Genomic DNA, 56,487 nt, shown 5'->3' with positions numbered 1-56,487 from the left:
TGAAGATGCCGCAGACGGCGACCGCGTCGAAGGTGCCGGCCAGGGCGTCGAGCTCCCGGCGGATGAGGTCGCGGTCGAGCGGGGCGATCGGGTAGCCGTCGACGAGGTGGCCGCCGCCCGCGAGGATGCTCCCCGCGAGCACGACGTCGCGCAGTTCCCGCGGCCAGCCTGCGAGCGGCGGGAGCGAGGTGGCGGCGGGCGAGCCGAGTCGGATGACGACGACGCGACCGAGGTCGCGACGGTTGACGATCGCGTTGGTCGCGTGGGTGGTGCCGAGCATGACGCGGGTGACGAGGCTCCGGTCGTCGCCGAGCTGGTCGAGGACCTCGGCGAGCGCCGCCCGGATACCGCCCGTGACGTCGCGGGTGGTGGGCTGCTTCGTCCATGAGACGACCTCGCCCGTGCCCGAGAGCGCGACGGCGTCGGTGTTGGTCCCGCCGACGTCGATGCCGATCGCGAGTTCGCCCGAGGTGTCGGTGACGGTGCTGGTAGTGGTGCCGGCGCTCATCGGGTCGCTCCAATGGTCTCGTCGGCGCTCACACCGAAGGGCTCGTAGTCGAGGTCGTAGCCGAACGCGCGCGGGCCGGCGAGTTCGAGGCCGCGCTCGGTGCGCCACAGTGGATCGCACGCCCAGGCGAGGACGCTCACCCGCTGCCCGAAGCGCAGCATCTCGGTGGAGATCGCGTCGCCCGTCTCGGAGTCGACGATCGTGACGAGGTCGGGGACGCTGACGATGACCGCTCCGTCCTCCATGACGACGAGGTTCTCGTTCTGGATCTCCACGCGGGTGAGGCGACCGCGGTGCTCGCCGATCCCTTCGACCGTGACGGAACCACGGGTGAACCCGCCCTCGGTGCGGCGCTCGATGTCGACGACCTTGCCGCCCGTGATGAGGGACGCGCCGAGTTCGTCCGTCAGCGCACCGACGGGGTCGGTGGCGGTGAGGAGCCGGCGCCCGACCTGCACGGCGCGGCTGACGCTGCCCTCGATGACCGCGCCGCGGACGGTGTCGCGGTCCATGACGTAGTTGGCGCCGATCGAGATCGCACCGCTGGCCACGGTGAGGGCGCGGGCGTGGCGCTCGAGCCAGGCGAGGCTGACGGGCCGCAGGATCGAGACGTTGCCGATCACGTCGCTCAGGACCGCGTACCCGGGCGGGAGGTTCGCGACGTTCATCGCGGTCATCGGCGCTTCCGGGAAGGCGCGTCCCATGCCGTCGGCGTCGAGGAGGCTGAGGCCGAGGCTCGCGGCCCAGCCGACGGGGCCGACGCCGTTGCTGCCGCCGATCTCCGTCGCCATGATCGTGGTGATGCGCTTGCCGGTGAGGCGCTCGATCTCCTCGACGATGATCTCGGCCTGGCCGCTCGCGCCGAGCATCTCGAAGCCCACCGACGGGGCGCCGATGCCGGACATGGCGACGACCACGTCGTCCGCGTCGAGGTCGGTGACCTGTTTGACGGGGACCGGACCGAACTGCTCCAGGGCGATCTCGACGCCGAGCTGCGGGGTCTGCACCGCGCCGCCGCCACCGGTGCCGAAGATGGCGCATCCTGCGGCGAGCGCCGGCACGTCGGCCAGGGTGATGCTGGTGATCGGCGTGGCCGACGCTGCGGAGCGTGCAGCGGGGTGGTTCGTTGACATGTACCGAGCGTAGGCAGGGCGGGGAACCACGACAATGTTCCCGTGGCCCACACAATCGGGGCAGAATGTGCTCATGGCCCAAGTCACCGTCGCCGACGTCATCCTCCAAGCCGAGCATCTCGGTGCCCGCTGCGTCGCCGGTGCCCCCGCCGGCGTCCCGGTCACCGGGGTCGAGATCCTCGCGCTCGACGAGCTGAACGACGCGACCGAGCACTCCATCGCCATCGTGACGACCCCCGACGGCGCCGTCCCGAGGCCGTACCAGGTCGACATCGCCATCCGCCGGGCCATCGCCGCGGGCTGCGCCGGCCTGGTGTTCGTCGGTGCGTTCCCCGTCGCCGAGACCTCGCGGGCCCTCGCGGACCGCGGTGGTCTGCCGGTGATCATGAGCGGGGGCATCGCCTCCGACCTCGCCGTGCTCATGGACCGCACGATCCGCGGTGGTGCCGAGGAGGCGATGTCGCGCGCCGAGTTCGCGATCCAGCGGGTGATCAGCGCGTCCGCGGCCGAAGCGGAGCAGGCGTCGGGTGTCGGCGTGCGGGAGGCGATCCTCGAGGTCGCCAGCACGACGCTCGGGGTGCCGGTCACGCTCGTCGAGGATGCGAGCGCCAGCTGGCTCGAACCCGACGCGGTGTGCATCGGTGAGATCCCGATCGGGCGTGTCCACGCCGAGCGCGACGACCCGGCCGCGGCGATCGCCCTCCCGGTCATCGCCTCCGTCCTCTCGCGCGCTTTGCAACGGGAACTGCACGGACGGTTCGGGTCGGTGCGCTCGCGGGCGGAGCTCATCATCGAGCTGATCTTCGCCGAATCGTCCCGTATCGACGGCTTCGCGATGGACGCGGTCCGGGCCGGCCTGCCGCTCCAGCTGTCGCACGCGGTGGCGTGGCTGACCCCGAAGCACGCGAGCGATCCCGACCGCCGGGCACCCACGGTCCTCGCGCCCTCCGTCGAGCTCTTCGCGCTGCAACTCGTCGACCAGCGCGAGGAGCAGTGGCACCTCGCGATGCGACGCGACGAGATCGTGGTCATCTCCTCGGAGGAGCTCGGCGCACCCGACCACCAGCGGCGACTGCGCGACGTGATGGAGCGGATCGTCGCGCACGCCTCGACGATCGCGGGGCCGGAGTGGACGTTCACCGTCGGACTCGGGACGCCGCAGAGCGGGGCGGCGGGGCTCCGGCAGTCGGCGACCGAGGCGCGGGTCGCGGCGGAGGCCGCCATCGCGGGTGGTCGCTTCGGCACCATGGAGGCGACGGACGTCACCGGGCTCCGCCGGGTCCTCCTCGACTTCTACGCCTCACCGCTCAGCCGGACACTGCTCGACGACATCCTCTCGCCGCTCGACGCCCTCGGGCCGGAGCGGGCCACGATCTCGGTGCGGACGCTCCTCTCCTACCTGAGCCATCGGAACTCGCTGGCGCGTGCCGGGGCCGAGCTGAACCTGCATCCGAACGCGGTGAACTACCGGATCCGGCGCATCGAGCAGTCGCTCGAACTCGACCTCGCCGACCCGGACGTCCGCTTCGCCGCGGAACTCGCCTGCCGGGTGCGGCTCATCGGCATGCCGTAGGCCCCGGTCCCTGCCCTTCGACAGGCTCAGGAACCGCGTGTCGAAGGGCCCACGCATAGCCCTCCCGTCGGCGACACGTCCTCTTCGCTGCATTTCGACAAGCTCAATGACCGGGCACAGGTCTTCCCGGTCCCTGAGCCTGTCGAAGGGCCCATGCATAGCTCTCCCGTCGGCGACACGTCCTCCGTGCCGCATTTCGACAGGCTCAATGACCGGACGAGCTCCTCGCCACCCGGACGATGCCGGCGGCGAGCGTCGGCCAGAGCTCGGTGGGGATGAGGTGCCCCATGCCCGGGAGCACGTGGAGCTCGGCCGCCGGCATCACCTGGGCGATGTCCACGGCGGACGACCAGTGCAGGACGTCGTCCTCGCGGCCGTGGAGCACGAGGGTCGGCACGGTCACGTCGCGCAGTCGCTCGAGTCGCTCGGGCGCACGCAGGAGCGCCGCCCACTGCCGACTGAAGCCCTCCGGCGCGTAGCCGCGGTCGTAGGCCTCGCCCGTCGCCCACACCTCCCACGCGGTGTCCGGCTGGTAGCGCGCGCCGGGCACGCGTGCGGCGAGCTCCGCCATCGCGGCGACGGATTCCTCCCGGGTGTACCGCACGGGCGCGACGAGCAGCTCGGGCCGCTCGCCGTGCAGGATGTAGCGCGGGTCCTGGCCGGGGATCGTGGACAGCAGGCCGAGGCTCAGCACGCGCTCCGGATGGTCGAGCGCGACCATCTGCGCCATCATGCCGCCCATCGAGTGCCCGACGAGGTGCGCCTGCTCGACCCCGAGGTGGTCGAGCACCCGCAGGACGTCGTCACCCATGTCGGCGAGCGAGTACCCGCCGTCGAGGTCGGTCTCACCACCGAACCGCTGCGAGAAGCCGACGTCGCGGTTGTCGAACCGCACGACGCGGAAACCCTCGTCCACGAGCATCGCCCGGAACGGGTCACGCCAGGTGAGCAGCTGCGCACCGCCGCCCGCGATGAGCACGATCACCGGGTCGGCGGGGTCGCCCTCCACCTCGTAGTAGATCGAGACGTCGTCGGTGTCGGTGTACGGCATGCGGTGCTCACTCTCCTCGAACGTGCTCCCTGGCGGGCGTTCCGAGGCTAGCCCGCGGCCTGACCATGCACCATGTGCCCGGACACCACGGTTCCGGTGGAGACTGTGCCGGCGCCCCAGCCGTCGGGACCGAGGGCAACGCGGGTAGGCTCGCGACATGAGCGCCGAACCCCTCTCCGGAGACGACACCCTGCAGCTGCCCGAGTTCGACACCCCGCCCGCCGAGCCCATGCTGCTCGCTCAGCAGTGGCTCGCCGCAGCGATCGAGCGGGACGTCAGCGAACCCCGGTCGATGACCCTCGCGACCGCCACCTCGGTCGGTGTCGTCAGCGCGCGCACCGTCGATGTGAAGACCCTCGACGATCGCGGCCTGATCTTCGGCTCCTCGACCGAGAGCCGCAAGGGCGGGCAGCTCGCCGAGAACCCGAGCGCCGCCCTCCAGGTGTACTGGCGTGAGACGATGCAGCAGCTCCGCTTCGAGGGCCGCGTCGAGCAGTTGAGCGACGAGGAGTCCGACGCGCTGTTCGCCGACCGATCGCCCAAGTCACGAGCGGCGACGGCGGTCGCCCACCAGTCGACGCCGTTCCGCGACGGCCCGGAGGAGACCCTCGACGCCCTCATCGCGCAGGCGAACACGTTGCTCGAGCGCGAGGGCGATGATGTCCCGCGGCCGGCCACGTGGGTCGGGTTCCGGCTCGTCCCCGACATGGTCGAGTTCTGGCACGCCAGTCGCGACCGCATGCACCGGCGCCTCCGCTACCTGGCGGCCGACGGCGGCTGGATCGTGGACCGCCTGCAGCCGTAGCCACGCCGTTCGAACAGCTTGTGCACCGGACCTCTCGAAATGCGACCCGGCACGTCCATCCCTGCGTATGAATAGGATGTCCGCCATTACAGCGTATAGTGACGGAGATTATCGTCATTATGGGATGAGGTACACGATGGTCGCTGGTCCAGGACTGAGCCGCGAGATGGTCCGTCTCGGATCGAACGTCCGAGCCTGGCGCAAGATCATCGGCCTGACGGCGGACATCGTCGCTGAGCGCGCCGGTATTTCGCGGGACACGCTGCGTGCCATCGAGAACGGACGGTCGACCTCCTCCGAGAATCTGTTCGCGGCACTCCGAGCTGTCGGGATCCTGTCCCAGGTCGTCGACGCGTCCGATCCGCTGGCGAGCGATTTCGGCTCGCGGAACTTCGCTCGAACTGGCGTCGAGCGCGTCCGGATCCCTGCGCCGACGTCCTCAGACGATCCACGATGACCGTCGACATGGCGCCCGACCACCTGATCGAGGCGAACGTGAGCCTGGTGCTGCCAGACGGCGTCGAAGTCCCAGCCGGGCGGGTCACGACCGACGGGCTCCCGGGGTCGGCGGCGCCCGGCATCGTCTTCCGATACGCGGAATCGTTCCTCCTCGATCCACGCGGCTACGATCTGTCGCCGGACATGCCACGGAGCGCTGGTCCGCTCCGTGCGTGGTCGGGCCGTGAATCGCTCGGTGCACTCGGCGATGCCATGCCTGACAGCTGGGGACGTCGGATCATCCGCGCGGGAACGCAGGCGCGAAGCGGGCTGGACTACCTGCTGCACGTGAATGACGAGACACGCCAGGGTGCCTTGCGTTTCGCGGCGAAAGGCACGTTCCTCGGGCGACGCACCCATCCCGTGGCTCAGGTTCACGACCTGCCACGGATCTTTGCAGCAGCACGGGCATTCGAGACAGGCACCGAGTCCGACGAGGAGCTCGCGGTGCTGATCGAAGCAGGGACCAGCGCCGGAGGAGCGCGCCCGAAGGCGGTCGTCCGTCATCACGACGCACTCTGGATGGCGAAGTTCGCTCGCGACACCGAATACTCCGACCCGATGGCCTGGGAGGCGACGGCGCTCGCGCTCGCCCGTCAGTCAGGTGTCGAGACACCCGCCTTCGAGCTGGAGCGGATCGCCGAGGGCCGGTCGATCCTGCTCACGAAACGGTTCGACCGCGTCGGCGAGCAGCGCATCGGGTATCTCAGTGCTCACTCGCTCACCACGAAACCGGAGGACCAGCCTCTGTCGTACGTCCATCTGGCCGAAGCAGTCGCGTTCGCAAGCCCGACCCCGCGGGTGGATCTCGCCGAACTGTTCCGACGAGTCGCACTCAGCCTGCTCATCGGCAACGTGGACGACCATTTCCGGAACCACGGGTTCCTCCGGCAACACACCGGCTGGAAGCTGTCACCGGTCTTCGACCTGGAACCGAACCGGCGCCCAGACCGAGTGGAGGCCACGCCCATCACCGAAGGAGGCGAACGATACGGTCGTGACATCCGCGAACTCCGCGCCGTGCACGATGCGTTCCGTCTCTCGGCGACGGCCGCCGCTTCGATCATCCGCGAAACAGCGGAGCGCACGATGGATTGGCGGACGGTCGCGATCGGCTACGGCATCTCGCCTGAAGCCGCGGTCGTGGCCGAGCGTGCGTTCGACGGCGACAACCGGCACCACGCCCTGGAGATGCCTTCCCGGTGACCGAGCGGCCCGGCCACCGGGAAGTCCCCGGCCATTGAGCCGAGCCCGGTCATTGAGCCCGAACCCGGTCATTGAGCCCGAACCCGGTCATTGAGCCTGTCGAAATGCCCCTCGACAAGCTCAGGGACCAAGTAGACCCGGTCATTGAGCCTGTCGAAATGCACCCGGAGAACCTCACCCTTCGACAAGCTCAGGGACCGAGTAGACCGGTCATTGAGCCTGTCGAAATGCACCCGCAGAACCTCACCCTTCGACAAGCTCAGGGACCGGGCAGGCAGCTCAGGGACCGGGCAGGCAGCTCAGGGCCCCGGGGCCCGCGCTACCTCGGCGCGCGGACGACCACGACGCCGCCGACCGGCGGCTCGACGACCGCGGTGCCGTTGTCGGCGTCGACCGCGATGACGTAGGCACCGACGGCCACGCGCTGCACACCGGCGGTCGCCGGGTGCACGATGACGTCGAGCCCGGGCTCCACCCGGGAGACCTGCTGGTCGGCCGGGTCGGGGTCGGTCGTGAGCACGTGCGCCGGGTGCGTCCGCTCGGCCGCCGCCGCCGCCTCCCGACGGGTCAGCTCACTCGACGGTGTGGCCACGTGTGCGGCCGTCCCCGCGGTCACGCCGGCACCCAGGGCCGCCGTCTCCGCGCCGTCGATCGCGTTCCGCGATTCGCTGCCCGACGGGGCGGTCGCCACCGAACCCGTGTCACCGGCCTCGACGTGATGCGCCGGGTGGCTGCGCTCGAGCGCGGCACCCTCGACGTCGACGTTCGGCAGGATGCGGTCGAGCCACTTCGGGATCCACCAGGCGCTCTTCCCGAGCAGGTGCATGACCGCCGGGATGAGGAGCATGCGGACGACGAACGCGTCGACGAGCACGCCGAACGCGAGCCCGAACCCGATCGACCGGATCATCGCCGAGTGGGAGAAGATGAACCCGCCGAAGACGGAGATCATGATGATCGCCGCCGCCACGACGACCGTCCGGCCGGCGTGCAGCCCGCGTTGGACCGCCAGGCGCGCCGGGGCACCGTGGGCGAACGCCTCGCGCATGCCGGAGACGAGGAACAGCTGGTAGTCCATCGCGAGTCCGAAGAGGATGCCGATGAGGATCGTCGGCAGGAAGCTCAGGATGGGTCCCGGGTCGTGCACGCCGAACACCGGGCCGAGCCAGCCCCACTGGAAGATCGCCGTGATGCCGCCGAAGGTCGCCGCGAGCGACAGCATGAAGCCGAGCGTCGCCGTGAGCGGCACGAGGATCGAGCGGAACACGAGGATCATGATGATCAGCGACAGGCCGACCACGAGCGCCAGGTAGAGCGGGAGCGCGTCGGACAGCTGCTTCGAGACGTCGATGTTGCCGCTCGCACTGCCGGCCACGCCGAGCTCGACGTCGCCCGACAGTGGCGAGAGGTCGCGCAGGTCGCGGACGAGCTGCTCCGTGGAGACGGCGTTCGGGCCCTCCTTCGGGATCACCTGGAAGGCGAGGACGGAGTTGTCGTCCGAGGCGCCCACCGGCGCGACGGCCTTCACGTCGTCCTGGTCGGCGATCTCCTGGCCGATCCGCACCTGCTCCTCGAGGACCTCCTCGTCGGTGGCGGCGTCGGGCAGCGTGGCGACGACGAGCAGCGGACCGTTGACGCCGGCACCGAACTTGTCCTCGATGAGCGCGTAGGACTGGTACTGCGTCGAGTCGACGGCCTCCGAGCTGCCGTCCGGGAGGCCGAGGCGCATGTCGAGCGCGGGGATCGCGACGACGCCGAGCACGACGAGTCCGGCGACGAGCGTGCCGACGGCCCGCAGCGTGCCCATGGGCTTGGTCGGGACGGCGTCCGGACGCGGCGTGCCGATGGTGCCGCGTGCCTTCCGGCTGAGGATGCGGAGGCCGAGCAGCGACAGCAGGGCGGGCGTCAAGGTGACCGCGAGCAGGATCGCGACGGCGACGCAGATCGCGCCGACAGTGCCCATCAGGCCGAGGAACGGGATCCCCGTGACGTTGAGCGCCAGCAGCGCGACGAGGACGGTCGATCCGGCGAAGACGACCGCGTTCCCCGAGGTGCCGTTCGCGAGGCCGATGGACTCGTGCAGTTCGACGCCCGCGAGCAGCTGCTTGCGGTGCCGGTTCAGGATGAACAGCGAGTAGTCGATGCCGACCGCGAGCCCGAGCATGACGCCGAGCACCGGCGTGATCGAGAGCATGTCGACGACACCCGAGAGCGAGAGCGACGCGGTGACGCCGACACCGACGCCGACGATCGCGGAGACGAGCGGGAGCGATGCGGCGATGACCGTGCCGAGCATGACGAGCAGCGTGATCGCCGCGATGATGAGGCCGATCGCCTCACCCACCCCGAACAGCTGCGGCAGGCTCTGCGCGAGCTCGTTCGAGAACTCGACCTCGACGCCCGACGGGACGTCCTCCTTGACCTGGTCGATGACCGACTGCTTCGTCTCCGGCATGACCTCCTGCTGACGCTTGTCGAAGACGACGTTGGCGACCGCGGTGGTGTCGTCGGTCGAGACGGTGCGGATGCCCGAGGAGAGGTCGAGGAGCTGGGAGGAGAGTTCGAGCTTCGTGCTCTGCTCGTCGAGCTTCGCGAGGTTCTCGGTGATGGTGGCCTGCTGGGCGTCGAGCGCCGTCTGCTGCTGCGTGATCGCGGTCTGCTGGGCGTCGAACTGGGCCTGTGCGGCGGCTGGGAGCGTGCCGCCGGCGGCCTGCTGCGCCTGGGCGAGCGCGGCGCTCAGCTGGGTCTGCGCGTCGGTCAGCTGCTGCTGTCCGGCGTCGAGCTGCGTCTGGCCGTCAGTCAGCTGGGTGCGGCCGTCGTCGATCTGCGTCTTGCCGTCGGAGATCTGCTTCGCCTGGTCGGCGATGGTCTCCTGCGTCTCGAAGGGGTTGACCGTGGAGTCGACGCCCTTGAGGTCGGCCGTCTCGTCGAGCAGCTCACCGATCGCGGTCTTCTGGCTGTCGGTGAAGGCGTCTCCGTCCTTCGTGTGGAACACCATCGCCCCGGTGCCGCCGGAGGCGCTCGGGAACGACTCCTCGAGCTGGTCGGTGACCTTCGCGGTCGGCGTACCCGGGATGGTGACGGCGCTCGAGAGGGTGCCGCCGAAGGCGAGGAACGCGCCGACCGAGATGCCGAGGATCACGATCCAGGAGATGAGGACGGCCCACGCGCGACGCGCGGAGAAGCGTCCGAGGCGATACAGCAGTTCAGCCAAGGGAGTCTCGATTCTTCGGGAGGTGGTGCTGGTGACGTGTGCGGGGACGGAGCGGGAAGCGGATCAGTGCGTGGACGCGTAGCCGGTGCGGACGCTCGCGATGAGCCGTTCCAGCAGGTCGGTCCAGAGGGCACGGGCTTCATCGTCCGTGGTGGCGACGGTACTCGCGATCCAGTGATGGGCGAGCACTTCGACACCGTGCATGAGGGAGGACACCAGGAAGCCGGCCTCGAGTTCGTCGACGTCGGTGTTGCGCTCGGCCAGTTCGTGGGCGAGCTCTTGTGTGGTGCGGGAGAAGGTGGCCTGGAACAGCTGCTGCGGGCGCGAGTCGTCGGGTGCGAAGCCGCCGAGCGCGTTCCAGAGGAAGGCGATGACGCGGGGGATGTCGGTCGTGCGGAGCGCTGCGGCGACGTCCTCGAACATCGAGACGCGCGACCCCGGGCCTGCCGGTCGGGCGTTGACGGCGGACCGGAAGCTCTCGATCACGACAGCCAGCTCCTCGGTGCAGGAGGTGGTGACGAGGTCGTCGATCGAGGAGAAGTGGTTGAACACCGTGCGGCGCGAGACGTCGGCGCGCTCGGCGATGACGTCGACGTTGAAGCCGGCGATGCCCTGCTCCGCGATCATGACGCGGGCGGCGTCGAGGATCGCCCGATGGTGGCGCGCGCGGAGGGCTGCGCGTCGATCCTCGGCGGGGGCGGTGGTGGACACGTGGGTACACTACGTGCACCGATGCACTCAGTGCAACTTGTTGACGCAGTGTTCACCGATCTGTCAGGAAGGGGCGCTGACTCGCCCGAATGTGCACCAATATCCGAGATTCTCGTGCAGGATCGGGCGACTCAGCGACGCCGGGACGGGTGCCGGGATGGACGGACGGTCGGGTCGGGTGGACTGGGCGTCGGGTGGAGGGGTCGCGGCTCCGGCAAGCTGAGAGCATGACGACAGACGAGAAGCTCGACGCTCCACGAACGGGCTCGGTCCCCACGACGAACGCAGCCGCGTCCGACGCCTCGCGCACGCGGACCGCGTGGGCGGCCGTCGCCGTCATGATGGCGACGAGCTTCGTGCTCGTGCTCGCCGAGTTCCTGCCGCCGAGCCTGCTGCCGTCGATGGCCGCGTCGCTCGGGATCACCGAGGGCCAGGCCGGCCAGGCCGTCACCGCGACGGCGTTCATCGGCTTCCTCACGGCACCGACGATCGGGATCCTCGTCCCGCGACTCGACCGTCGCCTCCTGCTCGTCCTGCTCGCAGCGGCCGCCGCGGTGTCGAGCGCGCTCGTCGCGATCTCCGCCGACTTCGTGATGCTGCTCATCGCCCGACTCCTGCTCGGCGCGGCCCTCGGCGCCTTCTGGGCGATGTCGATCGCGATCGCCGCCCGCCTGTCCGCGCCGCACCACCTCGGTCGGGCGATCATGCTCGTGAACACCGGCACCACCGTCGCGACGGTCGCCGGTGTCCCGGTCGGCACCTACCTCGGTTCGGTCATGGACTGGCGCCTCATCTTCGCCGGCGTCGCGGTCATCACCGCGGCGGTGGCCGTCGCGCTGCGGCTCGTCCTCCCGCCCGTCGCGCCGGCTCCGTCGAGCGGCGGTCTGCGGTCACTCGTCGACACGCTCCGGGTCCCCGGCATCCGCGTCGGCCTGACGGGGCACATCCTGACCGTCCTCGGGCACTTCATCGCCTTCACCTACATCCGGCTCGCGATCGAGCGGGTGCCCGACCTCGACGCGGCCGGTGTGGCCGTCCTCCTCGCCGCGTTCGGTCTCGGCGGCGTGGTCGGCAACTTCGTGATCGGACTCCTCGTCGACCGCCACCTGGCGGCCCTGCGCTACGTCGTCCCGGCCTTCATCGGCGTCTCGATCGCGCTCGTGACCCTGTTCCCGGGGCAACCCTGGATCGTGACCATCGCGATCACCACCTGGGGCATGGGCTTCGGCGCCTGGCTGACGACCCTGAGCACGTGGATGGGTCGCCTCGTGCCGGACCGCATGGAGTCCGGTGGTGGACTCGTGGTCGCGGGGTTCCAGCTCGCGATCACCGTCGGTGCCGGTGCGGGTGGACTGCTCGTCGACGCGGTCGGCATCGTCCCAGCGCTCACGGTCGCGGCGATCTCCGCGATCGTCGGCGGCATCGTGTTCGGGTCGGCGCGCACCGCGCGGTGATGCCGAGGGCGGTCCGACCGAGCACCTACGCGGCCTGCGCCGCCTCGGCACGCCAGCGCGCCGGCGTGAGGCCCGTGTACCGCTGGAAGGCGCGCGCGAAGCCGTCTTCGGACACGTAGCCGAGCGCGCCGGCGAGCTCGGCCACGGAAGCGTCGCCCGTGAGGATGAGCCCCTTGGCTGTCTCCATGCGAACGGTCGTGAGGTAGGCGCGCGGAGTGTGCCCGACGACCTCGCGGAACCGCTCGGCGAACGCCGACCGCGACATCATGGCGATGCGGGCGAGCGTCTCGAAGGTCCACGGTCGCCCCGGTTCGGCGTGCAGGGCGTCGAGGACCGCGCCGATGTGCGGGTCACCGATGCGCTGCAGCCAGCGGTCCGGCGCGCAGCCGGCCTCGTTCCACGTGCGCAGCGCGGCCGACACGATCGTGGTCGCGATGCGGCTGCAGATGACGGTGTCGCCCGGCCGCGGACGGCCAGTCGCCTGCGGGCACCCCATGCCTGCGATGAGCGCCACCATCGAGGGCTCCTGCCCGGCGAAGTCGGCGACGTACAGGTGCTCGGGCAGCGTCTCCGCCACCTGTTGGCGCTGACCCGGCGGGGTGAAGGCGACATCGAGGAGCTCGGCGTCCTCGAGCGCGAGCACCGTCGTGGCGTGGGCGCGGGGGAAGAAGACGAGGTCGCCGGCGTCGAGGTCGCGGGTGCCGTCGGCGGCGGTGAGGCGGACGCGTCCGCTGGAGAGGTAGACGAAGCCGGACGCCGCGTGCGGTCGCCGCAGCGGTACGCCCGCGGCCAGGCGGTCGCGGTCGGTGCCGTGGATCGTCCACTCGAGCGTGGCGAGCGCACGGTCGAAAGTGTCGGTCGCGGGCCCTGCGGGAGCGGTCAGGGTGAGGGTCACACCGATGCGAACGCGAAGGCGTCGCCGGATGTTCCGCGACCTGCCCGCTGAGTCGCCCGGATCTGTCCGAATTCGGCGCGGATCCGAGCAGATTCGGGCCGCTCAGTTGCGGCTAGCGCCCGTCCACCACGGACATGAACCCCGCGAAGGCGAAGGCGGCGGGGATGAAGTAGAGCAGCGTGCGGGTGACGAGCCAACTGACCGCACCGACGGCCACCCAGATCGCATGGAAGCGCGCCCGGACGGTGAGGCGCCGGCCCTCCTCGCCGACGACCGTCTCCTTCCGGGTCCAGACCTGCTCAGCCTCCATGGCGTCCCGCGCCGCCTCGAGGACGCTCTCGGCGTCCTGTCCCGCCACCCGTTCGTCGCGGTACCGCTCGGCCCTCGTGATGAGACGCGGGACGAGGTCGGTGAGGATCGCATCGATAGCGACCCAGGGGGCGGCGTACGAGAAGTCGGCGGCCGGCTTACTGAAGAAGACGACCCGATCGTCGACCATCTCCACGTTGTAGTACGCCGCGGTGCTGACGAGCGACGACATCACGTCGGGGGTCAGCACGTATCGCGCGTCCGTCCCGTACCCGGACGGCGCGTAGACCCGGAACCAGCGGTCGAAGTCGCCCTCGAGGGAGATGCGCAGACCCCGGTCGAGGCCCGGCGGCAGGTCGCTGCGGACGGTGTCGTTCGTCGTCGCGTCGAGCAGGAGATGCGGGAGCGGGGCCGGCAGCTGCACGGTCAGGTAGTGCCAGTCCCGCGACCGCTTCACGTCGTCGACCAGGTTGCCGAACTCGACCCGGTCGCCGACGAACCGCGGGTGGGAGTGCACCTGTGGTCCCGGCACGGTGATGAAGGCGTTGTTGTACTTCCCCGTCGTGGTGATGAGCGAGGAGAACATCGCACGTCCTTTCGACTCCTCCTCGAAGCCGTTGGCCACCGCGGTCAGGTGGCGCCGCCATTCGGCGAGGCGCGCCTTCGGGGACGGCGGACGTCGCGACCAGCGGTACAGGAGCCACGCACCGACGAGCAGCCCGATGAGGACGAGCACGGCGACGATCAGACCGACGACGTCATCGGCCTCGACGCGACGGTCGTGATACTCGTCGACGCTGACGCCGACCGAGACGAGGGCGATCGCGAGGTACCAGAGGACGAGGCTGAAGTAGAGGTGGAAGAGCACCCTCCGCCCGGTGGGCACCCACTTGGACCGGCCAGAACGACGCTCGTCCGCCATCGCCGCGGCGACCTCGTGTTCGGGCGCCGTCAGCCACCGCAGTTCCACTGATCCAGATCCCCTCGACGCCCTCAGCCTCCCAGCGTAGGGCAGGGTGACTACCGGCTCGCAGCGTTGACGACGGCGCGGACCGACGCCTCGAGCACGGAGCGATGGCGCCCGGCTGCCCACACCGTCTGCGCGCCACGGCGGACCTCGAGGAGGGTCAGGGCCTCGGCGCCGCTTCCGGCACTGAGCGAGGTCTGATGCAGGGAGACGATCTCGACGTGGATGCCGTGGTCGGCGAGGAGACGGGTCGCCGCCTCGACCGGACCGACGTCGGCGAAGGTGGCCTCATGGCGATCCCCGTCGATCACGAGACCGATCGTCGTCCGCGAGGTCTCGCCGGTCGTCGCCACATCGACCTCGAGCAGCTCGACCCGGGACGGCGTCGCCGACAGGTAGCTGCGCTCGAACGCCGCGAGCAACGCCTCGGCGTCCAGTTCGCGACCGGTCTCGTCCGCCTGCTGCTGGACGCGACGCGAGAAGTCCACCTGGAGACGACGGGGCATCTCGATGCCGTAGTCGCGCTCGAGCAGGTAGGCGATGCCGCCCTTGCCCGACTGCGAGTTCACCCGGATGACCGCCTCGTAGCTCCGGCCGAGGTCCGCGGGGTCGACCGGCAGGTAGGGCACGCGCCACGGGAGGTCCTCCGGGCGGCTGCCGGTCGCCTCGGCCCGCGCTCGGTGTTCCGCGAAGCCCTTCTTGATCGCATCCTGATGCGTCCCCGAGAACGCGGTGTGGACGAGGTCGCCGACGTAGGGGTGGCGCGGGTGGATCTCGATGCGGTTGCTGTGCTCCACGACCCGACGGATGTGGTCGATGTCGGAGAAGTCGATCATCGGGTCGACGCCCTGCGCGTGCAGGTTGAGCGCGAGGGTCGCGAGGTCGACGTTGCCGGTCCGCTCGCCGTTGCCGAAGATGCACCCTTCGACGCGTTGGGCGCCGGCGAGGACCGCGAGCTCAGCGCACGCGATCCCCGTACCGCGGTCATTGTGGGGGTGGACCGACAGGATGACGGCGTCGCGGCGGTCGAGGTTGCGGTGCATGTACTCGATCTGGTCCGCATAGACGTTCGGGCTCGCCGCTTCGACGGTCGCGGGCAGGTTGAGGATCACCGGGCGGTCCGGCGAGGCATCCCACAGGGTCGTCATGGCGTCGCAGAGCTCGAGGGCGTAGTCCGGCTCCGTCAGGTTGAAGACCTCGGGCGAGAACTCGAACCGCACCCCGTCGAGGTCGCCGGCGAACTCGACGACGTCGGAGCCGCCGGCGAGGATGAGCGCGCGGAGTGAGTCGCGGTCGTGTCCGAGGACGACCTCCCGCCAGAGCGGCGCCGTCGCGGTGTACAGGTGGATGACGACCGGGTTCCGGATCCCACGGATCGACTCGACCGTGCGCTCGATCAGGTCGCGGCGGGCCGGTGTGAAGACGACGATCGTGACGTCCTCGGGGGCGATGTCGGTCTCGGCGATCAGGCGGACGAAGTCGTAGTCGGTCTGCGAGGCGGAGGGGTAGCCGACCTCGATCTCCTTGTACCCCATCGAGACCATGAGCTCGAAGAAGGCCCGCTTCCGCTCGGGGTCCATGGGCTCGGCGAGCGCTTGGTTCCCGTCGCGCAGGTCCACCGGCACCCAGAGCGGCGCCTCGGTCAGTCGTCTCGACGGCCAGGTGCGGTCGAGGAGGGGGACGTCCACCCGCGAGTACAGGTCCTGGTAGCGATGGGACGGCATCTGCGAGTGGCGCTGGCGATTCCAGCTCGGCGCGGAGGACGGGACGGGGCCGGCGGGCGTGGAGAGTCGGGAGTCTGCGGGGATCACGCGGCTACGCTAACACAACTTGTCAGACAAGCTGAGGACTATGATCGACACATGGACACCGTGCACCGCGAATCACTCTCCGACCAGGTCGCACGCTTGCTCCTGCAGCGCATCCAGGCCGGTGAGTGGGAGATCGGCCAGAAGCTGCCCGGCGAGACGACCCTGGCACCGCAGCTCGGTGTCGGCCGGTCGACGATGCGCGAGGCGATCCGCCAGCTGGCCGGCCAGGGCGTGCTGTCGAGCCGGCAGGGATCGGGGAACTTCCTCCGGTCGCGCACGCCGGTCCAGGATTGGGACGCGCTCGTCCTGCGGACCGCGATCGGCTCGGTCATCGAGGCGCGCATCGCCATCGAGTGTGAAGCGGCAGCCCTCGCCGCGCAACGCCACACGGCGTCCGACCTGACCGCCATCCGGGCAGCGTTGGCCCATCGGAACGCCGATCGCGCGACCATCGAGGGTCGTGTCGACGCCGACACGGCGCTCCACCGGAGCATCGTGGCCGCGAGCGGGAACGAGATCCTCACCGAACTGTTCGACACCTTCGCCGAGCGCAGCCGCGAGGCGATGATCCAGATGCTCCGCCTCAGTGGCGCGCCGGGGACGGACCACGACCAGCTCGTCCATGAGCACATCGTGCAGGCGGTCGTGGATCGCGATGCCACCGCGGCCTTCGACCGCAGCCGCACCCATCTCGTCGCCCTCCGCGACGGGTTGACCCGTTCGGACTGATCGCAGCGCGCGCGTGACTATACGCCTGTCGGCGCACGGATGACACGCCCCCACGGATATCGATCGGCAGGCGCAGGCTGGGCGTGAGTACCGCTCCGCCGGGGCGGGCACCGAGCACTGCACCAACGCGCCGATCAGGCGTCGAACTGGTCCTCGCGGGGACGGGCGGGAACACGCAGCATGTCGAAGGCTCCGAACCGGAACAAGCCACCCAAACGCATCCGGAAGGACCGCTACGAAGCGGAACTGGAACGACTCCAGATCGAACTGGTCGCGATGCAGCGCTGGGTGATCGAGACCGGCGCACGGGTCGTCGTGGTCTTCGAGGGCCGAGACGCCGCAGGCAAGGGCGGCGCGATCAAGCGCATCGTCCAATATCTGAACCCGCGTTCGGCACGGGTCGCCGCCCTGCCGACCCCTGGTGAGCAGGAGCGCGGCCAGTGGTACTTCCAGCGCTACGTCCAGCACCTGCCCACGGCGGGCGAGATCGTGCTGTTCGACCGCTCGTGGTACAACCGTGCCGGCGTCGAACGGGTGATGGACTACTGCACCCCTGAGCAGTACCGGCGATTCCTCCGCCAGACTCCCGTGTTCGAGCGGATGCTCGTCGAGGACGGCATCATCCTCATCAAGTACTGGTTCTCGGTCTCCGACGACGTCCAGGAGCAGCGGTTCCGCTCGCGTCTCGACGACCCGATGCGTCGCTGGAAGCTGTCCGACACGGACCTCCAGTCGATCACCCGCTGGGAGGACTACTCGCGCGCCAAGGACGAGATGTTCGAGGCCACCGACCACGCGGACGCACCCTGGTGGACGATCGAGAGCGACGACAAGCGGGCGTCCCGGTTGAACGCGATCTCGCACCTGCTCTCTCAGATCCCCTACGAGCAGCGCGCCCCCGAGCCGATCGACATCCCCGAGCGGCCGGGCGCCGACGGGTACGACCGACCCGCGCGCGAACGGTACCGGTACGTGCCGGATCACGCCCACACGCTCGGGCACTGAGCATCGCGGGCACTGCACGTCGCGGAGGAGGGTCGGCCCGAGTCAGTCGGCGCTCGGGCCACCCTGTCGTGCGCGGTGGGCGCGGACCCGACCCCGACTGGCACAGGCCGGCGACGGACACCAGTGCCGTCTGCCGGAGGTGTCGAGGAACACCCAGCGGCAGTCGACCTCGGCGCACTGACGCAACAGCTCCCGGTCCGGCCCCTGCAGCATGACCAGCGCCTGGACGGCGATCGCGGCGAGCGCCGCGTCGAGCGTGACGTCGGCCTGAGCGGGACCACTCCACAGCGCTCCGGCCGACCCTGACGCGTGTCCACGCACCTGCGTGAGATCGTCCGAGGCCGGTTCGCGCCCGGCGACCGCCGCCATCGCCAGCTCGCGGAGCGCTTCCCGCAACCGCACGAGGCGGTCGAGGTCGTCGGAGCTCAGCTCGCCAACCACCCCGAACCCGACCAGGCCGAGCCACCGCCGTCCCGCCTCGGGCGTCCCGATCCGCTCCACCGGCCGCGTTCCGAAGCTCTGTCCCTGCGTGGCGAGCAGGTTCAGCCAGGTGGCTCCGCCGTCGAAGCGGAAGTCGGTCTCGGTCGTCATGGTTCGAGTGTAACGTGTCAACCGTTACAACCGGGACGAGTGAGGGAACGATGATGCAGGGAGCGACGATGCACGAGGTGTTCGATGTGGCGGCCGGCCGCGAACGACTGGCGGAGCTGCAGGACGAGACGACGACCGCGGCCTGGCGCGCGACGGTCGATGCGGCGGCGCCGGGCTTCGACGAGTGGATCGTCGGCGCCGTGTTCGGTGGGACGTATCAGCGCGAGGGCCTGACGCCGCGCGACCGACAACTGCTCATCATCGGCGCGCTGACGGCGCTCGGCGGCGTCGACCCGCAACTCAGCGGCCACCTCACGACGTCGCTCCGGATCGGGATGACCCGGACGGAGCTCGCCGAGGCGCTCGTCCACCTCGTGCCGTATGTCGGGCTGCCCCGGGTGATGGCGGCACTGCGACTCCTCCCCGAGCCGGCGGCCGGACCACCGGCGACCGACCGCGACGTCGACGCCCGGTGACCCGGGTGCGGCTCGGGACCCGGGTGATCCGCACGGTGCTCGGCGACATCGACCCGGCCACCGCGGGCGTGGTCGACTCCCACGACCACCTCTTCCTGCGGACACCGGTCCTGGCCGGTGAGGACCTCGTCGAGGAGCCTGACGCCACGACCGCGGTCGAGCGGTTCGCAGCGGCGGGCGGCAGGACCGTCGTCCAGTGGACGCCTCGAGGTCTCGGACGCGGCCTCCCGGCACTCCGGCGGATCAGTGCGTCGACGGGGGTCCACGTCGTGGCGGCGACCGGACGACATCTGCGACGCGTCTACCCCGACGGCGCTGCGGAACCCGCGCGCTCGGCCGACGAGCTCGCAGCGGCGTTCATCGACGACGTCGACCGGCACGGGTGCGGACTGATCAAGATCGGTATCGGCCCCGACCGCCTCGCCGAGGACGAGCGGGACGCGGTGCGGGCCGCCGCGATGGCGCATCACGCCACCGGTGTACCGATCGCGGTACACCTCGAGCAGGGAGCCGCGGCCGACCTCGTCCTGGCCGCGCTGGACGCAGAGGAGGTGGACCCGAGGTCCATCGTCCTCGGGCATCTCGGCCGGAACCCTCACGTCGAGCAGATCCTCGATGCCGCGCGTTCCGGCGCGTGGGTGTGCCTCGACACGCCATCGCCGGCTCATCCGATGGACCCCGCTCGACTGGCGCGGATCCTCGAAGCCCTCATCGACGACGGACACCTGCCCGCCCTGCTCCTCGGCGCCGACACGACCACGTCCGCCTCCCGCGCGCGGCCGGAGGAGTACGGTCCGGCGGCGCTCCTGACGACCGTCGCACCGCAGCTCGCGCAGGCCGTCGGCGCGGAAGCGGTGTCGACGATCACCCGCGACAACCCCGCCCGCGCGTGGGCGTTCGAGCCCCGCGCACCACGCACCGTAGGGAGGTCGTGAGGATCCACGCGGAAGGCGTATGGAAACCGTGAGGACCGCCGTCGGAGGTCGTTGACGGGTGTTGGCTCTGAGCTGTCCCGAACGGGACACAGCACCACGCACCCGCACCACGCACCCACTGGAGTCCTCTTGCTCGACCTCGTCTACGTACTCGGCGTCATCGCCGTGTTCGCTCTGGTCGGCCTCGTCGCCCGGGGAGTGGAGAGACTGTGATCGTCTTCGAACTCCTCGCCGCCGTCCTGGCCGTCGCCGCCGTCGTGTACCTCGTGTACGCGCTCGTGAAACCCGAGAGGTTCTGATGCAGACCCTCTTCGCGATCCTCCAGGTCTCTACCCTCGTCCTGGTCCTCGTGCTGCTCTACCGTCCGCTCGGTGAGTACCTCGCCCGGGTGTACACCTCCAGTAAGGACTTCGCCGTCGAGCGCGGCTTCTACCGCGTGATCGGTGTCGACGCCCGCTCCGAGCAGACCTGGCAGGCCTACCTCCGCGGGGTGCTCGCCTTCTCGCTCGTCGGCGTCCTCCTCGTCTACGCCCTGCAGCGCGCCCAGGCCGTCCTGCCCTTCGCGCTCGGCCTCCCCGCCGTCCCCGAGGGCCTGTCGTTCAACACGGCCGTGTCCTTCGTCACGAACACCAACTGGCAGTCGTACTCCCCCGAGGTCACGATGGGCTACACCGTGCAGCTCACGGGCCTCGCGGTGCAGAACTTCGTGTCCGCGGCCGTCGGCATCGCGGTCGCGATCGCCCTCGTCCGCGGGTTCGCGAGTCGCCGCAGCGGCACCATCGGCAACTTCTGGGTCGACCTCACCCGCGGCACCCTCCGCGTGCTGCTGCCGCTCTCCGTCGTCATGGCGGTCGTGCTCATCGCGGGCGGGACCATCCAGAACCTCAACGGCTTCACCGACGTCACGACCATCACGGGCGCGACGCAGACCATCCCCGGCGGGCCGGTCGCCTCGCAGGAGGCCATCAAGCTCCTCGGCACGAACGGCGGCGGGTTCTTCAACGCGAACTCCGCGCACCCCTTCGAGAACCCGACCGCCTGGACGAGCCTCGTGCAGAACATCCTCATGCTCGCGATCCCGTTCTCCCTGCCGCGCACCTTCGGCCGCATGGTCGGCGACCACAAGCAGGGCTATACGATCCTCGCGGTCATGGGCGTCATCTTCCTCGCCTCGTTCTCGATCCTCACGGCGCTCGAAGCCCGCGGCCTCGGAGCGGCACCGATGGCGGCCGGCGGCGCGATGGAGGGCAAGGAGCAGCGCTTCGGCGTCTTCGCCTCGACGCTGTTCGGCTCGACCTCGACACTCACCTCGACGGGTGCCGTCAACTCGATGCACGACTCGTACACCGCACTCGGCGGCATGATGCCGATGATCAACATGATGCTCGGCGAGATCGCCCCCGGCGGCGTCGGCTCAGGCCTCTACGGCATGCTCGTGCTCGCCGTCATCGCCGTGTTCATCGGTGGGCTGCTCGTCGGCCGGACCCCGGAGTACCTCGGCAAGAAGATCGGCCCACGGGAGATCAAGCTCGCGAGCCTGTACATCCTCGTGACGCCGACCCTCGTGCTCGCCGGCACCGCACTGAGCTTCGCCATCCCCGGCGTCCGCTCGGACGTTGAGACGACGTCGATCTGGAACCCGGGCCTCCACGGCCTGTCCGAGGTCCTCTACGCCTTCACCTCCGCCGCGAACAACAACGGTTCCGCGTTCGCCGGCCTCACGGCGAACACCCCGTGGTTCAACACGGCCCTCGGTGTCGCGATGCTCCTCGGCCGCTTCATCCCGATCGTGCTCGTCCTCGCGCTCGCCGGTTCGCTGGCCGCACAGGACCGGGTGCCGTCGACCGCCGGAACGCTCCCGACCAACCGGCCGCAGTTCGTCGGCCTCCTCACCGGTGTCGCCGTGATCATCACCGCACTCACCTACTTCCCCGTACTCGCGCTGGGTCCCCTGGCGGAAGGGCTGTCATGAGCCACGTCCGCGACGCACACCGCGTGATCATCACCGCACTCACTTACTTCCCCGTACTCGCGCCAGGTCCCCTGGCGGAAGGGCTGTCATAAACCATGTCCACCACGCACACGCTTCCCGCCCCGGCGGAACCCGAGCAGGAGCAGGACCACCACCACGAGCCCGCGAAGGCCGCGTTCGGCCCCGCACAGCTGCTCGCCGCGACCCCGGGCGCCTTCCGCAAACTCGACCCGCGGCTCATGGTCAAGAACCCGGTCATGTTCATCGTCGAGGTCGGGGCTGCACTGACGACCGTCCTCGCGATCGCCGAACCGTTCCTCGGTGGCGCGCAGGAGTCCGGCGGGTCGGCCGTGCCGGCGTCGTTCACCTGGGGCATCGCGATCTGGCTATGGCTCACGGTCGTCTTCGCGAACCTCGCTGAGTCCGTGGCCGAGGGACGCGGCAAGGCGCAGGCCGACAGCCTCCGCAAGACGCGCACCTCGACCATGGCGAACCAGGTCACGGCCTACGACGCCTCGGCGGACCCGTCCGCGGAGCACGCCGCCATCGGCCAGGTCTCCTCCGCGGACCTCACCCTCGGCGACGTCGTCGTGGTGACCGCTGGCGAGCTCGTCCCGGGCGACGGCGACATCGTCTGGGGCATCGCCTCGGTCGACGAGTCGGCGATCACGGGCGAGTCGGCCCCGGTCGTCCGCGAGTCCGGCGGCGACCGCAGCGCCGTCACCGGCGGCACCCGCGTGCTGTCGGACCGCATCGTCGTCCGCATCACCTCGAAGCCCGGCGAGACCTTCGTCGACCGCATGATCGGCCTCGTCGAGGGTGCGGCGCGGCAGAAGACGCCGAACGAGATCGCGCTCAACATCCTGCTCGCGAGCCTGTCGATCGTGTTCGTGGTCGTCGCGCTCACGCTCAACCCCATCGCCTCCTATGCGGCTGCTCCGGTCAGCGTCCCGGTCCTCATCGCCCTGCTCGTCTGCCTCATCCCGACGACCATCGGCGCCCTGCTCTCGGCCATCGGCATCGCCGGCATGGACCGACTCGTGCAGCGGAACGTCCTCGCGATGTCCGGTCGCGCGGTCGAGGCCGCCGGCGACGTCACGACCCTGCTGCTCGACAAGACCGGCACCATCACCTACGGCAACCGCCAGGCGGTCGAGTTCATCGCCCTCCGCGGTGTCACGCCGGAGGAACTCGCGCAGGCCGCAGCCCGGTCCTCGCTCAGCGACCCGACGCCCGAGGGCAAGTCGATCGTCGACCTCGCGGCCGAGCGTGGCATCCACCTGGACGGGTCCGGGGCCGGCGAGATCGTCCCGTTCACCGCGCAGACCCGCATGAGCGGCCTCGACCAGCCGGACGGCGCACAGATCCGCAAGGGCGCCGGCTCGGCCGTGCTGGCCTGGGTGGAGTCGTTCGGCCCCCTCGCCGACGCGACCCGCGCCGAGCTCCAGGAGCACGTCGAGGCGGTGTCCGCCGGCGGCGGCACCCCGCTCGTCGTCGCGCAGACCGACACCACCGGCACCGCGCGGGTGCTCGGCGTCGTCCGACTGAAGGACGTCGTCAAGGCCGGCATCGCGGAGCGGTTCGCCGAGCTGCGCGCCATGGGCATCCGCACGGTCATGATCACGGGTGACAACCCGCTCACCGCGAAGGCGATCGCCGCCGAGGCCGGAGTCGACGACTTCCTGGCCGAGGCGACGCCCGAGCAGAAGCTCGAGCTCATCCGCAAGGAGCAGGAGGGCGGCAACCTCGTCGCGATGACCGGTGACGGCACGAACGACGCTCCGGCGCTCGCACAGGCCGACGTCGGTGTCGCGATGAACACGGGCACCTCCGCTGCGAAGGAGGCCGGCAACATGGTCGACCTCGACTCCGACCCGACGAAGCTCATCGACATCGTCCGGATCGGCAAGCAGCTGCTCATCACCCGAGGCGCCCTCACGACGTTCTCGATCGCGAACGACGTCGCCAAGTACTTCGCGATCATCCCGGCCATGTTCGCCGGGGTGTTCCCGGGGCTCGCACTGCTCAACATCATGCAGCTGCACTCCCCCGCGTCGGCGATCCTCTCGGCGATCATCTTCAACGCGATCATCATCGTGATCCTGATCCCGCTGGCCCTCCGCGGCGTGAAGTACCGACCGCTCAGCGCTTCGAAGGTCCTCAGCCGGAACCTGTTGGTCTACGGGCTCGGTGGCGTGATCGCGCCGTTCATCGGCATCAAGCTCATCGACCTCGTCGTCACCCTCATCCCCGGCTTCTAGCCCCACCCAGCACACGAAAGCAGACAGATCATCATGAGTGCATCCCGCAGCGGCATCGCCCAGTACTGGGTCGCCATCAGGGCCATGCTCGCCCTCACCGTCGTCCTGGGCGTCGGCTACCCCCTCATCGTCACCGGCATCGGGCAGGCGACGATGTCCTGGCAGGCGAACGGATCCGCCGTCACCGAGGGTGACAAGACGGTCGGCTCGGCGCTCATCGGGCAGTCGTTCACCGACGCCGACGGCAAGCCGCTGCCGCAGTGGTTCCAGTCGCGTCCGTCGGCGGCCGGCGACGGCTACGACGGTGGGGCGTCGAGCGGCAGCAACCTCGGGCCGGAGAACACCGACCTCGTCGCCTCGATCGAGGAGCGCCGCGCCGCCATCGCGTCCTTCGAGGACGTCGATCCGTCGAGCATCCCCGTCGACGCGCTGACGGCCTCCGCGTCCGGTCTCGATCCGCACATCAGCCCGGCCTACGCGCTGCTGCAGGTGCCCCGCGTAGCCGCCGAGCGCGGCCTCGACGAGGGCGAGGTCCGTGCCCTCGTCGAGCGCCTGACGCAGGGCCCCGACCTCGGCTACCTTGGGGAGTCCACGGTCAACGTCCTGCAGCTCAACCTCGCCGTGGCCGGACTGAACGGATAATCATGCAGCGCGGACGACACAGCGCGGCCCCCGGGGTCGGCAGGCAGAGCGCCATGCTCCAGGAGGACTGAACACCATGCAGCGCGGACGACTCCGGGTGCTCCTCGGCGCGGCCCCCGGGGTCGGCAAGACCTACGCCATGCTCGAGGAAGGGCACCGCCTCGCTTCGGAGGGTGTCGACGTGGTCGTCGCGGTCGTCGAGACCCACGGTCGGGCCGCGACGGCCGCCCTGACGGAGGGGCTCGAGACGTTGCCGCGTCGGGGTGTCGAGCACCGGGGCGTGACGCTCGACGAGATGGACCTCGAGGCCGTCCTCGCACGCCGCCCCGAACTCGCGCTCGTCGACGAACTGGCCCACACGAACGCCCCCGGCTCCACGAACGAGAAGCGCTGGCAGGACGTCGAAGCTCTGCTCGCCGCCGGTGTCTCGGTCCTCTCGACGGTGAACATCCAGCACATCGAGTCGCTGAACGACGTCGTCCGGCAGATCACCGGGGCGCCGCAGCGGGAGACGATCCCCGACGCCGTGCTGCGGGCGGCCGACCAGATCGAACTCATCGACCTCGCTCCACAGGCACTCCGCGACCGGCTCGCCGGCGGCCGGGTCTACCCGGCCGAACGGATCGACGCCGCACTGTCCAACTACTTCCGCCTCGGCAATCTCACGGCACTGCGCGAGCTGGCGCTGCTGTGGCTGGCCGACGAGGTCGACTCCGCCCTCCGCGACTATCGCGCCGAACACGGCATCGACAGCACCTGGGAGGCGCGTGAGCGGGTCGTCGTGGCCCTCACCGGCGGCCCAGAGGGCGAGACCCTGCTCCGACGCGGCGCCCGGATCGCAGCCCGCTCCTCCGGTGGCGAGCTCATCGCGGTGCACGTGACGACGCAGGACGGCCTCCGGACCGCGAACCCCGGTGCACTCGCGCAGCAGCGAGCGCTCGTCGACACCCTCGGCGGCACCTTCCACCAGGTGGTCGGCGACGACGTGCCGCGCGCGCTCGTGGACTTCGCGAAGGCGGCGAACGCAACGCAGCTCGTCATCGGCGTCAGCCGGCGCAGTCGACTGTCCGCCGCGGTCACCGGGCCCGGCATCGGCAACACGGTCATCCGCGAGTCGGGCAACATCGACGTCCACATCGTCAACCACGAAGCGGCGGGCGGTCGGTTCCGACTGCCGAAGCTCGGCGGTGCCCTGAGCGCACGGCGCCACATCGCAGGCTTCGCGCTCGCGCTCATCGGCGGGCCGCTCGTCACCTGGCTCCTCCACCTCGCCCGCACCGAGGAGTCGATCACGAGCGAGGTGCTGTCCTACCAGCTCCTCGTCGTGCTCGTCGCGCTCGTGGGAGGGTTCTGGCCGGCGGTGTTCGCAGCCGTCCTGTCCGGGGTCACGCTCGACTTCGTCTTCGTCCAACCGCTCTACACCGTGACCATCGACGACCCGGCGCACCTCGTCGCGCTCGTGCTCTACGTCGTCATCGCCGTGATCGTGAGCGGCGTCGTCGACCTCTCGGCTCGGCGGGCTCGCACGGCCAGGCGCGCGGCCGCGGAGTCCGAGCTGCTCGCGACGGTCGCGGGCAGCGTGCTCCGCGGCGAGGGTGCCCTGCAGGCGCTCGTCAGCCGGACCCGCGAGTCCTTCTCGCTCGCCGGGGTGCGCCTCGTCGCGGGGGAGCAGGTCCTCGCGGTCGACGGCGAACCGACCCGCGGAGGCGACTTCACGAGCATCCCGATCGGCACCCGCGCGGTGCTCGAACTGCACGGCGGGGTGCTCGCCGCGTCCGACCGCCGTCTGCTCGCCGTCATCGCAGCGCAGCTCGACGCCTCGCTCGAGCACACCGATCTGCGCGCCACCGCCCAGGAGGTCGGCCCGCTGGCCGCGACCGACCGGGTGCGGAGCGCGCTGCTCTCGGCGGTCAGTCACGACCTCCGGCGCCCCCTCGCCGCCGCGACCGCCGCCGTCACCGGACTGCGCGCGACCGACGTCGAGCTCACCACGGCGGACCGCCGCGACCTCCTCGAGACCGCGGACGACAGCCTGCGCACGCTCGCGGCCCTCGTCACGAACCTGCTCGACGTCAGTCGCCTCCAGGCCGGTGTCCTCGCCGTGACCGTCGCGCCGATCGACGTCGAGGACGCGATCCTGCCGGCCTTCGACGAGCTCGGCATCGGGCCGCACGACGCCGAGCTCGACCTCGCACCCGACCTCCCGCCCGTCCTCGCGGACGCCGGCCTCCTCCAGCGCGTCATCGTGAACCTCCTGACGAACGCGCAGCGCTTCAGCCCGGACGACACCCCCGTCCGGATCGCGACGAGCGGGTTCCGCGACGCCGTCGAGATCCGCATCGTGGATCACGGCCCGGGCATCGCGCCCGACCGACGCGAGGACGTGTTCGTCCCCTTCCAGCGGCTCGGCGACACCGACAACCTCACCGGTCTCGGCCTGGGACTCGCGCTGTCGAAGGGCTTCGTCGAGGGGATGGGTGGCACACTCGAACCGGAGGACACGCCGGGTGGGGGCCTCACCATGGTGGTGTCACTGCCTGCGGCACGTGATCAGGAGGGGAGCGCTCGATGAAGATCCTGATCGCCGACGACGACCCGCAGATCCTCCGGGCCCTGCGCATCACGCTCACCGCCCGCGGCTACGAGATCATCACGGCCGAGGACGGCACCGCTGCGCTCAACGCCGCGACGACGCACCGGCCCGACCTGTACCTGCTCGACCTCGGCATGCCGGGGCTCGACGGGCGGCAGGTGATCGAGGGCCTCCGCGGCTGGACCGACGCCCCCATACTCGTGGTGTCCGGTCGTGCCGGATCGACCGACAAGGTCGAGGCGCTCGACGCCGGAGCCGACGACTACGTGACGAAGCCCTTCGCGATCGACGAACTGCTCGCCAGGATCCGCGCCCTCACCCGGCGGGTCCCCGGCGCCGAGGCCGAACCCACCGTGCGGTTCGGCGACATCGTGGTCGACCTCGCTGCGAAGCAGGTCACCAAGCAGATCCCTGGTGCGTCCCCGGCCACCGTCCGCCTGACGCCGACGGAGTGGCAGGTGCTCGAGCTGCTCATCCGGAACGCCGGCAAGCTCGTGACCCGACAGATGCTGCTCACGGAGATCTGGGGTCCGACGCACGTGACCGACACCGGCTACCTGCGCCTCTACATCGCGCAGCTGCGGAAGAAGCTCGAACCTGAGCCGGCCACTCCCCGCCACCTGCTCACCGAGGCCGGCATGGGGTACCGCTTCCAGCTCTGAGCGAGGGCTCGCGTCGAGTCGGGCAGGGTAACAGGTTGCAGCGCCCGAGGCCATGCCCCCGGAATCGCAGCTTGCACGCGTACCGTCGCAGTCGCGTCCGGGCTTTCCGGACGAGACCCACGCAGGTACCGCAGAACCAGAGAGGATGGCGCCCATGACCCAGGTCATCGAAACCATCGACGTCGACGTTCCCGTCTCCGTCGCCTACAACCAGTGGACCCGCTTCGAGGACTTCCCCAAGTTCCTCGACGAGGTCGACTCGATCACGCAGGTCACCGACACCCTTACCGAGTGGACGGTCAGCGTCGCCGGACAGACCCGCACCTTCGAGGCGGAGATCACCGAGCAGCACCCCGACGAGCGCGTCGCCTGGACCAGCACTGGTGGCGAGGTCGACCACGCCGGCGTCGTGACGTTCCACCGCCTCGAGGAGGCCAAGACGCGCGTCACCGTGCAGCTCGACTGGGAGCCCAAGGGGCTCCTCGAGCACCTCGGCGCAGCCGTCGGTGTGGCCGGCCATGCGGTCAAGAAGGACCTCGGCAACTTCAAGCAGCTCGTCGAATCCGAGGGCCAGACCGGACAGGGATGGCGTGGCGATGTCAAGTGACGGCCCCCGCCCCGGTCCCCCGCACACGCACGACGACGACGTGAAGCACGATGTGCCGAAGCCCGAGGAGGTCGACCCCGAGACGGGGACCGACGCCGAGGGCGACCCCGTCGAGAACCCGTCGGGCTGATCCTCCGGCGTCGGCCCGTCCGAGGCGAGCACCGCCCCGAGACGGGGACCGACGCCGACGGCGATCCCGTCGAGAACCCGTCGGGCTAGCAACACGCCCGTCACACCGCATCACCGCCTCTAGGCTCGGAGCATGAGTGCTCGCGCCGGTCAGGCGAACCCCCGCCCCGCGCTGTCCGCCCCTCTTCGGCGGCGGCGCGGGGCGATCTTCGTCTTCATGCTCACCGTCGGCGTGGGCCTGTCGTCCTTCATCGTCCGGACGCCCGCCGTCCGCGACCTCGTCCACGCGAGCACCGCCGAGATGGGACTCATCCTCTTCGGCATCTCCGTCGGGTCGATGACGGGCATCCTGTCGTCCGCGGCGCTCGTCCGTCGGTTCGGTGCGCGTCGTCCGATCATCATCGGCGGGGCGGCGTTCGTCATCGGGCTCGCCCTGCTCGCCCTCATGGCGGGTGCCGGGCAGGGCGTCGGCGTCTTCCTCGGTCTGATCGGCATCGGTCTGGGCTTCGGCCTCGCCGAGATCGCGATCAACATCGAGGGCGCGATGATCGAGCAGCTGTCCGGGCGGTCCATCCTGCCCGTGCTCCACGGCTGCTACAGCCTCGGGTCCGTCATCGGCTCGGTCGCCGGCATCGCGCTCACGGCGATCGCCTTCCCGGTGACGATCCATCTGCTGATCGTCGCGACCGTCGCCCTGGTGGCGCTGCTGTGGGCGATCCCGAAGATCCCCGCCGAGACGGGACGACAGTCGGACATGGGTGCCGGCTCCCCCGGGATCCGTGCGCAGCTCGCGGTGTGGCGGCAGCAGCGCGTGATCTTCCTCGGGCTCATCGTGCTCGCCCTCGCGCTGGCCGAGGGCGCCGCCGGCGACTGGTTGCCGCTCATCATGGTCGACGGGCACGGCACCACCGCGGCCGTCGGATCGATCGTCTTCGCCGGGTTCGCACTCGCCATGACGATCGGTCGATTCGCGGGCGAACCGCTCCTCGCCCGCTTCGGCAAGGCGAACGTGCTGCGGGTGAGCGCGCTGGTGTCGGCGGTCGGGATCGCACTCGTCGTGTTCTCCGACAGTGTCCTCGTCGCGGGGCTCGCGGTTCTGCTGTGGGGGCTCGGTGCGGCGCTCGGCTTCCCGGTGACCCTCTCGGCGGCGGGTGAGAGCGACGATCCGACGACGACCGTCGGCGCCGTCGCCTCAGCCGGCTACGTCGCGTTCCTCGTCGGGCCGCCGTTGCTCGGATTCCTCGGGGAGCACTTCGGTCTGCGCGGCGCGATGATCGTCGTGCTCGCCGTCGTCGTCCTGGCGTCGTTCCTGACGTCCGCGGCGAAGCCGCAGGAGCGGCAGCGTACGGCCTCGCCAGCCGGTCCCTGAGCCGCAGTCACCGGTCCCTGAGTAACACCATCCCGGTCCCTGAGCCTGTCGAAGGGCGCACTTCGACAAGCTCAGTGACCGGGGACCGCTCAGTGACCGGGGCTGCTCAGCGCGGGTGGCGCTTGGAGCGCCGGATGTATCCGGGCAGCAGCACGCGGCCGGAGACGCCCGTGCGGCGGGCGAGGATCTCGCCGAGCGTGACGCCGGCGGCGAGCGCGAGGCCGGTGAGGCCCGCCTGCAGTAGCTGTTCGACCCCCTCGGAGCCCTGCTCGCCGTTCACGAGCGCGAGCATGCCGCGGTAGATCGCGAGCCCGGGCAGCAGCGGCACGATCCCACAGATGGTGAGGATGATCGCCGGGATGCGCAGCCGCGGGCCGAGCGCCTCCGCGGCGAAGCCGATGATGAGCGCGGCGAGCGCACTGGCTGCGGCGGGCGCGACGCCGCTGCCGGAGACGAACACGAAGACGGAGAACGCGATCGCGCCGGTGACCCCGGCGAAGAACGCTGCACGGAGGGCCGCCTGCGAGGCCATCGCCCAGGCGGCGGAGGCCACGGCCGCGCCGACGATCTGCACGGCGACGGGCCACGGGCTCACCGGGAGGTCGAAGAGGACGAGGGAGATGCCGAGGCGCCGGGCGAGGTCGAGGACGCCACCGATACCGACCACGATCCCGATGGTGAGGAGCATCACCTCGACGAGCCGTCCGCTCGCGGTGACGGGGAACCCGTTGATCGCGTCGTCGGCCGCCCCCACCAGGGATGCCCCGGCGAGGAGGACGACGATGCCCGACGCGACGATGAGGGCGGGTGGCAGGGCCGAGAGGTCGTCCGGGACGTAGGGGCTGAGGATCGAGATGAGGACGGCGACGGTCGTGGCGATGGCCGCCCCGGTGAGTTGGAGGAAGAAGACCGGCAGCTTCCAGACGTTCAGTGCGCGGAAGGCGCTGTCGATGAGCGCGGTGGTGGCGGCGGCGAGCAGCATCGAGACGACGCCACCCCCGAGGAGGACGGCGACGGCCGCCGCCATGGTCGACAGCAGCACGGTGACGAAGCCGCGGCGGTAGGTCCGTCGTGCGGTGAGGATGCGGTCGAGGTCGCGGTGGGCGGCGCCGAGGCGGGCGTGCAGTTCGTCGCGGAGGTCGGCTTCGTCGTCGCGGGCGACGTCGGTGACCGTCATGATCGGTTCGGATCGGTTGGTGATGCCCTCGGCGACCACGACGACCTTGGCGAGGCGATCGAAGTCGGCGGAGGGCGAGCGGACCACGCGGAGCACGGTGACGCCCGGCGACAGCTCGGACCCGTCGTGCGCGATGAGGATGGAGGTGAAGGTGAGGTCGACCTGGCATTCGAGGTCGAACGCGCGGCACACCCGGCGGATGGCGTCGGTGACCTCGGCCGCTGCTGCTCCGAGTGCCAGCATCGACTCGCCGATCCGGCCGGCCAGCTCGAGCACCTCGCGCACGGGCCGTTCCGCATTGAGGCGGACGACCGCCTGCTCGTCGACGCCCTCCGGCGCCGCTCCTCGGACTCCCCCGGCCAGCTGACTCAGCAGCGAACGCATACCCACCCGCTCATCGTACGAGCCACCGGTGACGGCGAGCTCGCCCTGGTGTTCGGCGGTCGTCTGTGCGAGGCGATGGGCGGGTCCGAGCGACCCAGATCCTCGTGATCATCTCGAATGTCAGTGGTCCATGTTGGACTGGAGTCATGACCGAGACCGCCACGTTCGAGGGCCCCGAGGTGCACGAGCGCTCGAGGTATCCGGAGCACCCGGAACACCCGAGCGATGCCTTCGCGGCTCGGATGGCGTCGTTCACCGACCGCTTCGTCGATCTCGCCCGGCGCCGCGCGGCGCTCGACGCCGAGGAGGCACGGCTCCTCGCCGAGGCGTTCGCGTATGCCGACGCCACCGCGTCAGCGCTCGTCTCCGCGAGCACCACCTCGACCGACGCCCGCGACCTCGCGAGGCGGTCGATGTGCGCGTCACTCGCGATCGCCACGAGGATGTCCGAGCCCACGCTCCAGGCACGGGTCGGCGACGCCGAGGCGCTCGTCCACCACGCACCCAGCGTGCTCGAGGCGCTCGCGGAGGGTTCCATCAGCGGCGGTCACGCCCGTGCGATCACCGACCAACTCCGCGACGTCCCGGCGGAGGGCCGTGCGGTGTTCCTGGAGCAGGTGCTGCCCGTGGCCCTCCGCTCGACGACCGCACGTCTCCGCCAACGCGCGAGGGTGGTGCGGGAGCGGCTGCACCCCGAATCGATCACCGCTCGACGCACGCGCTCGATCACCGACCGCCGTGTCGAGCTCGAGGCTGCGGCCGACGGCATGGCCTGGCTGCACCTGTTCACCACGGCCCCGCTGGCGCACGCGATCAGGAGCCGCCTCGACGCCGTCGCAGTCCCGGCGCGGATCGCCGGCGACACCCGCACGCTCGCGCAGCTGCGCGCCGACGCCCTCGCGTCGCTCGCCGTCGCCGGCACGGTGCGCGACGACGTCGGTCCCATCCCGGTGGACCCGGAGACGACCGGGACGTTCACGTGGCTCCCCGGTTCCGCGCCGCTCGACGACGCCACCAGGATCGCCGAAGAGGCGGTCGCCGCCGGGGCCGACCCCCTGCTCGCCGAGCCCGTCGGCATCGAGGCCCGCATCCGAGCCACCGTCCAGATGACCGTCCCGGCACTGTCCACCCTCGGCGTCACCGACGAACCCGGTGTGCTCGACGGCTACGGCCCGATCGACCCCGACACCGCCGCCCGACTCGCGGTCACCGCGCCCTCGATGACCCGCATCCTCACCCAACCGGAAACGGGAGCCGTCGTGTCCGTCGGACGCGAGCAGTACCGGGTACCGGCAGATCTCGCGCGTGCCGTCCGCCTGCGAGACACCACGTGTCGGGCTCCGGGCTGCGGACGAGCCGCCCGGAACTGCGACCTCGACCACTCGGTCGCCTGGCAGGACGGCGGCACGACAGCGGTCGACAACCTGGCCTGTCTCTGCCGACATCATCACCGGCTGAAACACCTGCCGGGTTGGAACCTCGAGCACCACCCCGGCGGCATCCTCACCTGGACCACACCCGACGGTCGACGACACGAGACCAGACCCGAGCTCGCCGAAACGGGGTGAGTGCGAGCGCGCCCGACGCTCCCCGCACCCACGGTTACCATGGATACCCGTGACCAACCGCCGACTCCCGCTCCACGCGCAGCTGCGCCGGCGCATGCCGCTCGTCCGACTCGGGACGTATCCCGCCGACTCGGGGACGTCGCTCCGCCGTTCGCTCGGTGTCTGGCAGCTCACGATGATCAGCGTCGGCGCGACACTCGGCACCGGCATCTTCGTCGTCCTCGGCACCGCCGTCCCGCTCGCCGGGCCCGCCGTCTGGATCGCGTTCGCGGTCGCCGGGCTCGCAGCACTCCTGTCGGCCCTGTCCTACGCCGAGATGGCCGGTTCGGTGCCGGTCTCCGGATCCAGCTACTCCTACGCCTACGCGACCATGGGTGAGGGCGTCGCCTGGGTGTGCGGGTGGTGCCTCGTGCTCGAGTACGGGGTCTCCGTCGCGGCGGTCGCCGTCGGTGCCGGGCAGTACGTGAACGAGGCGCTCGCGGTCTTCGGTCTGGGGCTGCCGCCGGCACTCGCGAACCCGATCGGCGTCGCCGACGGACTCATCAACCTGCCGGCCGCGGCCCTCGTCCTCCTCGCGATGCTGCTGCTCGTCCGCGGCGCGAAGGACAGCGCCTGGGCGAACACGATCATGGTGTTCGTGAAGCTCGCCGTGCTCCTCGTCTTCGTCGTCATCGCGTTCTCGGCGTTCTCGCTCGGCAACTTCGAACCGCTCGCGCCCATGGGGGTCGCCGGCATCGCGGCAGCCTCCAGCCGACTGTTCTTCTCCTACATCGGCTTCGATGCGGCGTCGACCGCCGGCGATGAGGCGACGAACCCGCGTCGCGACCTGCCGCGCGCGATCATCCTGTCGATGGTGATCGTCACCGCCGTCTACATCCTGGTCGCCATCGCCGCGGTCGGTGCCCGCCCGTGGACCGAGTTCGCCGACGACGAGTCCGCGTTCGTCGGCATCCTCACCGAGATCACCGGACAGCCGATCGTCGCGCTCTTCTTCTCCATCGGCGCGGTCATCGCCATCGCGAGCGTGGTGCTCACCGTGTACTACGGGCAGACGCGCATCCTGTACCGGATGGCGCAGGACGGCATGGTGCCGCGGGTGTTCTCGCGCGTGGGTCGTCGCAGCGGGACGCCCGTCGCCGGGACCGTCATCGTCGGTGCGGTCGTCGCCGTGGTCGCCGCCCTCATCCCGCTCGGCGAGCTCGCCGACGCCACGAGCATCGGCACGCTGTTCGCGTTCGCCCTCGTGAACCTCTCGGTCATCCTGCTGCGTCGCCTGCGTCCCGATCTCGACCGCAGCTACTCCGTCCCGCTGTTCCCGGTGGTCCCCGCGCTCGGCATCGTCATGTGCCTCGGGTTGATGGTGTCGCTCGGTGGGACGACCTGGATCGTGTTCCTCATCTGGATGCTCGTCGGCGCGGCGCTCTACCTCGGGTACGGGCGTCGGCACTCGACGGTCGGCGCGCTCAGCGATGCGGAGTACGCCGAGGCGATCGCCGCGGAGGACCCCTCGCGCGGGTAGTGCGCTGCGCCCAGATGACGCCCTGTTACGGGCGAGGCCGATTGCCAGGCGACGTCCGGGACTCGTGATGCAGGATCATGCGTATGACCCGACAGATCCGCTTCAACGCCTTCGACATGAACTGCGTCGCCCACCAGGCGTCGGGGATGTGGCGTCACCCCGACGACCGCTCGAGCACCTACAAGGACCTCTCCTACTGGACGGACCTGGCGCAGCTGCTCGAGCGAGGCAACTTCGACGGCATCTTCATCGCCGACGTCCTCGGCACGTACGACGTCTACGGCGACAGCAACGAGGCCGCGATCCGCAACGGCGCGCAGGTGCCCGTGAACGACCCGATCCTGCTCGTCTCGGCGATGGCCGCGGTGACGAAGCACCTCGGGTTCGGGGTCACGGCCGGCACCGCCTACGAGCACCCGTACCCGTTCGCGCGGCGCATGTCGACGCTCGACCACCTGACGAAGGGGCGGGTCGGCTGGAACGTCGTCACCGGCTACCTGCCGAGTGCGGCGCGCAACATGGGGCACGACGACCAGCTCGAGCACGACGAGCGGTACGACGTCGCCGACGAGTACCTCGAGGTCCTGTACAAGCTGTGGGAGGGCTCGTGGGAGGACGACGCCGTCGTGCGCGACCGCGAGACGGGCGTGTTCACCGACCCGACGAAGGTCCACGAGATCGGGCACTTCGGCAAGCACTACACGGTGCCCGGCATCCACCTGTCCGAGCCGTCCACGCAGCGCACACCGGTGATCTACCAGGCCGGTGCGTCGCCGCGCGGCATCCAGTTCGCCGCGGGCAACGCGGAGGCGATCTTCGTCGGTGCGTCGACGAAGGCGGGCTTGAAGGCGACGGTCGGACGCATCCGCGATGCTCTCGAAGCCGCCGGCCGCGACCGGTACTCGGCGAAGATCTACACGCTGCTCACGATCATCACCGACGAGACGAGCGAGCAAGCCCAGGCGAAGCACGAGGACTACCTGCAGTACGCGTCGCAGGAGGGTGCGCTCGTGTTCATGTCGGGCTGGATGGGCATCGACCTGTCGCAATACGACCCGGAGGAGCCGATCGGCAACGTCAAGAGCAACGCCATCCAGTCGGCGGTCGCCAACTACCAGGCGGCCAACGAGGAGGGTGGCGAGTTCAAGGTGAAGGACATCGCGCGCATGGGGGCGATCGGTGGGCTCGGTCCGCGGATCGTCGGGAGTGCGTCGGAGATCGCCGACACCCTGCAGGAGTGGGTGGAGGAGACCGACGTCGACGGCTTCAACCTCGCCTACGCGATCACTCCGGGCACCTTCGAGGACATCGTCGAGTTCGTCATCCCCGAGCTGCGTCGCCGCGGTGCCTACCCCGAGGAGTACGTCGAGGGCAGCCTGCGCCACAAGCTCCACGGCCGTGGCGACCGTCTCCCCGAGGAGCACACCGGGGCCCGCTACCGCTACGCGAAGTAGGTCCGGCCCCGCCGGTCCCTGAGCCTGTCAAGGGCACCGGTCCCTGAGCCTGTCGAAGGCACCGGCCCCTGAGCCCCAACCACCTCGGTCCCTGAGCCTGTCGAAGGGCACCACCCACCCAACCGACAGCGACCCGCTCCCCCAACCATCCCGGTCCCTGAGCCTGTCGAAGGGCACCACGCAGCCAACCCGCTCCGTCCGCCGTCCCGCTCCCCCAACCACGCCGGTCCCTGAGCCTGTCGAAGGTCACCACGCACCCAACCGACAGCGACCCGCTCCCCCAACCATCCCGGTCCCTGAGCCTGTCGAAGGGCACCACGCAGCCAACCCGCTCCGTCCGCCGTCCCGCTCCCCCAACCACGCCGGTCCCTGAGCCTGTCGAAGGGCACCTGGACTCACCCCGCCCTTCGACGAGCTCAGGCACCGAGGAGCACTCCGATCAGCGCGCTCCGAGCCACTCCCGCACGGCCACCTCGAACGCCTCCGGCGCGACGTTCCACTCCAACCCGTGCGGCGCAGCGGCGACCTCGACGAGCTCGAACGAGGGTGAACGGTGAGCGACGGCCCGCGTGAGCTCCACGGGGATCGTCGTGTCGCCGGGCGAGTGGATAGCGAGCGTCGGCAAACCGTCGATCGGCCCGGCGGACAGCGCGCGGACCGGAACCGCGCCGCGCACCCCGGCGGATCGCGCCAGCACCGGCGTCGAGAGTACGGCGAGCGCCGAGTGCACGAGCACCCGCGGCACCCCGGCGACCGCAGCCGCATGGAGCACCGTCTCGCTGAGGCCGAGCATCGGCGAGATGAGGATCGCGCCCTGCACCATCTCGGGTCGCTCGCGTGCCGCCGCGAGGCTCAGGGCGGCGCCGTAGGACCACCCGCAGACGATGACCCGTCGCGCACCGAGCGCGACGGCGTCGTCGATGGCCGCGATGACGTGGTCGACGTCCGTGGCGTCAGCCCCGGAGCGACGCTCGGCGAACGCGGACCCGAGGCAGGTGACGAGGGACGGCAGGCCCGCGCGCTGCACGGCCTGCACGGAGCGAAGCGTGGCCAGTGGCGATGCCCCGAGTCCGTGGGTGTGCACAACCCAGGTGCCGTCGCGGGCCTCGCTGTCATCGCCGTCGAATCGCCACGCCCCTGACCGTGTCCTCGGCACGCGCGCCTCGTCCACCCCGAGGTCCGCGGGTGTCACGGCCGCGCCGGTGAACCGCGCACGGGTCGCCCCTGCGGGAACGCGGCCGCTGACCACACTCCGCATCACGGAGCCGTCCGTCGTCTCGCGGCCGATCACTGGTCCGACGATGACCCGCGAGCCGTCGTCGAACTCGAGCCCGTATCGTCCCGGCAGCGCGGTGGCAGCGTTCCGTTCGAGCCGTACGGTCTTCGGTGACGAGGTCGGCAACACCTCGCTGTAGTGCACGCGTCCTGCTCCGATGACGCGACGGGCGACCATCGCGCTCGCGATCCCGAACCCGGCGACGGCAACGGCGGCGAGGCCGGCCACGACGACACCTGTACTGCGCTTCACGTCACACCCTCGATCCCGTCCCGCTCGGGGAACGGTGAACCAGCCTAGCTCCGGGCACCCCGGAGGTCCCTGGCACCCCCGACCCGACCCCGACGACCTCACCAGTCCTGGTCCCCGGTCCAGCACCACTCGGTCCCCGGTCCAGCACCAACCCCCGGTCCCTGAGCTAGCACCAATCCCCGGTCCCTGAGCCAGCGCCAATCCCAGGTCCCTGAGCCAGCGCCAATCCCCGGTCCCTGAGCTTGTCGAAGGGCATACGACGACACCCGCCCTTCGACAAGCTCAGGGACCGAGGGTGAGACTCACGGGCCGAACGGTGCCCGCACGCAGGGACCGGACGAAGGCCACCTCTTCATGTACGATTACTCAGGACGCTCCGGCGCCACGCGGATGTAGTTCAATGGTAGAACTTCAGCTTCCCAAGCTGATAGCGCGGGTTCGATTCCCGTCATCCGCTCCAAAGACCTGGTCAGGATGGATTTCCTCACGACCATCAGGTCATCTCCGGACTGCAGCGCGAGCAAGCGTCAGCCTCAAGCCAGTTGGTGATCGCCTCCCCGATCCGGAGCCAGGTGGACTCTCCCGACACGGCGACGGCCTTCGCGATCGAGAACGGGAGGTCCGCTTCGACGTCGCGACCGGGGTGATGAAGTTGCGACCGTTCCGTTGAGTGCTCAGTTGCGGGTGGTTGCGTGGAGTTCTGCTTGGGGGGTCGCCCATGCGGTGACCGGGTTGACGTCGGTGTCCGGGCGCCCAGCACTGCTCAGCCGGGTCGCGGCGTCTCGTCGGCTTCTGATGAGCATCGCTGTCAGGGTGAGCAGGATGCCCGCAACCGCCCAGATCCCGAGTCGGATGATCGGGGCGGAGACAGCGGCGCCGTCAAAATATTCGACGGATCGTAGGAGGTCGAGAGCGTCTCCCTGCGGGAAGACGTAGTACAGGGTCTGGAAGAAGTCGTTGAGGACGTGAATGCCGAGGGGCCCGCCGGAGGACGTATTGCCAAGAATGACCAGAGCCAGGGTCATGACCAGCGCGGCGATGGTTCCGCCGAGCGCGGCCACGCCGGTCACTGCCCCGCCAATGGCGACGGCGGTCAGCCAGAGGACCGCGAACACGGCAGGGGGATCAACGGTGATCGCGTTGAGGGCGGAGTCGATCCAGAGAGAGATCAATCCGGCGAGCATTCCCGAATAGGCGACGAGGACCACACTGCGCTCGACGAACTTCGCCGACGTGTCCACCGTTCCCAGGATGCGACCGAAGATCGTTGCACCAAGAGCCGCCCCGAGCCCCGCGAAGAGGATCGCGTAGAACTCGATGGATCCGACCGGGTCGTTCTTCCCCAATGGGGCAAGATCGGTGGTTTCGTTGGCGGCACTGAGCTTCCCGGCAATGGAGTCGCCGATACCAGCGACCGCCTGACTGAGGCCGCGGCCCCCACCGCTGGCGACGTACGTGGTGACAACGGCGTCCGCCCCGGGGGTCGGCAGCACGATAGCGCCGTCCGTATCTCGATCGAGGACCGCAGCTCGCGCCTCCATCGCGGAGCCCACCACGGTGAGCTCGAGGGAGTCCTGCTGCTCGAGCGCGACGATTGTGGCTACATCGCCCGTTACAGCGAGGTGGACGTTGTTCGGAGTCGGGTTGCCGAACGCACTCGAATAGCTGATGAGCATCGCCATCGCCAGCAGGAGGATGGCGAGACCGCCAAGGATGAGGTTCCGATATCGATGCGTGGATCCTGGTCCCTCAGAGGTCAGTGGGCCACCGGCCACTGCCGCTTCGAACTCCGGGTGCTGCGGAACGCTTTTGTGCTGCGGGGCCGGATCGTTTGCGTGCGTCATGGCTTCCTTTACGATTGTCAATTAGATGACGAATGTACATCATGCGGTCGAATCCTGGCAAGATGGAGGCATGTCGGAAAGAGCATTGACCGTGGAGGCAGGAGAACAGCGGGTGGACCCGCGGGTAACCCGGACGCGGGCTGCCCTCATTCGGGCATTGACGGCCCTGGTCTCCGAGTCACCGAAGGGCGAGACGATCGCGATGAGCACGGTGGCTGACCGGGCAGGCTTGAGCAGGCAGGCGCTGCACAACCACTACAGCAACGTCGGCGACCTCGCGACCGACGTTTGGATCAGCCGCCTGCTCAGCGACTGGCTTTCCCTCGATGAGGTTGCCGCGAATCTCGATGCGGCCCTCATCGAAGCCGTTCGAGCGCGCGGAATCGAGCCGCTACTCGCGGCCGGTCGAGAAGACCGCGCGTTCTTCGAGAAGCTTCGCGCGATCCCCCGCGGCGAGCGTGTTGCCGAGGTCATCGCGGCGGCGGTCACCGCCTGGTTGACGGAGTCGGACCGCGATCCAACCGGATCCACGATCGCGCTCGATGGCGATGCTCGCATCTTCACCATCGGCGGGATGGTGGCACTCGTGTCCACCTGGCAGACCGCGGACACCCCGCCGCCCATCGCCCAGCAGATCGCAACGCTCCGCGCTTTTGCGACCGGGGCAGCCGCCGTCACTACTGAATGAGCGCACCCGGAGCTCCAGCACTCTGAACGGCTTCCCGTCCGGCGCCGAGGGCACCGGACGGGAAGGATGTCAGTGGTCGTAAGCGACGTAGTGCAGTTCCGCGTCACGTCGCTCGGCGTAGAGCTTCACATACGCCTGCGCGATGACAGCGGGCTCGGCATCCGGGCGGCCTCCGCTGATGAGGGCGGTGATCGCGACGAACGCGACGTAGACTCCCGTGTCCGTCAGGGCGCTGTTGAGATTGAGCGTCCAGTTGCGGAGTCCCGCTGCAGCAATGTTGATGTTGCCACGAACCGGTGTCGGGGCAAGTGAGCCGCCGCCGGTTGTCACGAGGATGGTCCCGGTGCCACTGGAGATCATGTCCGGCAGCACTGCGCCGACGGCGGTGATAGCGCCGCCGAGGTAGAAGTCGATCTGCGGCTGAAGGTTTTCCATGGTCACCTCCAGCGCATCGACGGATTCCAGGGTCCGGTCCGCCGGCGAGAACTCGAGGACGTCGATCGGGCCGAGTGCTTGCCGGATCGTCGTGAGCGCATTCGTGATCGTGGCCGGCTCGCTGACGTCGGCAGTGAAACCCTGAGCGTGGATGCCTTCACCTGCAAGGGTTCGCGCAAGTGCGTCGAGCTTGGTCTGGTCTCGGGCGACGAGCGCGACGTCGAAGCCCTTCTGCCCGAAGGCCCGCGCGATCTCCAGACCCAGTCCAGGGCCAGCGCCGATGATGGTGATGAGGGGCATGACGTCTTCCTCCGTGGCCCACCGCCGAGCCGGTTGTGTTCTGGTGCGGTAAGTTGAGATGATCCTCAACTCACGCCAAGCATATGTTGAGGTGCCCCTCAATTTCTACTGGAGTTGCCGTGACCACCACGCCTGGCCTGCGCCGAGACGCACAAGCGAACCTCGAGAAGCTGCGCGCGGCCGCCCTGGCCGTGTTCTCACGCCGAGGACTTTCCGCCCCACTGGAGGACATCGCCCGAGAAGCCGGCGTGAGCATCGGGACGCTCTACAACCGCGTGGGCTCCCGCGAGGAGCTCATCGACGCCGTGGTTGACAACCTCGCCGGAGAGAAGCTCAAGGCGCTCAGAGAGCGGACATTGGAAGCGGAGACTCCTCGCGCGCAGCTGGAGACGTTCATCACCGAGATGATCGACCTCCAACTCAGCGACCCGGCGATGAACGACGCGATGCTGCGCCGCTATCCAGACGCCGTGCTGCTCATCAATGCATGTGAACGATCCATGGCGCTCGGGGCCGAACTCGTGCAGAACGCCCACGACGCTGGCGCGTTGTCCGAGGAGTTCACCCCCGACGACCTCATGACCGTGCTGTGGATGGCGGGGATGGCCAGCCACGACCCTGCCGCCCCCCACGGCTGGCGTCGCGTTGTCGATCGCAGCGTCTCTGCCGCCTGGACCGATCAACCCAACCACTGAGTCTCGGCGTACCTCCTCGATCGAAACGCCATCATCGCCGGCGAGGTCGGCCGGAGCGCGCCGCTAGGGCGCCGTCATGCCGGAGTCCTTTCGGACGTCGGGCGCGGGTACCGCCTGCGGAACCGATGCGAGGGCGAGGCTGTCTGCGCCGTCGATCTCGAGAGCCTTGGGGAGGATGTCCCGTTCGATCGTCGTGGCCAGTGGCTTCTCCGTGACGAACAGCAGCAACACCGCCGCCGCGAGGACCATGGGGACCATGTACATGAACACGGGCGCAAGAGCGTCGTTGTACGCGCCGACGATCACGGCGCGGATCGCATCGGGTAGCTCTCGTACCAGTGCCGGAGTGAACGAGTTGCTTCCCCCAGCCGCAGTGGCGGCGCCGGCAGGGAGACGAACTGCGAGCAGATCCGTGAGGTTCGCAACGAACAGGCTGCCCACGATCGCGGTGCCCAGGCTGGCACCGATCTGTCGGAAATAGTTGTTTGCCGCGGTCGCAGTGCCCACCTGGGAATTGGGGAACGAGTTCTGCACGATCAGGATGAGGATCTGCATGCTCATGCCCAAGCCCAGACCCATGATCGCCAGGTAGGAGCAGAGTATCCAGATCGGCAACGTCGGCGTCATCGTGGACAGGAGGAACAGGGACACGGCGATGATCGCCGTTCCCACGACCGGAAGCCACTTGTAGCGACCGAATCTGCTGACGAGCTGACCGGAAACGATTGAGCTGACCAGCAGGGCGGCCATCAAGGGAATCATCAGCAGACCTGCCTCTGTCGCGTCGACGCCGGTGACCATCTGCAGGTAGGTGGGGATGTAGGCGATAGCGCCGAACATCGCAATGCCCGTGATCAAACCGGCGATCGTGGTCAGGTTGAAGTTGCGATCCTTGAAGAGCTGAAGCGGCATGATCGGCTCGGCGGCGCGACGCTCGACCAGGACGAAGGCGACGCCCGCCACGATGGTCGCGACGATCAGCGAGATGATCACGGCCGAGTCCCAGTCATAGGTCCTCCCACCCCAGGTGGTGACCAGGACCAGGCCGGTCGACGCAGCGGCCAGCAGGCCCATCCCGGCGAAGTCGACGTCGGGTCGCCCTGCCGTGTTCTTGGGCAGATGCAGGAACACCGCCGCAGAGACGATGGCGAGGACTCCCAGAGGGATGTTGATCCACAGGCCCCACCGCCACCCGGGCCCTTCTGTGAACCAGCCTCCGAGCAGGGGTCCGGCGACGGACGAGATCGCGAAGACGCCGCCCATGATTCCCATGTACCGGCCGCGCTCACGGGCGGGGACGACGTCGGCGATGATCGCCTGCGACAGGATCATGAGCCCACCGCCGCCGAGTCCCTGCACGGCTCGACCGACGATGAGCACCGTCATGTCCTGTGCCATGCCACCGATGATGGAACCGAGGACGAACAGGCTGATCGCACCGATGAACAGCCCTTTCCGACCGATCAAGTCGCTGAGCTTGCCATAGACCGGCAGCATGATCGTGGAGGCGAGGATGTAGGCGGTCGTCACCCACAGCATGCTGTCGACACCGTTGAGTTCCCCGACGATCGTCGGCAACGCAGTGGAGAACATGCTCTGATCGAGTGAGGAGAGCAGCATGGTCAGGATGAGGCCCGCGAAGATGAGCAGAATGTTGCGATTCGAGGCCGGCAACGCGGTTGTGCCGTGCTCGCTGAGAGAGGTGTCGGTCATGGTCAGTACGCCGTGCCCTTCGGCTGTCGAGGGTGATCGTTGGTGATGCGTTGGATGAGTTCGATGGAACTGCTCAGGAGATCCCGCGTGGACGCTCCTGGGCGCGCGCTCACCCATCGGCGCCTCACGTAGTGCAGGACGCCGGTGGCGAGTGCGACGACCATCCGGGCTTCGTCCTCCAGCTCGGGATGGTCGGCGCGGTGTCGCCCTTGGAGCCCATAACGGGTGATGATGATCGCGACGAACTGGTCTTCGGATTCGCCCATGCGAGCCGTTTCTCTGGCGAGAAGCTCCGGAGTGCGCATGATCAACTCCCTTCGAGCCTTGAAGAGCGCGGCATCTGGTTCACGCTCCAGGAGCGATGAGGTGATCATCGTGAGGAAATCGGCAAGGACATTCGAGCCCGTCGACCGAGTGAACGCGTCGATGTGTTCGTCGCTCGGCATCAGTGGTGCGCCGCCGACGATGACCCCCTCCTTCGATCCGAAGTAGTTGAAGAACGTGCGTTGTGACACCGCACTTGCCGCGCAGATCATGTCCACGGTGACGTTCTCGAAGCCGTGCTCGAGCGCAAGCGAGATGGCGGCACGTTCGATGTGTTCCTGTGTCGCCGCTCGCTTCCGTTCACGCAACCCGCCATCCATGTTCGCCTCCGCTTGTTCCGACATTCCTGCGATTCGTGCAGTCTATGCATTTCTGCAGCGTCTGCACAAGCCGGTTCGTCGGGGCCCTGGAGCTCGCGGCCGGAGGGGCCTTGCCGGAGTTCCGTGACAGACGTACACTCGTCATCTACTTGACGAATGTCAAAGAACAGGTTCGCCAAGTCGGGCGCAACCGAACAGCGTCGCCGAGAACACATGAAGGGTGTCACCATGCCGGGCAAGATCGATGTCCACCAGCACCTGCTTCCGCCTCGCTACCTGGAGGCACTGGCGGCGGCGGGAGATCTGATGGCAGGGAGCGGAGCCGGGGCGCAGGCCGTGGCTGGCGGGTCCGCGCAATGGAATCCGTGGGCTGAAAGCGGTGGCACAGCGGCGCGCACAGGTCCGCGGGCCGTCGGCGGATGGCTGATGCCTGATTGGGACCCTCAATCGGCGATTGCCATGATGGACGAGAAGGACATTGAGACAGGGATCCTGTCGATCAGCGCACCCGGTGTGCATTTCGGTGACGATGCCGCTGCCCGCGACCTCGCCCGCGAGCTGAACGACTACCAGGCCGAGCTGGTCAGAGAACACCCTGACCGTTTCGGACATTTCGCGGTGCTGCCGCTGCCGGATTTCGACGGCGCAGTCGCCGAAGCCGTACGGGCCCTCGACGAGCTCCATGCCGACGGCGTGCTCCTCCTGTCGAACGCGCACGGGCGCTACCTCGGCGATCCCGCGTACGAGCCGTTGTGGACCGAGCTCGCCGCGCGTTCGGCCGTGGTGTTCGTGCATCCCACGGCACCGCCGATCCAGCAGTTGCCCGGAATGCCCACTGCGCTGTTGGACTTCCCATTCGACACGACCCGCACTGCCTTGGACCTCGTCGCGCACGGGGTGTTCGACCGGCATCCGGAACTCCGCGTGATCCTGTCACACGCAGGCGGTTTCCTGCCCTACGCTGCAGATCGATTCAGCGCCGCCGCAACGTTCAACCCCGGCACGACGCCTGAGGGCATCCAAGCGGGCCTTCGTAAGTTCTACTTCGACACCGCCCTCTCTGCCACCCCCACCTCACTGCCGTCGCTTCTGACATTCGCGGAACCCGGCCACATCCTCTACGGCAGCGATTTCCCCTACGCGCACCCAGACTGGAGCGCCCGTTTCGACCACTCGCTGGCCACCTACGACGGCCCAGGTGCGGAACGGCTCGGCGCGGTGCACCGCTCCGCTGCTGAGCGACTCTTCCCCCGCTTGGCGACATAGTCCGCGACGCCGTCGAAACGCGCATACGAGCGGGCGCATCTGCATCATCGCCCAGCGGATCTTTGTTCCGTCGTGCCTGCTTTCGCTCGGCGATCAGGTGGTGACGACGAGCTTGCCTGAGTGCGTACCGTGTTCCATGTCGCGGTGGGCTTGCACGATGTCCTCGAGCGAATAGACCTGTGCAATGGGCACTCGCGCGGTGCCGGCTGCCACCGCCTCCAGGAATTCCTGCAGCACCGGAGAGGGAAGGTCGCTGGCTTCACCGGAGTATGCGGTGAGGCGGACCCCATTGGGAATGACATCCATCGGGTAGAAGTCCGGAATGGTCCAGACATCGGAGAGCATCCCGGTGAATGACACCGTTCCGTGAACGGCGGTGGCTCGGAGCGTGTCGGGCAGCGTGTCGGTACCGATGAGCTCGACGGCGCCGTGAACACCGCTCGGGATGATCGCGCGGACGTCCGCGGCGATGTTGCCTGTGTCGATGACGACATGGTCGGCGCCGGTGCGGTGCAGCAGCTCGGCACGGTCGGGGTTTCGGGTGGTGGCGATGACGGTCATGCCCTGGCCCTTCGCCAGGACGATACATGCGAGTCCGATCGACGACGTGCCACCCCGGATGAGGAGCGTGTCGCCCGGACGGGCGCCCACGCCCACCGTGAGCGACCCGTGCGCGGTTTGCAGCATCTCGGGGATCGCACCGAGGGTTGCCCACTCGAGGGTGCTGACGAAAGGCAGGACATTGCCGGCCGGGACGAGGGTGTACTCGGCATAGCCGCCGTCGAAGTCACGACCCATCCCTCCCATGAGCGCGGCGACCTGGGTACCGACTTCGTACTCTCCGCCGGGCGCTGCCTCCACGATTCCCACCGCCTCGATCCCAGGCACGCGCGGGAAGCTTCCGAAGTCGCCCATCCCACGTCGGAAGTGCAGCTCGGACCGATTCAGCCCGAAGGCCTGAACCTGGATCAGCACCTGACCTGCCTCGGGAGTGGGTATCGGGATGTCACGAAGCTGCAGAACCTCTGGTCCGCCCGGGGCCTCGATGACCACGGCCCGCATCCACCGAGTCATCTCGCAACCTCCAACGCGGCCTGCACCCGTCCCAGCGCTGCGATTCCGATGGTCATCGCCTCGGTGTCAGCGCCGGTCAGCACGCTGTCCAGAGCCTGCGTGAACCGTTCTTGCGTGGTGTTGTACGCGTCGCGTCCTTGGGCCGAGAGCGCGCTCCGCACGCTGCGGCGGTCGGTCGGGTCCGGCGAACGCTCGATGAGACCGTCGGCCGCAAGACGATCGAGGAGCCGACTGGATGCGGCGATCGATGTCCCGACGCCGGTCGCGACATCCTGCACGCGTGCGCCGGCCGGCGACGCCTCGATGACCCGCAACACTTCCAAACGCGCCAGACTCAACACCCCCTCGCCGCGCATCCGTTTCTCGACCAGGTTCCACAGATTGGTCTCGTGCCTCACGAGGGCCGCGAAGTATTCACGGGCACGAGCCGATCGCTCGCTTCCGCCTGTCTCTGGAGCGGCCGTATCGAGGACGGTTACCGGGTTCGCACGCATACCTCCACTCTAGCCGGGTTACTTGACATGTAAAGTAGTTGCTCCACCGCACCGCGCCCCTCGACGATTGGATCTTCGTGACCACCGACCCCAGAACTGCTCTGCACCGGTTTGTCGACTTCATCAACACCGCAGATCCATTGATCGGTCGGGAGGTCATCTCGCCCGACGCGGAGTTCCTCACGCCGTTCTCTTCAGAACCGTTCCGGGGCCTCGACGGGTACCTGCAGATCCTGTCGATCATGCGGAGTGGCTTCTCCGACATCCAGTGGAGGATAGACCGGCTGGTCACCGAGGGAGACGTCGTCGCCGCACGCTTCGAACTCTGCGGCACGCACGACGGCGAGTTCCTCGGCAATCCTCCGACCGGACGGAAGGTCGCCGTGCACGCTACCAACTTCTACCGCTTCACCAACGGGCTGATCGTCGACGAAGTCGGACAGCCAGACCTGGCGGGACTGCTCGGGCAGATCGGGGCGCTTTCGTCTCACAGTCCCGGAGCCGAGTAGGGCGCCGAACCCCCCTTGCGTCGCGAGTACGAGAGCTTGAGGCAAGGGGCTCCCATAGCGCGCCGGAACCCGCGGACGACCGTCCCGAGTCCGTACCGATAACTATGACTATGCACACGCGACGCCCCAGGAGCGAAGTGCCGTCTCATCGTCATGAGCTCCCTCAACTTGCGCCGCTCAGTCACCACCGCGGTGTTCCCGCTTTTCTCACCCGAAATTCGAACACACCAGGTCCAACCGTGTCTCACACTCCCCCGACATCACGCGGAACTTCGCTCCAGTGAGCTCCAGTGAGCCGACAGTTGGTAACTTCGGCTTCCCAAGCTGATAGCGCGGGTTCGATTCCCGTCATCCGCTCCAAGTCCCGCTACGGGCTCGTCGTAGAGTCGACGACATGCCCTCGATTCGAAACATCACCGTCGGCCTTCCCATCCGAGACGGTCACGTACTCGTCTTGAACGGCGTGGACACCGTGAAGAACCAGGCCTTCCACCGCGCGATCGGGGGCGGCATCGAGTTCGGTGAAACCGCTGAAGCCGCCCTGCGCCGAGAGTTCGTCGAGGAGCTCGGCGTCACTCTGGGCCACGTGACCCTGCTCGACGTTGCGGAGAACATCTTCGAATACGAGGGTGAGCCAGGCCATGAGATCGCTCACATCTTCGCCGTCGAGTCGGCCGAGATCGACGCCATCCCGCTCGACGCCCGACTCCACGTCCTGGACGAGGGAAGTCCTGTTCGGTGGGTGTCGATCAGCGAGACCGATCACCCCTTCTACCCGGCAGGTGTCACGCGCCTCCTCCGTTCCCCGGCACTCGCGGCCTCATCGCGCCAGGTCGTTCTCCACATGGACTCGCCGTGACAACACCTGGCCCGGCCACGCTTCAGCCCCGTCGCCGACCGTGAACGTCACGTCACGCTCATAGCCAGCGGCCTCATAGAACCGTACGAGATCCCCCGAGCCTCCCGCGTAGCAGTCGACCCGCATGCGACCGACCCCGGCGGCCTGCGCGCGCTCCTCGGCGAATGCCAGCAATCGGCGACCGGTGCCCTTCACCCGCGGGTCGCGCGAGCCGATCAACACGCGGACGTAGACCTCCGGCTCGGTGGCGGCCGGCACGTACTCGAGCGCCTCGCCCAGCACGAGCGCTCCGCAGACGCCGACCGTGGGATGCTCGGCGACCCAGGCATCGGATGAGGCACACCACTGCTCGACACGCGTGATCCAGCGCTCCTGCCCAGATGCAGGTTCGGTACCCCACTGCCGTGTGTTGCCGATCCGCACGAACCAGGCGATCGCTGCATCGAAGAGTGCCAGCACCGCACCTGCGTCCGCCGGAACGGCCCGACGAATCTTCAACTGCACCCGATCGCCCATGCGCGACGCAGGCTCCAACCCACCCGTCATCGAGCTTTCCCAATACGCTTCGACATGTCGCCTGCTCTCTCGATCCGATGCCAGGTTGGCATGAGTCGCCCACGGGACGCCAACACCTGCAGGGCTTGAGCCGGCGGACTCGACGAGCTCGGGTCAGTCTGTCGAGCGTCGAAGGATGGCCCACCAGATGAGCCCGGCGAGGCCGATCACGAAGAACACCGCACTGAGAATGTAGCCTTCAGCGCTGCCTCCCCCCATGGCCGTGGTGACTGAAACGAGGAACGCTGGCAGCAGTCCGAGGACAGTGATCCAAGCGGCGATCCGCCGCTGCAGCATGCGCCCGCGTGTGGTGGTCATGAGTGGCCTCTCCGGTGTTCGTTTGAGCATCCGCGTCAGACGTCTCCGCTGGACGATCCTCTCATCAAGGCGCTCAGCTGTGCGTCGTGTTCGCCCGCATCTCCTCGACGGTCATCTCGGGCGCACCGCCTGCGGCCGCCTCCGGGTCCATCCAGACGAAGTCCCAGTGGTGGCCGTCGAGGTCGTCGAAGCTCTTCGAGTACATGAAGCCATGGTCCTGCTCGCCTGCAGGTGTAGCCCCGCTCGCGATGGCCTTTTCGAACATCGAATCGACGTCGTCTTTACTCTCGGCACTGAGAGCGAGCTGCACCTCGGTGGAGGTGGTGGCGTCGATGATCGACTTGCTCGTGAACTCCGCAAAGAACTCCCGCGTGAGCAGCATCGCCGTGATCGTGTCGCTGATGACCACGCTGATCGCGTTCTCGTCGCTGAACCCCTCGTTGATCGAGTACCCGAGCGCCTCGAAGAACACCCGTGACCGGGCCAGGTCGCTGACAGGCAGGTTGACGAAGATCATGGTGGACATCGGGGCCGTCTCTCTCGAGGGTGCCGGCGGCTCGTCGCCGTCGATCGCACTCGAATGATGGCGAGGATGCTCGACGACGTCAAGAGTCATCCGACGCGAAGGGGCTCGAGCAGCGCACGCCTGTGGTCACGACGGAACGTCCGCGCACGGATTCACGCCTTCATGTGGTGGACAGCAGCCACCGGACGTTCAAGCACACCACATCCACGAACAATCGCGGTCGACCCCTGGTCGTGAGTGAGCGGGAGACACCGTACCGATGCGGCGCTCAGCGCGGCAGTGGTCGCAGCTGGTCCTCGGTCACGGGGAAGGAGACCTCGTAGTACAGCTGCGTGGCGGTCATGTCACCCCAATCGTCCTTCTTCACCCGGATCCCTGCGGTCGAGACCTCTGCGATCCGGACGCGCAACCAGGAGCCGTCCTCCAGACGAAGCTCGTGCGGGTCGGCGAGATAGCCCATGCCGATCTCGTCGAGCGCCTCCTCGGCATGGAACCAGTCCAGCGCATCGGTTCGCTGACGCCCCAGGAGATCGATGACGACGAACCCCTCACCGACAGGCTTCATCCACCCCAGCCGCTCTCGGTCCTCCGAGCGCCGATGTTCGATCCAGTCCGGTTCCATGCAGCGAGCGTAGCGGCCAACCAGGAACAACGACTGACGGGCCGAACACCCCCCCCGGACGGCACGAGGGGGCCGACTCGAAAGCCGGCCCCCTCGTGCGTCGTACGACGACGAGTGATCAGTGCTCGTCGTAGTGCTCGCCGTGCGCCGCGTGCTGGTGGCCGTCGTGCACGTAGTCGACGTGACCGTCGTGGTCGACGGCGTCGTGACCGCACGCCGCACCGTGCTCGTGGTCGGCGACGGTGTGCTCGGCGACGCTCTCGTGCTCGTCGTAGTGACCGTCGTGCAGAGCGTGGTGGTGCGTGCCGTGCACGTAGTCGGTGTGGTCGTCGTGCTGGACGGCTTCGTGGCCGCAGTCCGTTCCGTGCTCGTGCTCGGTGACGGAGTGCTCGGCGTGGATGTCAGTCGTGCTCATGATTGCCTTTCGAAGGAAGAGATCGGATGTCGCGACGGGCGGCGACGCGTCATCAGTACATCTCATTCATAAGCGAATTGCAATACATGCAGCTAATCGATAGTGGTTCTCGCTATCCCTCGAGGGCGTGCTGCACGGCATCGTCGACGATGTGCGAGACGTGCACGTCAGCGACGTCGTAGTGCGCCTCTCGGCCGATCCGCTGCACCGAGACCAGGCCGGCTGATCGCAGCGTCCGCAGGTGCTGCGAGACCAACGGCTGCGACAACTGACTCTGCTCGGCGAGCTGACCGACCGTGGACGTGCCGGCGGCCAGGATGCGCAGCAACCGCAACCGCGAGGAGGAGGACAGGGCCTTGAACAACTCGGCAGCGGGTTCGAGATCCTCGTTCATCTATACATATAAGCAGATGTGAATGCATCAGGATCGCCTGAACCCTCGAAGACCCCGTTCGACGTCCGCCCGATGGATCATCACTCTGACGATTAGGCTGGGCGACTGTGCTCGATGGACCGCTGATCGCCGAATGGCTCCCCGTCTCGGTGGCTGCGCTCGTCCTCCTCCTCGTCGCGGCGGGAGTGGCCGGCTGGGTCGACGCGGTCGTCGGCGGCGGCGGACTCATCCAGTTGCCCGCGCTCGTCATCGCCGTACCGAGCGATGTCGCGACCCCCTTCATCCTGGGTACGAACAAGCTGTCATCGTTCTTCGGCACCCTGTCGGCGAGCTGGGTGTACCTGCGCAAGATCAGGGTGCAGTTCGTGCTTCTGGTGCCCCTCGTCGCCGGCGCATACGCCGGGTCGACCGTCGGTGCAGCCTTGTCGCGGTACGTCCCTCGCGACGTGTTGACGCCCATCGTGCTCGTGGCCGTGATCGCTGTGGCGCTGTACACCCTCTTCAAGCCGACCATGGGCCTGCACCACGAACCCCGCCATGACCGCGCCACCGCCGTCGCCTGGCGGGCGGCGTTGATCGGGCTGCTGGTGGGCTTCTACGACGGCATCCTCGGACCGGGAACGGGTTCGTTCTTCGTCATCCTCATCGTCGGCGTGCTCGGGTACGGCTTCCTGCAAGCCAGCGTCAACGCGAAGATCGCCAACCTCACCACGAACCTCGCCGCTCTCGTCGTGTACGGGGTGCATGGCGAGGTCCTGCTCGCGCTCGGTCTCGCCATGGCCGTCATGAACGTCACCGGAGGGTTCATCGGCGCCCGTATGGCGACGAAACACGGAAGCGGCTTCGTGCGGATCGTGTTCCTGGTGACCCTGTCCATCCTCATCGTGAAGCTGGCCTGGGACACCGTGGTGCAGTTCACCGGTTCATGATGCACCCGGCAGAGCGACCTCGCCGGCGGGTGTTCCGAGCAGTCGCCTCGTCCAGTCGGCCAGGGCCGCGATGGCGGCCCGCGAGATGGCGGCTCTCGGCACCATGCTCGTGAAGCCGTGGAACGCCCCCGGCCAGACGTGCAGTTCCGCGTCGCCACCCGCAGCCCACATCGCACTGGCAAAGGCGACCGTCTCGTCACGGAACACCTCGGCGCTGCCACAGTCGAGGTAGGTGCGCGGAAGCCCGGTGAGATCGGTCGCCCGCGCCGGCGCGGCGGAGATGGAAACGTCCTCACCGGCGCGACGGTGTCCGAGATAGGCCTCCCAGCCGAACCGGGTCATCTGCCGATCTGCGACCCCGACCCCGTCGATCTGCATCGTCGACACGGTGGCATCCCGATCGTCGAGCATCGGCGAGACGAGGATCTGCCCGAAGAGGGCCGGCCCACGGCGGTCCCGGGCGAGCAGGGCGGTGCCGGCCGCGAGCCCGCCGCCAGCGCTCTGCCCGGCGATCACGATGCGGTCCGGGTCGATACCGAGTTCATCCGCGTGCTCCGCGACCCAGACGAGTCCGGCGTAGCAGTCCTCGACCGGGTACGGGTCGGGGTACTCGGGGGCGAGGCGGTAGTCGACGCTGATGAGCACGACGTCGTGGTCGTTCAGGAGCCAGTCGTCGTAGGACTCGAGGTTGCCGAGGTGATGACCGAACATCATCCCTCCGCCATGGATCGTATAGACCGCCGTCGTCGCGCCGGAGCGCCCGATCCGCTGGACGACAGCGAGCGTGATCGGATCCCCGAGATGGCCGGGCACCGTGAGGGAGCGCCGCTCGAACCCGCGCGAGCGCAGCCGTTCGTCGAGGGCCTCCTCGGTCGTGTCGAGGCCGCGCATCCGCGGCAGCATCTCGGTCGTCAGCCTGAACGGCCCGCGCGCCTCGAGCGCGGCGAGGAAGGGGGTGAGTTCGGGATCGAACGGGGGACGGGGCATGAGGTCAGACATGGGATGGCTCCTGGGTTGCGGGCTGAGATGGGACGTGATGTGAACGGAGGACACCGACAGCCACGAGGGCTGCAGCGAGGACGGCGATGGTCGATCCCGCAATGAGGATCGCTTGCTGGAACGACGCGACGAGGGCCGGGGTGAAGTACTCGGTCGTGATGCCGCCGCCGACGACCGCAGCGAGGATCGTCCCGGTCGCGGCGATCCCGACAGCGGTGGCGATCTCGCTCGCGGTGTCGACCAGGGCCGCACCGATGGACGTGCGGTCCGCGGGAAGCCCGCGAAGGACGTTGTTGCCGGCGACGGCTCCGACCACCCGCATCCCGGCGGCGACGAGGATGAGTGCGACGAGCACCCACGGGTAGCCGAACCGGCTCAGCAGCGCGAACACGGCGAGCCCCGAGACGACCGCGGCGGCGCTCATCCATGCCGCACGATCGAGTCCCACGCGGTGCACGAACGGGCCGACGAAGCGACCGCTCGCCAAGAGCACCACGACCTGCGGGAGCATCGCGACAGCGGCCAAGGCCGGCGGCCACCCCCAGGCGAACTGCAGCTGCAGGGTCGCCAGGTACGACAAGCCGGCCATCGCCAGCCCGGCGGCGGCCTTGTACGCCAAGCCGGAGGCCACGAGCGGCTGAGCCACGAGACGAAGATCCAGCAACGGGTGGCGGGCGGTGCGCTCCCTGACGACGAAGCCGATCGCGGCGGTCACCGTTGCCGCAGCCGCGCCCCAGGCCGCAGGGACGTCGGTGCCGGCGACGAACAGGGTCGGGGTGAAGAGGACGCCGACGACGGTCGCGGTCCCGAGCGCAGCGCCGAGCACATCGATCCGGTCTCGGTGAAGGTGCGACCACTCGTCGGCACCGATCCCGGCGCGGATCCCGATCCAGGCGATCACCGCGATCGGGGCGTTGGCGACGATGAGCACCTGCCACGGCGCCACGGCGAGCACGAAGCCGCCGATCGTCGGCCCGGCGGCGAGGCCGACCAGCCCAGCGGTCGAGATGACCGTCAGCGCGCGGACACGCAGGTCGTCCCGGTCGAACAGGCGGAACGCCAACGCCATCGATCCCGGAGTCGTCATCGCCGCGGCGACGCCCATCAGGGCGCGTACGGCGATCAACTGCTCCACCGAGCCCACGAACACGGTCAAGACGCTGACGACGGCGAGCAGCGTCAGACCGACGAGCATGACCCGACGCCGACCGAACCGGTCGGCGACCGCACCGAAGAGCAACATCAGTCCGCCGAACGTGACCGAGTACGCGCCCGACACCCACTGCAGTGACGCGGTTGAAGCGGTGAGGTCACGGCCGATGGTCGGGAGCGCGACGTTCAGGACGGAGTTGTCGAGCATCTCGAACAGGAACACGCCCGAGAGGCCGGCCAGCGCGACCCACGCGTCGCGGAGGCGTGGCGGCGAGTCTTCGACAGCCGTGGAGGTTGAGGGTTCGAGCATGGGCGCACTCCTTCGATGAAGAAGTGGCGACTCCCACGAGACGCTTGTGCGTTTCCGCCGGCCGAAGCACGACGGGATTTTTCCCTCTGCGACGAGGGTACCTCATCATCGCCCTCTCGTGGCGCTCGCGGATCAGCGCAGATACGCGTCGACCATGAACGGACCCCGGATGGCCCTGAGCGTATCGACCAACCGGTCGAGCGCGCGTCGGTTCCACGACGAGAGCTGGAGATCGAAGGGCCCGAGGGGCTCGAGCTTCCCGGTGCGAAGGCGGACCACCTCCCAGCCGGCGGACCGCAACGCGCGGTCCTTTCGTCGATCCACTTCCTCGCGGCGTCCGACGTGCTCGAGGCCGTGCCGGCCGATGCTGTCGTACTCGATGGCGATGCGCAGTTCCGGGTAGACCAGGTCGGGCCACACCTCCAGGTGTTGGAAGAACGGACGCTGCACTCGCACCGCGTTCAGTCCCTCCGTCAGCGCCAGCCGCTCATGGACGTCCGCGCGCAGCTGGGCCTCGACAGCGGACGCCGGTTTCGGCGCGCACACAGACGAGAAGGCCTCCCCCACCGGCAGGTCAGGGGTCTTCTCGCACAGCGACGGTTTCGGGCGCGCACGACGCTCCCGGACGATCCCGGCGACTGCGGGCACCGGATCGGTCACCGACTCCCGCATCGGCAGTGCGACGACCCTCGACGGATCGGCCTCGTCGGAACACTCCGGGCACCACGCGCTGCGGCGACGCTCGCGGCCGGGCCGCGAGCGCTGCTCGGCCGGCGTTGCGACGAACCGGTGCCCCCGGTCGCACTGCCACTGCAGCAGGACGTCGGCCGCGGGCGGCACCTGGCTCAGGACGATGCCGGCGTTGAGATCCGCATGGTACTGACGCCACAGCGCTGGGAACGACGCCCAGGCCTGCCGGTACGCGCCCACCGGGTACGGCGTGTCGAGGCCCTTCGACCATTGACGGCGGGCCCACCACGCTTCCACACGTTCCGGCACGAGCCGAACCTACGACGGGCCCCCGACACCGGCCACGACTGAGGACGCAGTGGTCGTCACCCCGGCGCCCCGACTCGACCTTCAGACCGCGAAGTCGCTCGGCCACCCGTGGTCGGCGAGCGACCGGCGGACACGCTCCACGTCCTCGTCACTCGGCAGCTCCGCGGTGACCCGCGCGATCGCGGTGGCGACGTCGACCCGACTGAGCGACGTGTCGCCCTCGGCCGCGAGGCGCGCACCCACCTCGGCCACCTCGGCGTCGCTCAGCCGCCGACGGAGGAGCGCCACGAGCGGGACGAAGTCCTGGTCGGGGAATCCTGCGGGATACCCGGCTCGGAGCCAGCGCACGATGCGGGCGACCAGCCCTCCGCGTTCCTCGAGGAGGGTCGCGCGCGCATCCCGACCGGCGTCGTCCTGGTCAGTCGCCACCGCGCGGACGTCGTCCGGGCTGCCGAGCGGCCAGCCCGCGCTCGCGAGCCGGGCGGAGACGCGGACGAGGTCCTCCGGGAGCGCCGGACCGAGGAGGAGCTGTTCGACACGCGCCCGCAGACGATCGTGGCCGACCGGCTCACCGCTCGCATCGGCGTTCTCCGCCTCGACGAGCAGTCCCTCGACGACCTGGTCCAGCTCCTCGGGGGTGAGGCTCCGTCGGAGGATGCCGAGCAGCGGCACGTAGTCGTGCTCGGGCACGCCCGTCGGGTATCCGGCGCGGAGCCAGCCGACGACACGCGCCACCACACCGGACCCGTGGGCGGTGAGGTCTGTCCCGTTCTCGGATGACATCCTCAGTCCTTCGGCGTGAAGGTCGGGAACACGTGGTCGAAGTTGACCTCCTGCCCCAGACCGGTGGCCACGATGATCGTGAGTCCGACCAGCACTGCGGCGACGACGACGGCGAAGCACAGCACGCCGATGGCCCGGAGGAGCGCCGACGGGATCGTCGGCGCGGCCGACCCGCTCCGGTCGTCGGACCCGGCGCCTCCGGCGACCGCGAACGAGCGGACACCCAGC

Annotated in this window: 55 protein-coding genes and 1 tRNA gene (2 of these 56 running past the window's edge); 28 read left to right on the top strand and 28 right to left on the bottom strand. The window is 69.1% G+C overall.

From position 1 onward, the window contains the following. Window positions 1-508, bottom strand: partial view of a hydantoinase/oxoprolinase N-terminal domain-containing protein gene (locus tag IFU11_RS15090; protein ID WP_191940307.1) — the 5' end (the start) only. The gene continues 1,103 nt to the left of window position 1, outside the view; 508 of the gene's 1,611 nt are visible here — the first part of the coding sequence; it begins with the start codon at window positions 506-508; its stop codon lies beyond the left edge, outside the window. Beyond that, window positions 505-1,641 (bottom strand): DUF917 domain-containing protein, encoded by a 1,137-nt coding sequence (locus IFU11_RS15085; protein ID WP_192019456.1) that lies wholly within the window; start codon window positions 1,639-1,641, stop codon window positions 505-507. The genes IFU11_RS15090 and IFU11_RS15085 overlap by 4 nt, the downstream gene beginning before the upstream one ends. Before the next feature lie 73 nt (window positions 1,642-1,714). Between IFU11_RS15085 and IFU11_RS15080 the strand changes: the two genes are divergently transcribed. Beyond that, a complete protein-coding gene (locus tag IFU11_RS15080; RefSeq protein ID WP_192019455.1) occupies window positions 1,715-3,214 on the top strand; it encodes a PucR family transcriptional regulator in 1,500 nt (499 codons plus the stop codon). 205 nt (window positions 3,215-3,419) lie between these two features. Here the strand turns inward: IFU11_RS15080 and IFU11_RS15075 are convergent, their stop codons facing one another. Continuing rightward, complete coding sequence (locus IFU11_RS15075; protein WP_192019454.1) at window positions 3,420-4,265, bottom strand: alpha/beta fold hydrolase; 846 nt, start codon at window positions 4,263-4,265, stop codon at window positions 3,420-3,422. A 157-nt stretch (window positions 4,266-4,422) separates the two neighbouring features. On the opposite strand from IFU11_RS15075, the gene IFU11_RS15070 reads away from it, so the two are divergent. The 3 genes from IFU11_RS15070 (at window position 4,423) to IFU11_RS15060 (ending at window position 6,774) form a co-directional block, all read left to right on the top strand. Then, window positions 4,423-5,070: a pyridoxal 5'-phosphate synthase gene (locus tag IFU11_RS15070; RefSeq protein WP_192019453.1), complete on the top strand. Its 648-nt coding sequence runs from the start codon at window positions 4,423-4,425 to the stop codon at window positions 5,068-5,070. 136 nt (window positions 5,071-5,206) lie between these two features. Further along, window positions 5,207-5,527, top strand: a complete 321-nt coding sequence (locus IFU11_RS15065) for a helix-turn-helix domain-containing protein (RefSeq protein ID WP_199862322.1) — start codon at window positions 5,207-5,209, stop codon at window positions 5,525-5,527. Next, window positions 5,524-6,774, top strand: coding sequence for a type II toxin-antitoxin system HipA family toxin (locus IFU11_RS15060; protein WP_192019452.1), 1,251 nt, complete (start codon window positions 5,524-5,526; stop codon window positions 6,772-6,774). Before IFU11_RS15065 ends, IFU11_RS15060 begins: the two co-directional genes overlap by 4 nt. A gap of 319 nt (window positions 6,775-7,093) precedes the next feature. On the opposite strand, the gene IFU11_RS15055 is transcribed toward IFU11_RS15060, so the two are convergent. After that, window positions 7,094-9,988 carry an MMPL family transporter gene (locus tag IFU11_RS15055; RefSeq protein WP_192019451.1) on the bottom strand — a complete coding sequence of 965 codons (2,895 nt, stop codon included), beginning with the start codon at window positions 9,986-9,988 and terminating at the stop codon, window positions 7,094-7,096. 63 nt (window positions 9,989-10,051) lie between these two features. Further along, on the bottom strand, window positions 10,052-10,699 hold the full coding sequence (locus IFU11_RS15050; protein ID WP_192019450.1) for a TetR/AcrR family transcriptional regulator: 648 nt from the start codon (window positions 10,697-10,699) through the stop codon (window positions 10,052-10,054). Between the two features lie 227 nt (window positions 10,700-10,926). Here IFU11_RS15050 and IFU11_RS15045 point away from each other — a divergent pair, with 227 nt between their 5' ends. Next, window positions 10,927-12,153, top strand: coding sequence for an MFS transporter (locus tag IFU11_RS15045; protein WP_192019449.1), 1,227 nt, complete (start codon window positions 10,927-10,929; stop codon window positions 12,151-12,153). Window positions 12,154-12,178: 25 nt separating this feature from the next. Here IFU11_RS15045 and IFU11_RS20825 read toward each other — a convergent pair whose 3' ends face one another. The 3 genes from IFU11_RS20825 to IFU11_RS15030 all read right to left on the bottom strand — a co-directional run bounded on the left by IFU11_RS20825 (window position 12,179) and on the right by IFU11_RS15030 (window position 16,048). Further along, entirely contained in the window at window positions 12,179-13,048 is an 870-nt protein-coding gene (locus tag IFU11_RS20825; RefSeq protein WP_199862321.1) for a helix-turn-helix transcriptional regulator, read from the bottom strand. 112 nt (window positions 13,049-13,160) lie between these two features. After that, the gene (locus tag IFU11_RS15035) at window positions 13,161-14,327 is read right to left on the bottom strand and encodes a hypothetical protein (protein WP_191940297.1); all 1,167 of its coding nucleotides are present in this window, start codon (window positions 14,325-14,327) and stop codon (window positions 13,161-13,163) included. Between the two features lie 50 nt (window positions 14,328-14,377). Then, window positions 14,378-16,048 (bottom strand): 2-isopropylmalate synthase, encoded by a 1,671-nt coding sequence (locus IFU11_RS15030; RefSeq protein ID WP_192019464.1) that lies wholly within the window; start codon window positions 16,046-16,048, stop codon window positions 14,378-14,380. Window positions 16,049-16,186: 138 nt separating this feature from the next. Between IFU11_RS15030 and IFU11_RS15025 the strand changes: the two genes are divergently transcribed. Continuing rightward, entirely contained in the window at window positions 16,187-16,864 is a 678-nt protein-coding gene (locus IFU11_RS15025; RefSeq protein WP_191940296.1) for a FadR/GntR family transcriptional regulator, read from the top strand. 180 nt (window positions 16,865-17,044) lie between these two features. Continuing rightward, window positions 17,045-17,869, top strand: a complete 825-nt coding sequence (gene ppk2 / locus IFU11_RS15020) for a polyphosphate kinase 2 (protein WP_137242521.1) — start codon at window positions 17,045-17,047, stop codon at window positions 17,867-17,869. Between the two features lie 42 nt (window positions 17,870-17,911). On the opposite strand, the gene IFU11_RS15015 is transcribed toward ppk2, so the two are convergent. Next, window positions 17,912-18,460, bottom strand: a complete 549-nt coding sequence (locus IFU11_RS15015) for a CGNR zinc finger domain-containing protein (RefSeq protein WP_191940295.1) — start codon at window positions 18,458-18,460, stop codon at window positions 17,912-17,914. 53 nt (window positions 18,461-18,513) lie between these two features. On the opposite strand from IFU11_RS15015, the gene IFU11_RS15010 reads away from it, so the two are divergent. The 11 genes from IFU11_RS15010 to IFU11_RS14960 all read left to right on the top strand — a co-directional run bounded on the left by IFU11_RS15010 (window position 18,514) and on the right by IFU11_RS14960 (window position 30,106). Beyond that, window positions 18,514-18,936, top strand: coding sequence for a carboxymuconolactone decarboxylase family protein (locus IFU11_RS15010; protein ID WP_244631825.1), 423 nt, complete (start codon window positions 18,514-18,516; stop codon window positions 18,934-18,936). Beyond that, window positions 18,933-19,871 carry a phosphotriesterase gene (locus IFU11_RS15005; RefSeq protein WP_192019448.1) on the top strand — a complete coding sequence of 313 codons (939 nt, stop codon included), beginning with the start codon at window positions 18,933-18,935 and terminating at the stop codon, window positions 19,869-19,871. The genes IFU11_RS15010 and IFU11_RS15005 overlap by 4 nt, the downstream gene beginning before the upstream one ends. Before the next feature lie 209 nt (window positions 19,872-20,080). Beyond that, window positions 20,081-20,170 (top strand): K(+)-transporting ATPase subunit F, encoded by a 90-nt coding sequence (gene kdpF / locus IFU11_RS15000; RefSeq protein ID WP_056009336.1) that lies wholly within the window; start codon window positions 20,081-20,083, stop codon window positions 20,168-20,170. Then, a complete protein-coding gene (kdpA, locus tag IFU11_RS14995) occupies window positions 20,170-21,843 on the top strand; it encodes a potassium-transporting ATPase subunit KdpA (protein ID WP_191940293.1) in 1,674 nt (557 codons plus the stop codon). Before kdpF ends, kdpA begins: the two co-directional genes overlap by 1 nt. Before the next feature lie 95 nt (window positions 21,844-21,938). Beyond that, window positions 21,939-24,104, top strand: coding sequence for a potassium-transporting ATPase subunit KdpB (gene kdpB / locus IFU11_RS14990; protein WP_192019447.1), 2,166 nt, complete (start codon window positions 21,939-21,941; stop codon window positions 24,102-24,104). A gap of 33 nt (window positions 24,105-24,137) precedes the next feature. Further along, window positions 24,138-24,746, top strand: a complete 609-nt coding sequence (gene kdpC, locus IFU11_RS14985; RefSeq protein ID WP_192019446.1) for a potassium-transporting ATPase subunit KdpC — start codon at window positions 24,138-24,140, stop codon at window positions 24,744-24,746. A 76-nt stretch (window positions 24,747-24,822) separates the two neighbouring features. Further along, window positions 24,823-27,318: a sensor histidine kinase gene (locus IFU11_RS14980; protein ID WP_192019445.1), complete on the top strand. Its 2,496-nt coding sequence runs from the start codon at window positions 24,823-24,825 to the stop codon at window positions 27,316-27,318. Beyond that, window positions 27,315-28,001, top strand: a complete 687-nt coding sequence (locus tag IFU11_RS14975) for a response regulator (protein ID WP_191940289.1) — start codon at window positions 27,315-27,317, stop codon at window positions 27,999-28,001. Before IFU11_RS14980 ends, IFU11_RS14975 begins: the two co-directional genes overlap by 4 nt. A gap of 154 nt (window positions 28,002-28,155) precedes the next feature. Beyond that, window positions 28,156-28,608, top strand: a complete 453-nt coding sequence (locus IFU11_RS14970) for an SRPBCC family protein (protein ID WP_191940288.1) — start codon at window positions 28,156-28,158, stop codon at window positions 28,606-28,608. Further along, the gene (locus tag IFU11_RS14965) at window positions 28,598-28,738 is read left to right on the top strand and encodes a hypothetical protein (RefSeq protein WP_159877259.1); all 141 of its coding nucleotides are present in this window, start codon (window positions 28,598-28,600) and stop codon (window positions 28,736-28,738) included. The genes IFU11_RS14970 and IFU11_RS14965 overlap by 11 nt, the downstream gene beginning before the upstream one ends. A gap of 132 nt (window positions 28,739-28,870) precedes the next feature. Then, a complete protein-coding gene (locus IFU11_RS14960) occupies window positions 28,871-30,106 on the top strand; it encodes an MFS transporter (protein ID WP_192019444.1) in 1,236 nt (411 codons plus the stop codon). Between the two features lie 106 nt (window positions 30,107-30,212). Here the strand turns inward: IFU11_RS14960 and IFU11_RS14955 are convergent, their stop codons facing one another. Next, on the bottom strand, window positions 30,213-31,667 hold the full coding sequence (locus tag IFU11_RS14955) for a threonine/serine ThrE exporter family protein (RefSeq protein ID WP_086472904.1): 1,455 nt from the start codon (window positions 31,665-31,667) through the stop codon (window positions 30,213-30,215). Between the two features lie 146 nt (window positions 31,668-31,813). On the opposite strand from IFU11_RS14955, the gene IFU11_RS14950 reads away from it, so the two are divergent. From IFU11_RS14950 to IFU11_RS14940, 3 genes are all read left to right on the top strand, one after another. Beyond that, entirely contained in the window at window positions 31,814-33,235 is a 1,422-nt protein-coding gene (locus IFU11_RS14950) for an HNH endonuclease signature motif containing protein (protein ID WP_191940285.1), read from the top strand. Between the two features lie 94 nt (window positions 33,236-33,329). Beyond that, window positions 33,330-34,754, top strand: a complete 1,425-nt coding sequence (locus IFU11_RS14945) for an APC family permease (protein WP_192019463.1) — start codon at window positions 33,330-33,332, stop codon at window positions 34,752-34,754. 83 nt (window positions 34,755-34,837) lie between these two features. Continuing rightward, window positions 34,838-36,208: an LLM class flavin-dependent oxidoreductase gene (locus IFU11_RS14940; RefSeq protein ID WP_192004341.1), complete on the top strand. Its 1,371-nt coding sequence runs from the start codon at window positions 34,838-34,840 to the stop codon at window positions 36,206-36,208. A 439-nt stretch (window positions 36,209-36,647) separates the two neighbouring features. On the opposite strand, the gene IFU11_RS14935 is transcribed toward IFU11_RS14940, so the two are convergent. Continuing rightward, a complete protein-coding gene (locus IFU11_RS14935; protein WP_192019443.1) occupies window positions 36,648-37,736 on the bottom strand; it encodes an alpha/beta fold hydrolase in 1,089 nt (362 codons plus the stop codon). Between the two features lie 386 nt (window positions 37,737-38,122). Between IFU11_RS14935 and IFU11_RS14930 the strand changes: the two genes are divergently transcribed. Beyond that, a tRNA-Gly gene (locus tag IFU11_RS14930) sits at window positions 38,123-38,196 on the top strand. Between the two features lie 214 nt (window positions 38,197-38,410). Here the strand turns inward: IFU11_RS14930 and IFU11_RS14925 are convergent. Continuing rightward, window positions 38,411-39,601 (bottom strand): ABC transporter permease, encoded by a 1,191-nt coding sequence (locus tag IFU11_RS14925; protein WP_192019442.1) that lies wholly within the window; start codon window positions 39,599-39,601, stop codon window positions 38,411-38,413. Window positions 39,602-39,605: 4 nt separating this feature from the next. On the opposite strand from IFU11_RS14925, the gene IFU11_RS14920 reads away from it, so the two are divergent. Next, window positions 39,606-40,268, top strand: coding sequence for a TetR/AcrR family transcriptional regulator (locus tag IFU11_RS14920; protein ID WP_194643509.1), 663 nt, complete (start codon window positions 39,606-39,608; stop codon window positions 40,266-40,268). 69 nt (window positions 40,269-40,337) lie between these two features. Here the strand turns inward: IFU11_RS14920 and IFU11_RS14915 are convergent, their stop codons facing one another. Continuing rightward, the gene (locus IFU11_RS14915) at window positions 40,338-41,003 is read right to left on the bottom strand and encodes an SDR family NAD(P)-dependent oxidoreductase (RefSeq protein ID WP_192019441.1); all 666 of its coding nucleotides are present in this window, start codon (window positions 41,001-41,003) and stop codon (window positions 40,338-40,340) included. Between the two features lie 119 nt (window positions 41,004-41,122). Here IFU11_RS14915 and IFU11_RS14910 point away from each other — a divergent pair, with 119 nt between their 5' ends. Then, entirely contained in the window at window positions 41,123-41,698 is a 576-nt protein-coding gene (locus IFU11_RS14910) for a TetR/AcrR family transcriptional regulator (RefSeq protein ID WP_191940279.1), read from the top strand. Window positions 41,699-41,761: 63 nt separating this feature from the next. Here the strand turns inward: IFU11_RS14910 and IFU11_RS14905 are convergent, their stop codons facing one another. Together IFU11_RS14905 and IFU11_RS14900 are read right to left on the bottom strand one after the other, a co-directional pair. Further along, window positions 41,762-43,411 carry an MDR family MFS transporter gene (locus IFU11_RS14905; protein WP_192019462.1) on the bottom strand — a complete coding sequence of 550 codons (1,650 nt, stop codon included), beginning with the start codon at window positions 43,409-43,411 and terminating at the stop codon, window positions 41,762-41,764. 2 nt (window positions 43,412-43,413) lie between these two features. Then, a complete protein-coding gene (locus IFU11_RS14900; protein ID WP_198425025.1) occupies window positions 43,414-44,079 on the bottom strand; it encodes a TetR/AcrR family transcriptional regulator in 666 nt (221 codons plus the stop codon). A gap of 132 nt (window positions 44,080-44,211) precedes the next feature. Here IFU11_RS14900 and IFU11_RS14895 point away from each other — a divergent pair, with 132 nt between their 5' ends. Further along, on the top strand, window positions 44,212-45,321 hold the full coding sequence (locus tag IFU11_RS14895; protein ID WP_244631824.1) for an amidohydrolase family protein: 1,110 nt from the start codon (window positions 44,212-44,214) through the stop codon (window positions 45,319-45,321). Between the two features lie 93 nt (window positions 45,322-45,414). On the opposite strand, the gene IFU11_RS14890 is transcribed toward IFU11_RS14895, so the two are convergent. Both IFU11_RS14890 and IFU11_RS14885 read right to left on the bottom strand, forming a co-directional pair. Next, window positions 45,415-46,383 (bottom strand): zinc-binding alcohol dehydrogenase family protein, encoded by a 969-nt coding sequence (locus IFU11_RS14890; RefSeq protein ID WP_244631823.1) that lies wholly within the window; start codon window positions 46,381-46,383, stop codon window positions 45,415-45,417. Window positions 46,384-46,391: 8 nt separating this feature from the next. After that, on the bottom strand, window positions 46,392-46,889 hold the full coding sequence (locus tag IFU11_RS14885) for a MarR family winged helix-turn-helix transcriptional regulator (RefSeq protein WP_191940276.1): 498 nt from the start codon (window positions 46,887-46,889) through the stop codon (window positions 46,392-46,394). Between the two features lie 77 nt (window positions 46,890-46,966). Here IFU11_RS14885 and IFU11_RS14880 point away from each other — a divergent pair, with 77 nt between their 5' ends. Together IFU11_RS14880 and IFU11_RS14875 are read left to right on the top strand one after the other, a co-directional pair. Then, window positions 46,967-47,398 (top strand): ester cyclase, encoded by a 432-nt coding sequence (locus IFU11_RS14880; protein ID WP_191940275.1) that lies wholly within the window; start codon window positions 46,967-46,969, stop codon window positions 47,396-47,398. A gap of 394 nt (window positions 47,399-47,792) precedes the next feature. After that, window positions 47,793-48,257, top strand: a complete 465-nt coding sequence (locus tag IFU11_RS14875) for an NUDIX hydrolase (RefSeq protein ID WP_191940274.1) — start codon at window positions 47,793-47,795, stop codon at window positions 48,255-48,257. On the opposite strand, the gene IFU11_RS14870 is transcribed toward IFU11_RS14875, so the two are convergent. The 6 genes from IFU11_RS14870 to IFU11_RS14845 form a co-directional block, all read right to left on the bottom strand. Further along, window positions 48,219-48,773, bottom strand: coding sequence for a GNAT family N-acetyltransferase (locus tag IFU11_RS14870; protein WP_191940273.1), 555 nt, complete (start codon window positions 48,771-48,773; stop codon window positions 48,219-48,221). The genes IFU11_RS14875 and IFU11_RS14870 overlap by 39 nt on opposite strands. 153 nt (window positions 48,774-48,926) lie before the next feature. Then, window positions 48,927-49,130, bottom strand: a complete 204-nt coding sequence (locus IFU11_RS14865) for a hypothetical protein (RefSeq protein ID WP_192019440.1) — start codon at window positions 49,128-49,130, stop codon at window positions 48,927-48,929. A 73-nt stretch (window positions 49,131-49,203) separates the two neighbouring features. After that, window positions 49,204-49,656, bottom strand: a complete 453-nt coding sequence (locus tag IFU11_RS14860) for a VOC family protein (protein WP_192019439.1) — start codon at window positions 49,654-49,656, stop codon at window positions 49,204-49,206. A gap of 268 nt (window positions 49,657-49,924) precedes the next feature. Continuing rightward, window positions 49,925-50,278, bottom strand: a complete 354-nt coding sequence (locus tag IFU11_RS14855) for a hypothetical protein (RefSeq protein ID WP_079704759.1) — start codon at window positions 50,276-50,278, stop codon at window positions 49,925-49,927. A 118-nt stretch (window positions 50,279-50,396) separates the two neighbouring features. Then, entirely contained in the window at window positions 50,397-50,693 is a 297-nt protein-coding gene (locus IFU11_RS20325; RefSeq protein WP_079704758.1) for a hypothetical protein, read from the bottom strand. A gap of 112 nt (window positions 50,694-50,805) precedes the next feature. Beyond that, entirely contained in the window at window positions 50,806-51,087 is a 282-nt protein-coding gene (locus IFU11_RS14845; protein WP_079704757.1) for an ArsR/SmtB family transcription factor, read from the bottom strand. Window positions 51,088-51,194: 107 nt separating this feature from the next. On the opposite strand from IFU11_RS14845, the gene IFU11_RS14840 reads away from it, so the two are divergent. Beyond that, complete coding sequence (locus IFU11_RS14840; protein ID WP_192019438.1) at window positions 51,195-52,016, top strand: sulfite exporter TauE/SafE family protein; 822 nt, start codon at window positions 51,195-51,197, stop codon at window positions 52,014-52,016. On the opposite strand, the gene IFU11_RS14835 is transcribed toward IFU11_RS14840, so the two are convergent. The 5 genes from IFU11_RS14835 to IFU11_RS14815 form a co-directional block, all read right to left on the bottom strand. Further along, window positions 52,011-53,015 carry an alpha/beta hydrolase gene (locus IFU11_RS14835; protein ID WP_137242552.1) on the bottom strand — a complete coding sequence of 335 codons (1,005 nt, stop codon included), beginning with the start codon at window positions 53,013-53,015 and terminating at the stop codon, window positions 52,011-52,013. The two genes, IFU11_RS14840 and IFU11_RS14835, sit on opposite strands and share 6 nt — an antisense overlap. Continuing rightward, window positions 53,008-54,477, bottom strand: a complete 1,470-nt coding sequence (locus IFU11_RS14830; protein WP_192004311.1) for an MFS transporter — start codon at window positions 54,475-54,477, stop codon at window positions 53,008-53,010. Before IFU11_RS14830 ends, IFU11_RS14835 begins: the two co-directional genes overlap by 8 nt. A gap of 132 nt (window positions 54,478-54,609) precedes the next feature. Next, window positions 54,610-55,476, bottom strand: coding sequence for a zinc-ribbon domain-containing protein (locus IFU11_RS14825; RefSeq protein ID WP_192019437.1), 867 nt, complete (start codon window positions 55,474-55,476; stop codon window positions 54,610-54,612). A gap of 81 nt (window positions 55,477-55,557) precedes the next feature. Continuing rightward, a complete protein-coding gene (locus tag IFU11_RS14820; RefSeq protein WP_192004309.1) occupies window positions 55,558-56,259 on the bottom strand; it encodes a DUF3349 domain-containing protein in 702 nt (233 codons plus the stop codon). 2 nt (window positions 56,260-56,261) lie between these two features. Beyond that, window positions 56,262-56,487, bottom strand: the 3' portion of a protein-coding gene (locus IFU11_RS14815; protein ID WP_192004308.1) for a hypothetical protein. 83 nt of this gene lie beyond the right edge of the window; only the last 226 of its 309 coding nucleotides appear in the window; its start codon lies off the right edge, out of view; it ends in the stop codon at window positions 56,262-56,264.

This window comes from Plantibacter sp. CFBP 8804 (genome assembly GCF_014841225.1).
In the GTDB taxonomy this organism is placed as follows: domain Bacteria; phylum Actinomycetota; class Actinomycetes; order Actinomycetales; family Microbacteriaceae; genus Plantibacter; species Plantibacter auratus.
Note: the sequence above shows the minus strand (reverse complement) of the source record. Positions and strands in the feature narration are given on the sequence as shown.

Bases quoted from the DNA above. Each gene is read 5' to 3' on its own strand.
- IFU11_RS14940 (WP_192004341.1), top strand. From the start codon at position 34,838: ATGACCCGACAGATCCGCTTCAACGCCTTCGACATGAACTGCGTCGCC.
- IFU11_RS14845 (WP_079704757.1), bottom strand. From the start codon at position 51,087: ATGAACGAGGATCTCGAACCCGCTGCCGAGTTGTTCAAGGCCCTGTCC.
- IFU11_RS14830 (WP_192004311.1), bottom strand. From the start codon at position 54,477: ATGCTCGAACCCTCAACCTCCACGGCTGTCGAAGACTCGCCGCCACGC.
- IFU11_RS15045 (WP_192019449.1), top strand. From the start codon at position 10,927: ATGACGACAGACGAGAAGCTCGACGCTCCACGAACGGGCTCGGTCCCC.
- IFU11_RS15015 (WP_191940295.1), bottom strand. From the start codon at position 18,460: ATGACGACCGAGACCGACTTCCGCTTCGACGGCGGAGCCACCTGGCTG.
- IFU11_RS15060 (WP_192019452.1), top strand. From the start codon at position 5,524: ATGACCGTCGACATGGCGCCCGACCACCTGATCGAGGCGAACGTGAGC.
- kdpA (WP_191940293.1), top strand. From the start codon at position 20,170: ATGCAGACCCTCTTCGCGATCCTCCAGGTCTCTACCCTCGTCCTGGTC.
- IFU11_RS15080 (WP_192019455.1), top strand. From the start codon at position 1,715: ATGGCCCAAGTCACCGTCGCCGACGTCATCCTCCAAGCCGAGCATCTC.
- IFU11_RS15075 (WP_192019454.1), bottom strand. From the start codon at position 4,265: ATGCCGTACACCGACACCGACGACGTCTCGATCTACTACGAGGTGGAG.
- IFU11_RS14970 (WP_191940288.1), top strand. From the start codon at position 28,156: ATGACCCAGGTCATCGAAACCATCGACGTCGACGTTCCCGTCTCCGTC.
- IFU11_RS14920 (WP_194643509.1), top strand. From the start codon at position 39,606: ATGACGAATGTACATCATGCGGTCGAATCCTGGCAAGATGGAGGCATG.
- IFU11_RS15085 (WP_192019456.1), bottom strand. From the start codon at position 1,641: ATGTCAACGAACCACCCCGCTGCACGCTCCGCAGCGTCGGCCACGCCG.
- IFU11_RS15010 (WP_244631825.1), top strand. From the start codon at position 18,514: ATGCAGGGAGCGACGATGCACGAGGTGTTCGATGTGGCGGCCGGCCGC.
- IFU11_RS14975 (WP_191940289.1), top strand. From the start codon at position 27,315: ATGAAGATCCTGATCGCCGACGACGACCCGCAGATCCTCCGGGCCCTG.
- kdpC (WP_192019446.1), top strand. From the start codon at position 24,138: ATGAGTGCATCCCGCAGCGGCATCGCCCAGTACTGGGTCGCCATCAGG.
- IFU11_RS14960 (WP_192019444.1), top strand. From the start codon at position 28,871: ATGAGTGCTCGCGCCGGTCAGGCGAACCCCCGCCCCGCGCTGTCCGCC.
- IFU11_RS14900 (WP_198425025.1), bottom strand. From the start codon at position 44,079: ATGTCGGAACAAGCGGAGGCGAACATGGATGGCGGGTTGCGTGAACGG.
- IFU11_RS20325 (WP_079704758.1), bottom strand. From the start codon at position 50,693: ATGAGCACGACTGACATCCACGCCGAGCACTCCGTCACCGAGCACGAG.
- IFU11_RS14865 (WP_192019440.1), bottom strand. From the start codon at position 49,130: ATGACCACCACACGCGGGCGCATGCTGCAGCGGCGGATCGCCGCTTGG.
- IFU11_RS15025 (WP_191940296.1), top strand. From the start codon at position 16,187: ATGGACACCGTGCACCGCGAATCACTCTCCGACCAGGTCGCACGCTTG.
- IFU11_RS15065 (WP_199862322.1), top strand. From the start codon at position 5,207: ATGGTCGCTGGTCCAGGACTGAGCCGCGAGATGGTCCGTCTCGGATCG.
- IFU11_RS14950 (WP_191940285.1), top strand. From the start codon at position 31,814: ATGACCGAGACCGCCACGTTCGAGGGCCCCGAGGTGCACGAGCGCTCG.
- IFU11_RS14820 (WP_192004309.1), bottom strand. From the start codon at position 56,259: ATGTCATCCGAGAACGGGACAGACCTCACCGCCCACGGGTCCGGTGTG.
- IFU11_RS14860 (WP_192019439.1), bottom strand. From the start codon at position 49,656: ATGTCCACCATGATCTTCGTCAACCTGCCTGTCAGCGACCTGGCCCGG.
- IFU11_RS14885 (WP_191940276.1), bottom strand. From the start codon at position 46,889: ATGCGTGCGAACCCGGTAACCGTCCTCGATACGGCCGCTCCAGAGACA.
- IFU11_RS14905 (WP_192019462.1), bottom strand. From the start codon at position 43,411: ATGACCGACACCTCTCTCAGCGAGCACGGCACAACCGCGTTGCCGGCC.
- IFU11_RS15030 (WP_192019464.1), bottom strand. From the start codon at position 16,048: ATGCCGTCCCATCGCTACCAGGACCTGTACTCGCGGGTGGACGTCCCC.
- IFU11_RS14965 (WP_159877259.1), top strand. From the start codon at position 28,598: ATGTCAAGTGACGGCCCCCGCCCCGGTCCCCCGCACACGCACGACGAC.
- IFU11_RS14855 (WP_079704759.1), bottom strand. From the start codon at position 50,278: ATGGAACCGGACTGGATCGAACATCGGCGCTCGGAGGACCGAGAGCGG.
- IFU11_RS14875 (WP_191940274.1), top strand. From the start codon at position 47,793: ATGCCCTCGATTCGAAACATCACCGTCGGCCTTCCCATCCGAGACGGT.
- IFU11_RS14895 (WP_244631824.1), top strand. From the start codon at position 44,212: ATGTCAAAGAACAGGTTCGCCAAGTCGGGCGCAACCGAACAGCGTCGC.
- IFU11_RS14955 (WP_086472904.1), bottom strand. From the start codon at position 31,667: ATGCGTTCGCTGCTGAGTCAGCTGGCCGGGGGAGTCCGAGGAGCGGCG.
- IFU11_RS14945 (WP_192019463.1), top strand. From the start codon at position 33,330: ATGCCGCTCGTCCGACTCGGGACGTATCCCGCCGACTCGGGGACGTCG.
- IFU11_RS14835 (WP_137242552.1), bottom strand. From the start codon at position 53,015: ATGTCTGACCTCATGCCCCGTCCCCCGTTCGATCCCGAACTCACCCCC.
- IFU11_RS15070 (WP_192019453.1), top strand. From the start codon at position 4,423: ATGAGCGCCGAACCCCTCTCCGGAGACGACACCCTGCAGCTGCCCGAG.
- kdpB (WP_192019447.1), top strand. From the start codon at position 21,939: ATGTCCACCACGCACACGCTTCCCGCCCCGGCGGAACCCGAGCAGGAG.
- IFU11_RS14915 (WP_192019441.1), bottom strand. From the start codon at position 41,003: ATGCCCCTCATCACCATCATCGGCGCTGGCCCTGGACTGGGTCTGGAG.
- IFU11_RS14890 (WP_244631823.1), bottom strand. From the start codon at position 46,383: ATGCGGGCCGTGGTCATCGAGGCCCCGGGCGGACCAGAGGTTCTGCAG.
- IFU11_RS14980 (WP_192019445.1), top strand. From the start codon at position 24,823: ATGCAGCGCGGACGACTCCGGGTGCTCCTCGGCGCGGCCCCCGGGGTC.
- ppk2 (WP_137242521.1), top strand. From the start codon at position 17,045: ATGTCGAAGGCTCCGAACCGGAACAAGCCACCCAAACGCATCCGGAAG.
- IFU11_RS14870 (WP_191940273.1), bottom strand. From the start codon at position 48,773: ATGGGCGATCGGGTGCAGTTGAAGATTCGTCGGGCCGTTCCGGCGGAC.